General features: G+C 57.4%; 58 protein-coding genes (1 of these 58 running past the window's edge). 25 read left to right on the plus strand and 33 right to left on the minus strand.

Annotated elements, in window-relative coordinates; translation table 11 throughout:
* Positions 1 to 202: 202 nt before the first annotated feature.
* The 6 genes from ABLQ08_RS28545 to ABLQ08_RS28570 all read right to left on the minus strand — a co-directional run bounded on the left by ABLQ08_RS28545 (position 203) and on the right by ABLQ08_RS28570 (position 6,405).
* The gene (locus ABLQ08_RS28545; protein WP_352949666.1) at positions 203 to 1,372 is read right to left on the minus strand and encodes a thiolase family protein; all 1,170 of its coding nucleotides are present in this window, start codon (positions 1,370 to 1,372) and stop codon (positions 203 to 205) included.
* Positions 1,369 to 2,799 carry a class I adenylate-forming enzyme family protein gene (locus ABLQ08_RS28550; RefSeq protein WP_352949667.1) on the minus strand — a complete coding sequence of 477 codons (1,431 nt, stop codon included), beginning with the start codon at positions 2,797 to 2,799 and terminating at the stop codon, positions 1,369 to 1,371. Before ABLQ08_RS28550 ends, ABLQ08_RS28545 begins: the two co-directional genes overlap by 4 nt.
* A gap of 26 nt (positions 2,800 to 2,825) precedes the next feature.
* Entirely contained in the window at positions 2,826 to 3,380 is a 555-nt protein-coding gene (locus tag ABLQ08_RS28555) for a biotin transporter BioY (RefSeq protein ID WP_352949669.1), read from the minus strand.
* Between the two features lie 143 nt (positions 3,381 to 3,523).
* A complete protein-coding gene (locus ABLQ08_RS28560; protein WP_352949670.1) occupies positions 3,524 to 4,132 on the minus strand; it encodes an energy-coupling factor transporter transmembrane component T family protein in 609 nt (202 codons plus the stop codon).
* A complete protein-coding gene (locus ABLQ08_RS28565; protein ID WP_352949672.1) occupies positions 4,129 to 4,848 on the minus strand; it encodes an energy-coupling factor ABC transporter ATP-binding protein in 720 nt (239 codons plus the stop codon). The genes ABLQ08_RS28560 and ABLQ08_RS28565 overlap by 4 nt, the downstream gene beginning before the upstream one ends.
* A gap of 147 nt (positions 4,849 to 4,995) precedes the next feature.
* Complete coding sequence (locus ABLQ08_RS28570) at positions 4,996 to 6,405, minus strand: PLP-dependent aminotransferase family protein (RefSeq protein ID WP_352949674.1); 1,410 nt, start codon at positions 6,403 to 6,405, stop codon at positions 4,996 to 4,998.
* A gap of 99 nt (positions 6,406 to 6,504) precedes the next feature.
* Here ABLQ08_RS28570 and ABLQ08_RS28575 point away from each other — a divergent pair, with 99 nt between their 5' ends.
* The 3 genes from ABLQ08_RS28575 to ABLQ08_RS28585 all read left to right on the plus strand — a co-directional run bounded on the left by ABLQ08_RS28575 (position 6,505) and on the right by ABLQ08_RS28585 (position 8,728).
* Positions 6,505 to 7,101: a LysE family translocator gene (locus ABLQ08_RS28575; protein ID WP_352949676.1), complete on the plus strand. Its 597-nt coding sequence runs from the start codon at positions 6,505 to 6,507 to the stop codon at positions 7,099 to 7,101.
* Between the two features lie 27 nt (positions 7,102 to 7,128).
* Positions 7,129 to 7,416 carry a DUF1330 domain-containing protein gene (locus ABLQ08_RS28580; RefSeq protein ID WP_352949678.1) on the plus strand — a complete coding sequence of 96 codons (288 nt, stop codon included), beginning with the start codon at positions 7,129 to 7,131 and terminating at the stop codon, positions 7,414 to 7,416.
* A gap of 382 nt (positions 7,417 to 7,798) precedes the next feature.
* Positions 7,799 to 8,728, plus strand: a complete 930-nt coding sequence (locus tag ABLQ08_RS28585) for a LysR family transcriptional regulator (RefSeq protein WP_352949679.1) — start codon at positions 7,799 to 7,801, stop codon at positions 8,726 to 8,728.
* Between the two features lie 40 nt (positions 8,729 to 8,768).
* Here the strand turns inward: ABLQ08_RS28585 and ABLQ08_RS28590 are convergent, their stop codons facing one another.
* Both ABLQ08_RS28590 and ABLQ08_RS28595 read right to left on the minus strand, forming a co-directional pair.
* Positions 8,769 to 9,575, minus strand: coding sequence for a 3-keto-5-aminohexanoate cleavage protein (locus ABLQ08_RS28590; protein WP_352949681.1), 807 nt, complete (start codon positions 9,573 to 9,575; stop codon positions 8,769 to 8,771).
* Positions 9,576 to 9,577: 2 nt separating this feature from the next.
* Complete coding sequence (locus ABLQ08_RS28595; protein ID WP_352949682.1) at positions 9,578 to 10,894, minus strand: aspartate aminotransferase family protein; 1,317 nt, start codon at positions 10,892 to 10,894, stop codon at positions 9,578 to 9,580.
* 196 nt (positions 10,895 to 11,090) lie between these two features.
* Here ABLQ08_RS28595 and ABLQ08_RS28600 point away from each other — a divergent pair, with 196 nt between their 5' ends.
* Positions 11,091 to 11,507, plus strand: coding sequence for a YcbK family protein (locus ABLQ08_RS28600; protein WP_352949683.1), 417 nt, complete (start codon positions 11,091 to 11,093; stop codon positions 11,505 to 11,507).
* A 28-nt stretch (positions 11,508 to 11,535) separates the two neighbouring features.
* Here the strand turns inward: ABLQ08_RS28600 and ABLQ08_RS28605 are convergent, their stop codons facing one another.
* The gene (locus ABLQ08_RS28605; protein ID WP_352949685.1) at positions 11,536 to 11,895 is read right to left on the minus strand and encodes an ArsC family reductase; all 360 of its coding nucleotides are present in this window, start codon (positions 11,893 to 11,895) and stop codon (positions 11,536 to 11,538) included.
* A gap of 57 nt (positions 11,896 to 11,952) precedes the next feature.
* On the opposite strand from ABLQ08_RS28605, the gene ABLQ08_RS28610 reads away from it, so the two are divergent.
* The 9 genes from ABLQ08_RS28610 (at position 11,953) to ABLQ08_RS28650 (ending at position 23,062) form a co-directional block, all read left to right on the plus strand.
* Positions 11,953 to 12,093, plus strand: coding sequence for a hypothetical protein (locus ABLQ08_RS28610; protein WP_352949687.1), 141 nt, complete (start codon positions 11,953 to 11,955; stop codon positions 12,091 to 12,093).
* A 19-nt stretch (positions 12,094 to 12,112) separates the two neighbouring features.
* Positions 12,113 to 13,816 carry an adenylate/guanylate cyclase domain-containing protein gene (locus ABLQ08_RS28615; protein ID WP_352949689.1) on the plus strand — a complete coding sequence of 568 codons (1,704 nt, stop codon included), beginning with the start codon at positions 12,113 to 12,115 and terminating at the stop codon, positions 13,814 to 13,816.
* Positions 13,817 to 13,835: 19 nt separating this feature from the next.
* A complete protein-coding gene (argE, locus tag ABLQ08_RS28620) occupies positions 13,836 to 15,005 on the plus strand; it encodes an acetylornithine deacetylase (RefSeq protein WP_352949691.1) in 1,170 nt (389 codons plus the stop codon).
* A gap of 120 nt (positions 15,006 to 15,125) precedes the next feature.
* Positions 15,126 to 16,709 (plus strand): ABC transporter substrate-binding protein, encoded by a 1,584-nt coding sequence (locus tag ABLQ08_RS28625; RefSeq protein ID WP_352949692.1) that lies wholly within the window; start codon positions 15,126 to 15,128, stop codon positions 16,707 to 16,709.
* A 211-nt stretch (positions 16,710 to 16,920) separates the two neighbouring features.
* Positions 16,921 to 17,895, plus strand: a complete 975-nt coding sequence (locus tag ABLQ08_RS28630) for an ABC transporter permease (protein ID WP_352949694.1) — start codon at positions 16,921 to 16,923, stop codon at positions 17,893 to 17,895.
* 15 nt (positions 17,896 to 17,910) lie between these two features.
* Positions 17,911 to 18,888 carry an ABC transporter permease gene (locus tag ABLQ08_RS28635; RefSeq protein WP_352949696.1) on the plus strand — a complete coding sequence of 326 codons (978 nt, stop codon included), beginning with the start codon at positions 17,911 to 17,913 and terminating at the stop codon, positions 18,886 to 18,888.
* A gap of 7 nt (positions 18,889 to 18,895) precedes the next feature.
* Positions 18,896 to 20,617, plus strand: a complete 1,722-nt coding sequence (locus tag ABLQ08_RS28640) for an ABC transporter ATP-binding protein (protein ID WP_352949697.1) — start codon at positions 18,896 to 18,898, stop codon at positions 20,615 to 20,617.
* A gap of 207 nt (positions 20,618 to 20,824) precedes the next feature.
* On the plus strand, positions 20,825 to 22,624 hold the full coding sequence (locus ABLQ08_RS28645) for an IlvD/Edd family dehydratase (protein ID WP_352949698.1): 1,800 nt from the start codon (positions 20,825 to 20,827) through the stop codon (positions 22,622 to 22,624).
* A gap of 156 nt (positions 22,625 to 22,780) precedes the next feature.
* Positions 22,781 to 23,062, plus strand: a complete 282-nt coding sequence (locus ABLQ08_RS28650) for an SCP2 sterol-binding domain-containing protein (RefSeq protein WP_352949699.1) — start codon at positions 22,781 to 22,783, stop codon at positions 23,060 to 23,062.
* A gap of 132 nt (positions 23,063 to 23,194) precedes the next feature.
* On the opposite strand, the gene ABLQ08_RS28655 is transcribed toward ABLQ08_RS28650, so the two are convergent.
* The 11 genes from ABLQ08_RS28655 to ABLQ08_RS28705 all read right to left on the minus strand — a co-directional run bounded on the left by ABLQ08_RS28655 (position 23,195) and on the right by ABLQ08_RS28705 (position 35,754).
* Complete coding sequence (locus tag ABLQ08_RS28655) at positions 23,195 to 24,796, minus strand: TRAP transporter large permease (RefSeq protein WP_352949701.1); 1,602 nt, start codon at positions 24,794 to 24,796, stop codon at positions 23,195 to 23,197.
* 6 nt (positions 24,797 to 24,802) lie between these two features.
* Positions 24,803 to 25,435: a TRAP transporter small permease gene (locus tag ABLQ08_RS28660; protein ID WP_352949702.1), complete on the minus strand. Its 633-nt coding sequence runs from the start codon at positions 25,433 to 25,435 to the stop codon at positions 24,803 to 24,805.
* A 128-nt stretch (positions 25,436 to 25,563) separates the two neighbouring features.
* Entirely contained in the window at positions 25,564 to 26,571 is a 1,008-nt protein-coding gene (locus tag ABLQ08_RS28665; RefSeq protein WP_352949704.1) for a DctP family TRAP transporter solute-binding subunit, read from the minus strand.
* 248 nt (positions 26,572 to 26,819) lie between these two features.
* Positions 26,820 to 27,731, minus strand: a complete 912-nt coding sequence (gene sigJ / locus ABLQ08_RS28670) for an RNA polymerase sigma factor SigJ (protein ID WP_352949706.1) — start codon at positions 27,729 to 27,731, stop codon at positions 26,820 to 26,822.
* Positions 27,732 to 27,748: 17 nt separating this feature from the next.
* A complete protein-coding gene (locus ABLQ08_RS28675; protein WP_352949708.1) occupies positions 27,749 to 28,180 on the minus strand; it encodes a carboxymuconolactone decarboxylase family protein in 432 nt (143 codons plus the stop codon).
* 82 nt (positions 28,181 to 28,262) lie between these two features.
* Positions 28,263 to 29,600 (minus strand): sigma-54-dependent transcriptional regulator, encoded by a 1,338-nt coding sequence (locus tag ABLQ08_RS28680; protein ID WP_352949710.1) that lies wholly within the window; start codon positions 29,598 to 29,600, stop codon positions 28,263 to 28,265.
* A gap of 11 nt (positions 29,601 to 29,611) precedes the next feature.
* Positions 29,612 to 31,396: a sensor histidine kinase gene (locus ABLQ08_RS28685; RefSeq protein WP_352949712.1), complete on the minus strand. Its 1,785-nt coding sequence runs from the start codon at positions 31,394 to 31,396 to the stop codon at positions 29,612 to 29,614.
* A 59-nt stretch (positions 31,397 to 31,455) separates the two neighbouring features.
* Positions 31,456 to 32,574: a molybdenum ABC transporter ATP-binding protein gene (modC, locus tag ABLQ08_RS28690; protein ID WP_352949714.1), complete on the minus strand. Its 1,119-nt coding sequence runs from the start codon at positions 32,572 to 32,574 to the stop codon at positions 31,456 to 31,458.
* Positions 32,561 to 33,268, minus strand: coding sequence for a molybdate ABC transporter permease subunit (modB, locus tag ABLQ08_RS28695; RefSeq protein WP_352949715.1), 708 nt, complete (start codon positions 33,266 to 33,268; stop codon positions 32,561 to 32,563). Before modB ends, modC begins: the two co-directional genes overlap by 14 nt.
* Before the next feature lie 44 nt (positions 33,269 to 33,312).
* Positions 33,313 to 34,074 carry a molybdate ABC transporter substrate-binding protein gene (gene modA, locus ABLQ08_RS28700; protein ID WP_352949717.1) on the minus strand — a complete coding sequence of 254 codons (762 nt, stop codon included), beginning with the start codon at positions 34,072 to 34,074 and terminating at the stop codon, positions 33,313 to 33,315.
* A 72-nt stretch (positions 34,075 to 34,146) separates the two neighbouring features.
* Positions 34,147 to 35,754, minus strand: a complete 1,608-nt coding sequence (locus ABLQ08_RS28705) for a GMC family oxidoreductase (protein ID WP_352949719.1) — start codon at positions 35,752 to 35,754, stop codon at positions 34,147 to 34,149.
* A gap of 169 nt (positions 35,755 to 35,923) precedes the next feature.
* Between ABLQ08_RS28705 and ABLQ08_RS28710 the strand changes: the two genes are divergently transcribed.
* The 3 genes from ABLQ08_RS28710 (at position 35,924) to ABLQ08_RS28720 (ending at position 37,979) form a co-directional block, all read left to right on the plus strand.
* A complete protein-coding gene (locus ABLQ08_RS28710) occupies positions 35,924 to 36,331 on the plus strand; it encodes a GNAT family N-acetyltransferase (protein WP_352949721.1) in 408 nt (135 codons plus the stop codon).
* A gap of 88 nt (positions 36,332 to 36,419) precedes the next feature.
* A complete protein-coding gene (locus ABLQ08_RS28715) occupies positions 36,420 to 36,884 on the plus strand; it encodes a DUF1203 domain-containing protein (RefSeq protein ID WP_352949723.1) in 465 nt (154 codons plus the stop codon).
* Positions 36,885 to 37,145: 261 nt separating this feature from the next.
* Positions 37,146 to 37,979, plus strand: a complete 834-nt coding sequence (locus ABLQ08_RS28720; protein WP_352949726.1) for an isocitrate lyase/PEP mutase family protein — start codon at positions 37,146 to 37,148, stop codon at positions 37,977 to 37,979.
* A gap of 134 nt (positions 37,980 to 38,113) precedes the next feature.
* On the opposite strand, the gene ABLQ08_RS28725 is transcribed toward ABLQ08_RS28720, so the two are convergent.
* From ABLQ08_RS28725 to ABLQ08_RS28735, 3 genes are all read right to left on the minus strand, one after another.
* A complete protein-coding gene (locus ABLQ08_RS28725) occupies positions 38,114 to 39,007 on the minus strand; it encodes an AEC family transporter (protein ID WP_352949728.1) in 894 nt (297 codons plus the stop codon).
* A 48-nt stretch (positions 39,008 to 39,055) separates the two neighbouring features.
* Positions 39,056 to 39,268, minus strand: coding sequence for a hypothetical protein (locus ABLQ08_RS28730; protein WP_352949730.1), 213 nt, complete (start codon positions 39,266 to 39,268; stop codon positions 39,056 to 39,058).
* 92 nt (positions 39,269 to 39,360) lie between these two features.
* Entirely contained in the window at positions 39,361 to 40,530 is a 1,170-nt protein-coding gene (locus ABLQ08_RS28735) for a citrate/2-methylcitrate synthase (RefSeq protein WP_352949732.1), read from the minus strand.
* Positions 40,531 to 40,607: 77 nt separating this feature from the next.
* Between ABLQ08_RS28735 and ABLQ08_RS28740 the strand changes: the two genes are divergently transcribed.
* Positions 40,608 to 41,711, plus strand: coding sequence for a citrate synthase/methylcitrate synthase (locus ABLQ08_RS28740; protein ID WP_352949734.1), 1,104 nt, complete (start codon positions 40,608 to 40,610; stop codon positions 41,709 to 41,711).
* Between the two features lie 155 nt (positions 41,712 to 41,866).
* Here the strand turns inward: ABLQ08_RS28740 and ABLQ08_RS28745 are convergent, their stop codons facing one another.
* A complete protein-coding gene (locus tag ABLQ08_RS28745) occupies positions 41,867 to 42,619 on the minus strand; it encodes a tellurite resistance TerB family protein (RefSeq protein ID WP_352949736.1) in 753 nt (250 codons plus the stop codon).
* A gap of 162 nt (positions 42,620 to 42,781) precedes the next feature.
* On the opposite strand from ABLQ08_RS28745, the gene ABLQ08_RS28750 reads away from it, so the two are divergent.
* Positions 42,782 to 43,321, plus strand: coding sequence for a hypothetical protein (locus ABLQ08_RS28750; protein ID WP_352949738.1), 540 nt, complete (start codon positions 42,782 to 42,784; stop codon positions 43,319 to 43,321).
* On the opposite strand, the gene ABLQ08_RS28755 is transcribed toward ABLQ08_RS28750, so the two are convergent.
* Positions 43,318 to 43,770 carry a hypothetical protein gene (locus ABLQ08_RS28755; RefSeq protein ID WP_352949740.1) on the minus strand — a complete coding sequence of 151 codons (453 nt, stop codon included), beginning with the start codon at positions 43,768 to 43,770 and terminating at the stop codon, positions 43,318 to 43,320. The two genes, ABLQ08_RS28750 and ABLQ08_RS28755, sit on opposite strands and share 4 nt — an antisense overlap.
* 50 nt (positions 43,771 to 43,820) lie before the next feature.
* Complete coding sequence (locus ABLQ08_RS28760; protein ID WP_352949742.1) at positions 43,821 to 44,288, minus strand: Lrp/AsnC family transcriptional regulator; 468 nt, start codon at positions 44,286 to 44,288, stop codon at positions 43,821 to 43,823.
* Positions 44,289 to 44,416: 128 nt separating this feature from the next.
* On the opposite strand from ABLQ08_RS28760, the gene hppD reads away from it, so the two are divergent.
* A complete protein-coding gene (gene hppD, locus ABLQ08_RS28765) occupies positions 44,417 to 45,529 on the plus strand; it encodes a 4-hydroxyphenylpyruvate dioxygenase (RefSeq protein WP_352949744.1) in 1,113 nt (370 codons plus the stop codon).
* A 329-nt stretch (positions 45,530 to 45,858) separates the two neighbouring features.
* Here hppD and gshB read toward each other — a convergent pair whose 3' ends face one another.
* The 3 genes from gshB to rsmI form a co-directional block, all read right to left on the minus strand.
* Entirely contained in the window at positions 45,859 to 46,803 is a 945-nt protein-coding gene (gene gshB, locus ABLQ08_RS28770; protein ID WP_352949746.1) for a glutathione synthase, read from the minus strand.
* A gap of 149 nt (positions 46,804 to 46,952) precedes the next feature.
* Positions 46,953 to 47,339: a YraN family protein gene (locus ABLQ08_RS28775; RefSeq protein ID WP_352949748.1), complete on the minus strand. Its 387-nt coding sequence runs from the start codon at positions 47,337 to 47,339 to the stop codon at positions 46,953 to 46,955.
* 2 nt (positions 47,340 to 47,341) lie between these two features.
* Entirely contained in the window at positions 47,342 to 48,256 is a 915-nt protein-coding gene (gene rsmI, locus ABLQ08_RS28780) for a 16S rRNA (cytidine(1402)-2'-O)-methyltransferase (protein WP_352949750.1), read from the minus strand.
* A 198-nt stretch (positions 48,257 to 48,454) separates the two neighbouring features.
* On the opposite strand from rsmI, the gene ABLQ08_RS28785 reads away from it, so the two are divergent.
* On the plus strand, positions 48,455 to 49,672 hold the full coding sequence (locus ABLQ08_RS28785; protein ID WP_352949752.1) for a penicillin-binding protein activator: 1,218 nt from the start codon (positions 48,455 to 48,457) through the stop codon (positions 49,670 to 49,672).
* An 18-nt stretch (positions 49,673 to 49,690) separates the two neighbouring features.
* The gene (gene coaBC, locus ABLQ08_RS28790) at positions 49,691 to 50,926 is read left to right on the plus strand and encodes a bifunctional phosphopantothenoylcysteine decarboxylase/phosphopantothenate--cysteine ligase CoaBC (protein ID WP_352949754.1); all 1,236 of its coding nucleotides are present in this window, start codon (positions 49,691 to 49,693) and stop codon (positions 50,924 to 50,926) included.
* A 32-nt stretch (positions 50,927 to 50,958) separates the two neighbouring features.
* On the opposite strand, the gene ABLQ08_RS28795 is transcribed toward coaBC, so the two are convergent.
* The 3 genes from ABLQ08_RS28795 to ABLQ08_RS28805 form a co-directional block, all read right to left on the minus strand.
* Entirely contained in the window at positions 50,959 to 51,741 is a 783-nt protein-coding gene (locus ABLQ08_RS28795; RefSeq protein ID WP_352949756.1) for a DODA-type extradiol aromatic ring-opening family dioxygenase, read from the minus strand.
* Between the two features lie 194 nt (positions 51,742 to 51,935).
* Positions 51,936 to 52,517: an OmpA family protein gene (locus ABLQ08_RS28800; RefSeq protein WP_352949758.1), complete on the minus strand. Its 582-nt coding sequence runs from the start codon at positions 52,515 to 52,517 to the stop codon at positions 51,936 to 51,938.
* Between the two features lie 20 nt (positions 52,518 to 52,537).
* Positions 52,538 to 52,957, minus strand: a complete 420-nt coding sequence (locus ABLQ08_RS28805; RefSeq protein ID WP_352949760.1) for a hypothetical protein — start codon at positions 52,955 to 52,957, stop codon at positions 52,538 to 52,540.
* Positions 52,958 to 53,144: 187 nt separating this feature from the next.
* Between ABLQ08_RS28805 and dut the strand changes: the two genes are divergently transcribed.
* From dut to ABLQ08_RS28825, 4 genes are all read left to right on the plus strand, one after another.
* Positions 53,145 to 53,594, plus strand: coding sequence for a dUTP diphosphatase (dut, locus tag ABLQ08_RS28810; protein WP_352950032.1), 450 nt, complete (start codon positions 53,145 to 53,147; stop codon positions 53,592 to 53,594).
* A gap of 23 nt (positions 53,595 to 53,617) precedes the next feature.
* Positions 53,618 to 54,277, plus strand: coding sequence for an HAD family hydrolase (locus ABLQ08_RS28815; protein ID WP_352949762.1), 660 nt, complete (start codon positions 53,618 to 53,620; stop codon positions 54,275 to 54,277).
* A 141-nt stretch (positions 54,278 to 54,418) separates the two neighbouring features.
* Entirely contained in the window at positions 54,419 to 55,378 is a 960-nt protein-coding gene (gene cysK / locus ABLQ08_RS28820) for a cysteine synthase A (protein WP_352949764.1), read from the plus strand.
* Between the two features lie 3 nt (positions 55,379 to 55,381).
* The gene (locus ABLQ08_RS28825; RefSeq protein WP_352949765.1) at positions 55,382 to 55,915 is read left to right on the plus strand and encodes a DUF2199 domain-containing protein; all 534 of its coding nucleotides are present in this window, start codon (positions 55,382 to 55,384) and stop codon (positions 55,913 to 55,915) included.
* A 20-nt stretch (positions 55,916 to 55,935) separates the two neighbouring features.
* Here ABLQ08_RS28825 and ABLQ08_RS28830 read toward each other — a convergent pair whose 3' ends face one another.
* Positions 55,936 to 55,952 carry the end of a GNAT family N-acetyltransferase gene (locus ABLQ08_RS28830; RefSeq protein WP_352949766.1) on the minus strand. Its footprint extends 577 nt past the window's final position, so only the last 17 of its 594 coding nucleotides appear in the window; its start codon lies beyond the right edge, outside the window — the gene reads right to left on this strand; the stop codon is at positions 55,936 to 55,938.

The following is a 55,952-nucleotide window of genomic DNA, read 5'->3' on the forward strand; positions in this document are numbered from 1 at the left end:
GGCCCAATCAGACCAATTTTCAGGAATTAAGGTCAAAAAACCTTGCCGCCAGCGACGTTGCCGCCGTCGATGAGCGCGGTTATACGCACCCAACCAACCACCGTCAACAGCCGAATTCGAAAAAAATCAAAAAAAGCGAAAAAAGTTTCGGAACATGAGTTTATTGTAATGTTTTCAATGCGTTAAATTTTATCCACCTTTGCTAACAGGCGGTTTGCACGACCAATCCGCTGCCCAATCCACCTGCCGCCGCGATCAATGCCAGACCATAAACCGTGGCTTTCCCTGAGCTTTCCCGGCATTTGGCCAGCTGCTCATGCAGATTGACTGCGAGAATGGCTCCCGAAGCTCCTATCGGATGCCCTCTGGCAAGCGCTCCACCCAATTGATTGAGCTGACCTGCATTCAGTCCCAAACGGTCCGCCGTGACCATTGCCTGCACGGCATAAGCTTCCATCACCTCAACTGTGTCGAAATCTCCTGCTTCGAGATCAAGGTCATTGAAGAGGGACCTGGCCACGTCAATCGGCACCAGTGCCGGCTCGGCGGGGTTACCTCCACCGCTTCTGCCTCCGACAACCCTCAAGGCCGGAACATCACAATCCTTCAAAAGGCGCTCTGAAACTATCAGGACCGCGGCAGCGCCATCGGCTTCGCAGGCAATGGTCGCCGCAGTCAGTCCGGTTTCTTTTGGTCCGGACAATACGGGGGCACGCAAGGCAGTTCTTATATTTAATGCGCGGGTAAAACCGTCCAAGTCCACGTGCTCTTGCTCAATTGCGACAAGTCGGCTCTGGATCCACTCGCGCGCGTCCAGTGCCTTGCGATGAGATGTGACGGCGAAGTCCGTTTGTGCCAGGCGATCAATACCGCATTCTTCTGCCAGCATCGCAGCGGCTTCGGTCAAATCAGGATCACCGAATGGAGGAGGCGCAAATTCAGGACGCTGATACGGTACCGGTTCATCATCCGGTCTTTTCGGACGATGCATTCTGATCGGGGATCGGCTGAAACTTTCCGACCCTCCTGCCAGAACACAATCTGCTGCACCGACATTGATCAAACGGGCTCCGTGCAAAATAGCATCAAGACCGGAGCAGCACTGAGTATCAATGGTCATTGCCGGAACGGATGGTGGCAGATGCGCCCGCAAGGCGGCCAGCCGTGCCGGATTTCCACCTGCATAAAGCGCGTTGCCCAGTATTACCTGATCGACCTGGTCCGGTCGCAGTCCCGCGTCCTTCAGCAATTGGACCAAAACCGGTGCCACTAGCTCATCCGCCTGATAGCCGGAAAGCACTCCTCCGCGCGGCATTACCGGCGTCCGCCTTGCCGCGATGATGTAGGCTTCTGGCTTACCGGCGCCGCTCAATCGTCCTGACCACCTTTGGATAGATTTGCCGTGACAGTTTGAATATCGGGTTTTCCACCCGCTGTCAGAGGTATTTCATCGAGAACGTGAATTCTGCGCGGCTGCTTCCCTGCTGCCAACCTGGATTTGCAGTGGTTCAAAAGCATCCGCTCCGCCTCCGTAATCTGCTTGCTCAGTTGCACGGCGGCTTCCAGCCTTTGTCCGCGCACCGGATCTTCAAGTCCGGCGACGACGGCTGCGACAACACAAGGATGAGACGACAAGGCCGCCTCCACCTCTTCAGGATAGACGTTCAGCCCCGACGTGATGATCATGCGATTGGCTCTGCCGGTCAGATACAGGTAACCGTCAATGTCCAGAAATCCATGGTCACCGAAAGTCAGCCATCCGTTTCGCCAAAAGGTTTCCGGATCATTGCCACACAGGTAATTGGAGAAAAGCAGGCGGCTTTTAACCCAGATTGCTCCGGATTCCCCAGGAGGCAAGGGCGCTTCCGGACTGCCGATGGTGATCTCAATTCCTTCCGGAGCGTGACCGACCGAGCCGTCCGGCACATCGCCCGCGTCTTCGGATATCGTGATGAAACTGGTTTCCGAGGCACCGTAGAACTCGATCAGACGCGCATTTGGAAAAGTCCCTCGCAGAGCGTTGCGGTCGCTGTCGCGCCATTTGGCTCCGCTGGCAAGCACCTGATGCACATTCGGCAATGGCCCGCTGCGCCTTGCCGCCTCAGCGATGAAATGGATCTGTGTCGGCGTTGCATAAAGAACCGCGCCCGGTGCCGCCGATTGCAAGTCCACCACAACGGAACGCGGATCGAACCGGGTGGAAAGGACAACTTCCTGGCCGCTGGCAAGCCCACAGACGGCTCCATACAGGTGCAGCGAATGTGTGAGCTGTCCGGCCAGAACGACGCGACTTTCTTGCGATATGCCGAATTCACGGTTGCTGAGATCAAAGCTTTTCAGCCAGGAACCATGATCGCGCACATAGCCTTTCGGCGTTCCGGTGGAACCGGACGTAAAGCCGCAATAAAAGAGATCGGTTTCTCCAGGCGGATCTTCCGTAATCGTCTGGTCAATCCGGGCATGTTCGATGGATGCGTAACTTGAAGCGTCCAATCGAAGATCCGGCCCCGCCAGGTCAAGAACACGATCGATCTGTTCTACTGGCCACTGAGGGTCCATCACCATCGCAATCCGGCCCGTTCTTGCACAGGCAAAGAAACAGGCAATCAACGATGCGGGATCACTCAGGAGCAGCGCGACTCGTCCTTCGCGCGGCGAAAGGCGGCTGATATGGACTTCAGCCGCCTCAATTCTTTCAATCAAATCCCGCCAGGTCCATCTGACCTCACCGCAAATCAGTGCGGTCCTGTCCGGTCGACTCCCCGCCTGGATCTTCAGCTTGTCGCCGATAAAGGCCATGCGGCAACAGCTCTCAGCTCATCCGCTCAGGTGCGCGTGAACAGGGCACCCGGAAGGCCGCGGGCAACGGTCTGGGTGACGATTGCCGTGATCGCAACCTTTACCAGATCCCCCGGGATGTAGATGGCGCTTCCAAGCGCCGCTTTCGCCAGGGACAGGTTTGCCATGTAGGCAACACCGGGGATGCCGAAGGCATAAACTACCAGGATGCCGCCGATGGCTGCCGAAATCGCCGCGGAGGCGAGAATGTTCATTTCACCGGTTGCGCGCATGATCCAGCCGGTGACAAAGGCACCGATTGGCCAACCGATGAGGAATCCGACGGACGGGGTGTAAAAAACGCCCAAACCACCGCGACCGCCTGCAAGGATCGGCGCTCCGAGAGCAACCAGGAACAGGAACAGAAGAACCGCGAGACCGCCGCGAACCGGGCCAAGCATCACGCCTGCCAGCATCACGCCGAGTGTCTGAGCCGTGATCGGCACGCCGCCCAGGAAAGGAATAGCGACCGGTGGGACCAGCCCCAACGCAGCAATCAAAGCTGCATAGAATGCAATATGTACGAGGGAACGGTCAGTCATGCTATTTTACACCTCCGTATCGATGTTATTCTTGCTGCCTTGAGTTGAAAATCAATCTTCTACTCGCGAACCACAGCATGTTCTGGTAGCCGGATAGCGCAATTTCTTTGAAATTGCCACACTGAACCCCACTACTTCTTGGGTTATCTTGACAAACCTTCCGAGCCGCCCCGGGCTTTCAGCGCTTCAGCCACATTGTCGGACATACGCAGTGATTGAATCGCGAAGGGCGCCAGCAGGCGCCAGGAGCCTTTGGTTCCAGCGCGGGCCTGATATGCTTCCCTCAGCAGCGAAAACACCTGCAACATGTGCGGCGCAAAGCGCAGGACCAAGGTTACACCCAATGCAGGTTTGCGCGCTGACATGCCGAACCACTGCAGTGGCCTGAACAGTGGCTGTACCGCCTCAAGCATATCGTCCATGCGTGTGGTGATCGACACCAGATTGGCAGCCAGGATCAGGACCACCAATCGCATGATGACAGCGATGCCGTCCCAGAATGTTCCGGAAAACCAGTGCAACGCCAGAAGAATGGCCAAAAACAGCGTCATGCTGCGCAACAGCTTCAGATGCGCCAACCCGCCCCTTCCCAACGAGGCATAGAGCAGAAGCACCACAACCAGGCACGGCAGAAAGACCCAGACGGACTTGACCTGGAAAAGCAGCAGGCTTGCGACAGCCACCGTCAGCAGCTTGAGACTTGCCGGCAATCTGTGGAGCCAGCTCTCCTTCTGCAGATAGACTGAAATCATAGCGCCGCCAGCTCCATCTTGACACCGGACCTGTCGTCGATGTCCTGCCTGTAGGCCGACAACACTTCATACGGGTTGCCGTCCATGCGCAGGCGGCCTCCGTCCAGCCAGAGGATCCGGTCAAAGCCTTCAAAATGGCTGAGATCATGGCTCACCATGACAATTTTCTGCGGAAGAGAAAGAATCTTGTCGCGGATGCGGCGGGAGGCCAAGGCATCCAGACTGGTCATCGGTTCATCCAGAACCAGCAGCTGCGGCTCCATGACAAGGACCGCCAGAATGCAGATCAGTTGCTTCTGCCCTTCGGAAAGTTCGGCAATCGGATGACTGGCCAATGCTTCGCAGCCGTGACGAGCAAGGAACTCCAATGCCCTTTCGCGTGCCTCCAGTTTGTCAGCGCCAAGCTGGGTCAAGCCGAAGGCAATTTCCTCTTCTACGGTCGGAAATATCGCCTGATGATCAGGGTTCTGGAACACAAAGCCTACATGACGCGGCAATTCGGGAGCCGCTTCCTCGCAATCCGCTCCGAACAGTTTGAGCGAACCGGAATCGGGCTGACGCAAACCGTTCAGCATCCGGATGAATGTGCTCTTGCCCGACCCGTTCAAGCCAATCACTCCAACCCGGTCTTCTGTCAGCGACAAGGTCAGGCCGTCCAGAATCTTCCGCTGCCCGATGGTGAGACCGACATTGTCAAACACCGCGAATGGGCTCACGTCTGCGTTGCAGACCCGCAATTTTTCTTTTGATTTGTTTTTGGGCCAGAAAGCCATGTCACCTCGCAGCAGGCGCTTCAGAACGGCATTTCCGTTCCGTTTCTGCGCGCGCTTATTGACCGGATAGGGCCTGTTGTCAAAGTCGCCTTATCCTACCGGGCGGGTGAGGGCTGGCAAATCGGCTAATTGGTCAATGGTCGCCTTGACCCTTTTGAGCGCCCAACTGAAGCGCTCATCGGACTCTTCGGAACCGAAGGTGATGCGCAGATAGGGAGCAGGGGCATGATCCTTGATCTGAAAGTATCGTGAAGAGAGCACCGAAACACCCTGGTGGCCAAGCGCAGCCTGCAGTGCGTCGGGATCCACCTGGACGGGCAGGCGCAACCAGCCGAAAACCTTATTGGCATCGCCTTGCAGGAAGTAGGGCGAAAGATGCTCTTTCGCGCGCAAAAACCTGTCCCGGTTTGCCTTCCTCTTCAGCCGCAGTGTCTTGAACAGATGTCCCTCGCGCACCCAACCGGCGATCAGTTCGGCGGTAATCGGCGAAGCCATCCAGGTACTTTCACCGATCTTGTTGCGAATGCTATCGCCGAAGGGCTCCGGCACCTGGACAAAGCCGATCCGGCTGCCAGGTGAACAGACCTTGGAAATACTGGCAATCGACGCGGTGCGCTCCGGGGCAAGCGCACCAAAAGCGGGCAATGTCTCGGGGAGAAAGGGGGTATAGGGGTCGTCTTCGACAATCTTCAGATCATGTTCCCGCGCAACCTGAACCAGACCCTCACGCTCTTCCACGGACATCGTGTGCGTTGTCGGGTTCTGCATATTGGGCATCAGGAAGACACCTTTGACGGCATGCGTGCGGGCAGCCTGTGCAAGCGCAGCGGGATCCATGGCACCGAAACCACCATCATCGCGCCTCAGAGCGGGCAGGGGGACTGCCTTCAATCCGAGGCTGGCAAAGGAACTGAAGATGGATGGGTAGGTAAACCAGTCTACGGCAATCGCGTCACCAGTGCGGAAAAGCGCCTGGCAAGTCACCTGAATTCCGTGCTGTGCCCCGCAGGTGACAGCCACTCTGGCAGGGTCTGCATCCAGGCCATAATCCTTGAACACAAGAACGCCGGTTTCCCTGTGTGCCATGAGACCTTCGGAGGGCACAAAGCCATTGAGGCGATCGATACCGGCCGTTTGCGCCATCCGAACCAGGCCTTCGGAAAGGCTCGGGTTCAAATACGGATAGGCAAAGTTCCGCGCCAGGTCGCAGGATTCGGGTTCGTCTTCCTTCGGCACCAGCGGCGAGACTTTCTGCGTCTCGGAGGCAATGTAGGTGCCCCGGCCGGTTTCGCCTTTCACAAGACGCCGCCGCTCTGCCTCACCATAGGCGCGGGTGATTGTCCCGAGAGTTACGCCGAGCTGGTAGGCAAGTTCACGCTGTGGCGGCAGACGGTCACCCTGCGCCAGCGCTCCTGCGGTGATGTCCGCTTCCAACGCATCGGCAATCGCAAGGTAAATCGGCCCTGAAGCTGCTTCGATGTTGGGAATCCACATTGTCATAAGGACAATGTTTACATTGACGGATACAATTACTCAAGCCAATTAGTTTCTCCGTCATTTTGTATCGATTGTATCGATTTCACTGTCTGGAGACACTACATGGATCCCGCCACGCTGCTTGCCTTCGCCGTTTTTGTCGTCGTCATGACCGGCACACCAGGTCCCGGAAACCTGACGTTTCTGGCGATCGGTGCGTCGGCAGGATATCGAACCGCGTTCCCCGTAATCGTGGCGTCTCAGGTGGGTTCTTTTGCGCTCAACCTGAGTGTCGCCTTCGGGCTTGGCCATGTCATGGCCGGCGGCGGCCCTGTCGTGACGGTCTTCAAGGTGCTGAGCATGGCCTACATGACCTATCTCGCATGGCGGATCATTTCACTGAGCGTGAAGCCGAAGGGAAATGCAGCATTACCCAGCTTCTGGGAGGGGCTTCTCATTCACCCGCTGAGCCCCAAGACCTGGGCGATGAGCCTTGTTGCTTTTTCGACCTTCCTTGCCGGCAACACCTTGAGCGTTCCGGAGAACGCCATAATCCTGGTATCCGGCTTCATGCTGGGCGGTCTGGTGTTTCACTCACTCTGGGCTCTTGTCGGCGTTTCGATCCTTGCCCTGATCGGCGACGGCCCCTTGATGAGAGCTATCACCGTTTCGATGGCCCTTGCGATGCTTGCTGCAACAGTTTGGGCGCTTGTCCTTTAAGCAGTTCTTCAAATGACGGAGCCCCACATGTCCGTTCTCAATTTCTCCTATGCGACCATCAAGAATGCAGAGGCTTTCAGCGACTATATCCGCAAGGCTTCAAACCTCATGGCAAAGGAGCAAGTCGAAGTCGTTGTTCGTGGCACCTATCACGAGACCATGCGCGGCGCGGAAAAAGCACAGCATGTCGCCGCTGTGTTCCGGTACCCGGACATGGAGACTGCCAGGACGTTCTATGCTTCCAAGGCCTATCAGGAGCTCATTCCCCTTCGCGATACCGCCTGCGATATGGAAATCCAGTTCTATGAGGAATGAGCCATTCGCCAGCAATAGATCAGGTAAGTCGCTGACCGGCGGAAGGTCTAACGCGATTGCCGGTCGAGTTCCTCCTGCCATTTCCGCTCCAGCGAGCACATGCCCCTTGGAGGTTCGTCGAACCCTATGTCCTTCCTGAGCTCGGGCGTCAGGTCGCTTCGATAGAGACGGACCCTTTTTCTTGCCAAAGGAGCACTGAGAAGTCCTGAAATAAACCTGACTAGGGAAAAGACAACTCCTCTTTTCCTGGAGGTCGCATTTTGCTCGCAACAAATCTGGTCAGACATCGTTGTAACTCCATATCTTTGTGAGCTACATATCGGTTTGTTGCGCCCGCCTGACCAACGAAAATTCAACGAACATGCATAAGGGAGATTTATGCATGATGACCAACTTGCCACCACTTTCCGCCATTCGCGCCTTTGAAGCCGCCTGCCGTCATCTCAGCTTCACCAAGGCGGGGGACGAACTGGGCCTTACACAGGCAGCCGTCAGCTATCAGATCAAGCTGCTGGAAGAAAAACTGGGGTTCCCGGTATTCGTGCGCAAAACGCGCAGGATCGAATTGACCGGTAAGGGAGCGCAGCTTGCTGAAGGGGTCGTCGAGGCCTTCACTCGGATGCGACAGACCTTCCAGGATGTTCAGGAAGCAGAAGCGGCGGAGCTTGTCATTTCCAGTAACACGACTTTCGCGGTGAACTGGCTGGCATCACGTATGTTTTCGTTCCAGATGCAGAACCCGGATATCGCCGTCCGTCTGGTTTCGTATGGTCCTTGGGAAAAGCCGAAATTCGACGAGGCCGACATCACGATCTCCGCCTGTTACCAGCCGCCTGCGGGAAATTTCTGCATTCCTTTGGTCGAGGCGGCTTTCACCCCCATGGTCGCTCCGCAACTAGCCGAAAGCATCGGCGGCATAAGCTGCCCAGAAGACCTGCTCAAACTGCCGATTATCGATCCGGATGACCCCTGGTGGCTCACCTGGTTCGAAGCCGCCGGTCTTCCCGACGTCGATCTCAAGAAGTGGCCGACATCGCGCATGGGTTCTCAGGCTCTTGAAGCCAACAGGGCCATCGCAGGGCAGGGCGTCGCAATCCTGACACCCTATTTCTGCAGGCAGGCGCTGGAGACCGGTCAGCTGATTCAGCCTTTCGATCTGGTTTGCAAGGCGGAAGATGAAGCCTGGAGCCTGAGCTATCCTTCCCAGAACCGGTCGAGCAGAAAGGTCAGACTGTTTCGCGACTGGGTGGTCGCGGAATTGAAGCGGGACGGGCTGAACACAAACGAAGCCCTGAAAACCACCGCGTCGTGAGTGCATTGATAACCGGAAAGGGCGCAAAGCTTGCGCCCGATCAGGTGTGAAGCCCCTGCTCTTTGAGGGCCATGACCAGGTCCTGGACCCGATCGGCATTGTCCTTGGCAAGGGAACCATCACGGTTCCACAGGCCGTTCTCGAAGCCGATCCTGGCTTTACCGCCCTTGCCGATCGCCGTTACAAGACACTCCGTCTCCCGATGGCCAAAGGCACATACAGCCCAGTCCAGAGAAAGATCACCCCGTCCCTTTGCCATCGTTGCCAAAAACGGCTCAAGATCTTCCGGTCCGCTTTCGTCGTCAGTGGCGTACCGTCCCAGAACAAACAGGAGCTGGTGCTGTTTTGCCGGGACCACGCCGGCGTCCACCAAGGCGAAAAAGCGTTCCAGGTCCTGCGTATCATAAAGGATGTGCTGAACGGTGATCTTCCTGGCAAAAGCCCAGGCATAGAAGGCTCGCGCATCTTCAAACTCGCCGTCCGGCACCATTTCGCGAATGGCAATGGAAACCGCCGCCGGCTGCACATCGCGAACAAGCGTCCGTTGTTCCTCCGGTGAATATCGTCCCACCGCTTCCGTGGTGATTTGCACCTTTATGCCAGGAACCTTTGCCGCCAGTTCTGCCAGGAGAGCCTTGTACAAATCGGCATTGAGAACATGGTCTCCCTTCTCATCGCGCACATGGGCATGGAGGCATCCAGCCCCAGCCTTCAGACAAGCCTGTGCAGCCTCAACGGTTTCGGCGATATTCATGGGTACGGCCGGATGATCGGCCTTTGTCTTGGTCGCACCGTTGGGCGCGACCATGATCAATGGCAACGGCTGAAATTCGGAATTTCCGGACATTTCTAGAAGACCGACTTGAACGCCTGGTCGAGTTTCTCCACAATCTCGGAAACCTGCCGGTCTTCAAGGATGAACGGCGGCGCAAGCAGGATATGGTCGCCCTTGACGCCGTCAATCGTCCCGCCCATTGGATAGCAGATCAGTCCTGCCTCAAATGCAGCCTTCTTGAGGGCCTTGTTGATGCCGCGCTTCGGGTCGAAAGGCGTTTTGCTGGAACGGTCTTCGACGATTTCGATGCCTCGGAAGAGGCCACGCCCGCGAATGTCGCCAACATGGGGGTGCTGGCCGAACGCCTCTTTGAGCGCGGCGTCCAGTTTTTCGCCCATCGGGTGGACACGGTCCACAAGACCTGCGGAGAGTTTGCGGAACACAGTGAGCGCAGCGGCACAGGCTGTGGGATGACCGATGTAGGTATGACCATGCTGGAAGAAACCGGAGCCGGTCTCGATCGCCTGATAGATCTCAGCGGTACACAACATGGCGCCGATTGGTTGATAGCCTGCTCCCAGACCCTTGGCGACGCAAAGGATGTCAGGCGCAACGCCATCCTGTTCGCAAGCAAACAGACTGCCGGTACGGCCCATGCCGCACATGACTTCGTCCAGGATCAGCAAGATACCGTGCCGGTCGCAGATTTCTCGAATGCGTTTGAAATAGCCTTCAACCGGTGGCACGGCACCGGCAGTTGCACCGACGACGGGCTCTGCAACAAAGGCCATAACATTTTCCGGACCCAATCGCTGAATTTCAGCGTCCAGTTCGTTTGCGACCCGCTGGCCGTATTCAAAAGCAGTTTCATCTTCGCGGCGGCCGCGATATTCGAAGCAGGGTGAAATGTGCGACGTTTCAATCATCAAGGGCGAGAACGGTTCCCGTCGCCACTGGTTGCCTCCGGTTGCAAGCGCGCCCAGAGTGTTGCCGTGATAACTCTGACGGCGGGCGATCACCCGATGACGTGAGCTTTGGCCTTTTTCCAGGAAATACTGCCGCGCCAGCTTCAGGGCGGCTTCCACGGCTTCCGACCCGCCGGAAACGAAGTAAACCCTGTCCAGATTGCCCGGAGCGTGCTCAATCAACAGGTCGGCAAGCTCTTCAGCCGGTTCGGTCGTAAAGAAACCGGTGTGCGCAAAGGCAATCTTGTCAATCTGGTCCTTGATCGCCTGGATGACATCCGGATCGCTGTGACCAAGACAGGAAACCGCTGCACCGCCTGATCCGTCGAAATATTTTTTTCCTGACTTATCAATGATGTAACAACCATCTCCGGAAACAGCCGCTGGCGGATTGGCTTTGGTGTGGCGTGGGAATACGTGCGACATGGGAAGAAACCTGACAGGTTGCCTGATTGGAATTCAATGTGGATTTGTGACATTCGTATCAGAAAAAGATGCATTCTGAAACATTTGTTTCTAGACCACGTTAACCATGTTTTTCATCACAATTTTAATCAAATTGCCCGAACTTCAGCGCGGGGGACGACATCGCAACCAACAACCTCGACAGGGCACGCCAGTCATGCGTCAGCGCCTCTTTGCCTGGACATTCTTCATTGGATTTACACTCGCACTCGCGGGCTGCGGAACTGTGGCCGGAGTGACCGGGATGGGCTGGGTGACAGCCTCTCACAATTCCATCGATTACAACGACACCTCGTGGTGCGTTCCGCGCAAGCTCAAGAAAGTGCTTAACCGGGTCGCGAAGCGATACGGCAAGGTCACCGTTCATTCCACCAAGCGTTGGTGGCTGGAAAACTGGTGGAAGGGCGGCGCCAAGAACTCGTATCACCTGAATTGCCGGGCGGTGGATTTTTCCGTTCGAGGCGACCCGGCGTCCGTTGTTGCCTTTTTGAAGGCACAGCCTGAAGTCGGAGGATACAAGCGCTATTCCTCAGGCCACTATCATATTGATACCGGTCCGCGCAGAACCTGGTAGCGGCAATGCCGCTACTCCTTGGATCGCGTTACTTCAGCTCTCCGAGCTCGAGTGCCATTTCCCAGGAAACCGGGTCAAATCCGATGAAATTCTTGATCTCGCCCTCGACGATCGGTCGTTTGATGATCGACGGCTGTTCAATCATAACATCCAGGGCGCTGCTGGCATCGACAACGGAGTCCTGTGTCGCTTCATCGAGCCGCCGCCAGGTGGTGCCGCGCTTGTTCAGAACGGCTTCCCAGCCGAATTCCGCCACGAAGTCCGCAAGCTTGTCAGCGTTTACGCCGTCCTTCTTGTAGTCATGGAATTCGTAATCGATGCCGGCTTCTTCGAGGAATTTCCTGGCCTTTTTCACCGTATCGCAATTCTTGATGCCGTAAACCTTCATTCAGAAACTTCCCAGTTTGATTTCTGCCGAGTTATCCGGGAGGACAGTTGCTGTTTGATGCTGGAGTTTCAAGAGCGGATCGTCACTTTCCACGGCCCGACTCTGGTTCAAGCACCACCCGGGTTGACCGAAGCGCTCTTGCGGGTCACTCATTTTCAGGTCCGAAACCTGAAGGCCATGGCATTATCGAACCATTGAGGACGACCGGAGACCCTTCATGACAGCCTCTGCATCGGCAAGCGTGGCGACTTCATCAGCCAAGGTCAGAGCCGGGCCCTCCTGGGGGAACTGGCGGCAGCGTCTGCGCCTCTGGAGCGGATTGATCCTGTTCGCCTTCTGCCTCAGCCATTTTTCCAATCATGCGCTCGGCATAATTTCGGTCAATGCGATGGAGCAGGCGTCCCTGTGGCATTACTGGATCTGGCGCAGCCCGGCTGGTGAGCTTACCCTCATGCTTGCCGCCGTAACGCATGTTACCCTGGCACTCTGGCGCACCGCGAGGCGCCGAACCCTGAAAATCCCTCGCTGGGAATTCGCTCAGCTGGTGCTCGGCCTCTATATTCCCTGGTCGCTCATCCCGCATGTTACCGCGACAATGGGCCTGAACGAGAATTTCGGCTTCCTGCCGACCTATCATCAGATGCTCACGCTTCTTTGGCCCAATGTAGCGGTTTCGCAATCGCTTCTGCTGCTGGCTGTCTGGACCCATTCGATGATCGGCCTGCACTTCTGGCTGAGGCTTTATCCCCTTTATCGGCGCATGAAATACGCTGCGCTGGCGTTTGCCATTGCCATGCCCGTTCTGGCTCTATGGGGATTCATCGAGGGGGCCAGACGTCTCGCGCTGACCAAGGATGTCAAGCTGACGATCACGCCCGATCAGTTCAGCTGGCTGCATGAAACGGCAAATCAGGGCCGCGCCGTCGTGTTCGGCCTTTTTGCCGTTTCTCTGCTGGTCATCGTCTTCCGGTATCTGGTCAATCTGAGCGCCCAGAGACTTACCATCACTTATCCGGGCGGCCTTTCGGTCAAGGCAAAACCCGGTGCGACGCTGCTGGAAATCAGCCGGATGAACGACGTTCCCGTCGCTTCCGTCTGCGGTGGCCGGGCACGTTGTTCCACCTGCCGGGTGAAAGTCCTGAATGGCGCTGATGAGCTTGGTGATCCGGCGCCTGCCGAGGCCGCCGTCCTTTCGCGGATCGGGGCAGCGGACGACGTCCGGCTGGCCTGCCAGCTCCGGCCCCAGCACAATATCGAGGTTCAGCCGCTTGTTGCCGTCAAAGCCACGACCAGCACCAGCGAGCATCTGAAGGATGCTTATTACTGGGGTGTCGAAAAGGAAGTTTCGGTGATGTTCGTGGATCTGCGCAATTTCACGGGCATTACCGAATCCCAACTTGCCTACGACGTCGTGCACCTGCTCAACAGTTACCTGGATCAGGCCTCTTCGGCGATCCGCGAGCAAGGTGGCTACGTGGACAAATTCATCGGCGACGGCATCATGGCGATTTTCGGCATGGACAGCGACGCTCGCACCGGGGCCCGTCAGGCTCTGCGAGCCTGCAAGGGAATCGAAGCGGTCATGCAGTCTCTTGATGCCGAAAAAGGGCCGCAGTTCCGGGACTCCATCCGTCTCGGCATCGGCCTTCACTTCGGTCCGGCCATCCTGGGGCGGATCGGTTCCGCCGGGGCGAATGGCGGCCTGACGGCCCTTGGCGACGTGGTCAACACGGCCAGCAGGCTGGAAACGGAAAACAAGAACCACAACAGTTTTCTTGCTGTTTCAAAAGATGTGCTGGACGCTGCGGAAATTGAACTTGCCGGTGCCGACACGTCGGAAATCAAGCTGCGCGGAAAAGAAATTCCCTTGCAAATCTTCACCCTGAACCGATTAGATGCTCTGATCGTGCCGGAAGGCTAACGGGAACAACGGAGTTTGTGTGAGTAAGCAGTATACGCCGCGGGAAATGCTGGAGAAGCTGATCTCCTTCAATACCGTTTCAGAGCGCAGCAATCTCGATTTGATCCATTTCGTCGAGGACTATCTCGCCGGATGGGGTGTCGGTTCCATCCTGGTGCCAGATGAAACCGGGAAAAAGGCGTCGCTTCACGCCAGGATCGGCCCGGAGACCGATGGCGGCACGGTGCTGTCGGCGCACACCGATGTCGTTCCGGTTGAGGGCCAGAACTGGTCCCGAGATCCGTTCACCGCCTGGGAAGCCGATGGCCGTCTGTACGGGCGGGGTTCGGCGGACATGAAGGGCTTCGCCGCAACGATCCTTGCGAAGGTTCCGGACATACTGAAGGCAAATCTCCGCAAACCTGTTCACATTGCGCTTTCCTATGACGAGGAAGTCGGCTGCTTCGGCGCAGGCCCTCTTGTTCAGGACATTCTTTCAAAGGGGCCTCGGCCCGACCTGGTGATTGTCGGTGAGCCGACCAACATGAAAGTGGTCACAGGTCACAAGGGCATTGCGGTGCTCAAAACGACAATCCGCGGCCATCCCGTCCACTCCAGCCAGCTGCATCGCGGCGTTTCCGCGATATCGGCCGCGGCGAAACTGATTACCTGGCTGGACGGAAAGACAGCTGAAAACCGGGCCGGCGCCGATCCGGAGTGTCCGTTCGAACCTCCTTATACCACCTTGCACAGCGGCACGATCACAGGCGGGCAGGCACACAATATCACCGCCCAGCACTGCGAATTCGCCACGGACATTCGTCTGTTGCCGGAAGAAGATGCCGAAAGCTGGATCCGCGACTACCGAACCTTTATCGAAACGGACGTTCTGCCGGACATGCTGGCCATTTCACAAGATTGCCGGATCGATGTCGCGGAGCTTGCCTATGTGCCGGGACTGCAGGAAGAGACCGACGGTGAAGCGGAGATGCTGGTGCGCCGCCTGACCGGTGACAACGCCCGGAACGTCGTCGTTTATGCCACTGAGGGCGGAATCTTCCAGCATCACGGCCTTTCCACAGTCGTCTGCGGTCCGGGCTCAATTGATCAGGCTCATCAGGCAGATGAGTTCATTGAACTTGTCGAGCTGGACAAATGTGCCAGCTTTTTGGACGACTTACTTGAGGGAATGTCTCAAATTGACAGCTAAACGGGTTTGAAAACAGACATTTACAATGTCATAGTTCGATCAAACATGACGGACGTTCATAACTGACACCAGTCTGATCGTTCTCAGGGCAGTTCCGGAAACCGGAAAAACGAGGGGAAAATGTACAAAAAATCAATGGTTATAGCCGCAACGCTGTTGGCGGTGGGAACAGGGGCGGCTGCTCAGGCTGAAACATTCAAGTTTGCCTTTCAGGGCAGCCTGAACGGACTTGATCCTTACAGCCTCAACGAAACCTTCACGTTGTCTTCGCTCGGCAACACCTACGAAGGCCTGACGCGCCGCGGTGCAGATCTTGCGATCGAACCGGCACTGGCTGAGAGCTGGGAAATCATCGAACCGAACCGTTGGCGTTTCCACCTGCGCAAGGGCGTGAAGTTCCACAACGGTAACGACTTCACTGCCGAAGACGTCGCCTTCTCGGTGGATCGCGTGCGCTCCGAAGGCTCCGACCTCAGCACACGTGTCGATCCGGAAGTCAAAGTGGAGATCGTTGACGACCACACAGTCGATTTCGTTCTGCCGGGTCCGAACCCGATCCTGCACTATGAGTGGGACACGTTCTACATCATGGACAAGGACTGGACGACCGAGAACGATGCGGTCAAGGTCACGTCCGCTTCCGACACGACACCGAACTACGCATCCCTGCATGCAAACGGCACGGGTCCGTTCAAGATCAACAGCCACGAGGCCGGCGTAAAGACCGTCTACGAAAAATTCGACGGCTGGTGGGATGAAGCCAAACACAACCTCGACACGGTTGAGTTCACGCCGATTTCTTCCGATGCAACCCGCGTTGCAGCGCTTCTCTCCGGTGAACTGGACATGGTTTATCCGATCCCGGTTCAGGACATCAAACGTATCAACGACAGTGCCGGCACCGTCGCGCTGACCGGTCCGGAGCTGCGCACGATCTTCCTCGGCATGGATCAGATGCGCGATGAGCTGCTTTACTCGGATGTAAAGGGCAAGAACCCGTTCAAGGATGCCAAGGTTCGTCAGGCTTTCTATCAGGCGATCGATATCGAAGCGATCAAGAAGAAAGTCATGCGTGACCTGTCCACGCCGTCCGCGATCATGATCTCGCCGTTCCTGTTCTCAAAGGGCAGCGAATTCGAGCGTTATCCGTATGATCCGGAAGCCGCCAAGAAACTTCTGGCTGAAGCGGGCTATGCGGATGGCTTCTCCGTCGGCATGGATTGCCCGAACGATCGCTACGTCAATGACGAAGCCATCTGTCAGGCCGTGGCTGCCATGCTGGCACGCGTCGGCGTGAAAGTTGACCTCAACGCTCAGCCGAAGGCGAAATACTTCGCCAAGGTTCTGGCATCCGGCGGCTTCGACACCTCCTTCTACCTTCTCGGCTGGACCCCGGGTTCCCTGGACAGCTGGAACGTGCTGTCCAACCTGATGAACTGCCGCGATGAGGCAGGTGCCGGCTCTCCGTTCAACCTCGGTGGCTTCTGCGACGAGAAGATCGACAGCCTGACGAAGGAAGTTCTGGTTGAGATCGACCCTGAAAAGCGCGACGGCCTGATCGCCGAGGCTTACAAGATCAGCCACGACAACGCCTACTACATTCCGCTGCACCAGCAAGGTCTGGCATGGGGTGTTGCAGACGACGTCCAGCTTGTTCAGCGCGCCGACAACCAGTTCAAGTTCCGCTTCGTGACCAAGAACTGATCCTGTCAGGCACACACTTCGCGCTCCCGGCACTGCCGGGAGCGCTGTTTTCATATCAAGAGCAACATTCAATCTGAATAAGTCTCGATTTCAGCCGATCAGACCAGACAAAGTTGTTCTTTCACTTTAAATACGCGGGCAAAATCACCTCGTCAGACTGAACCGGATGCGTTTGTCTGACTGAACATTGCCCTAGACGTAAAGAGCCGAAATGATTGGTTTTGCGACCCGCCGCCTTTTCCAGGCGTTGATTGTCATGTTGGTGGTGGCGCTGCTGGCTTTCACCATGTTCCGGTTTGTTGGCGATCCGATCAACCAGATGGTCGGTATCGAAACCTCGATCGAAGAACGGGAAGCCCTGAGGGAACGCCTCGGTCTGAACGACCCGATCCCGGTGCAGTTCCTGCGCTTCGTCACCAACGCCGCCCAATTCGATTTCGGTACGTCGTACCAGTTCCGGCAACCTGTTTCGGAGCTTTTTGCCAAGCGAATACCAGCGACGCTCGAGCTCAGTTTCACCTCCGCCCTGTTTGCCCTCGTGGTGGGAATACCCATGGGCATATATGCGGGGCTCAATCGCGAGTCCCCCATCTCGAAACTGTTCCTGTCCGTTTCGCTCGTCGGAATTTCACTGCCGACATTCTTCATCGGCATTTTGCTGATCTTCCTGTTCTCCGTGACGCTGCAGTGGCTGCCAAGCTTCGGCCGCGGTGAAACCGTTCAAATCGGCTCCTGGTGGACCACTGGCTTCCTGACCATTTCGGGCTTGAAAGCCCTGATCCTGCCATCGATCACGCTCGGCCTTTATCAGATGACGCTGATCATGCGCCTGATCCGTGCGGAAATGCTGGAAGTCATCCGGACCGACTACATCAAGTTTGCCAGAGCGCGCGGACTGCCGAACCGGCTGGTCAATTTCCGCCATGCACTCAAGAACACGCTTGTTCCCGTCATCACGATCACCGGTCTTCAGCTTGGCGCAATCATCGCGTTTGCGACAATCACCGAAACGGTTTTCCAGTGGCCCGGCATGGGACTGATGTTCCTGCAAGCGGTGCAGAACGTCGATATTCCGATCATGTCGGCCTATCTGCTGCTGACCGCATTCCTGTTCGTGGCGATCAATTTCATCGTCGACATTCTCTATTTCTTCATCGACCCGCGCCTGCGCGTCGGTCGGCCATAAGGGAGACAGTTACCAATGCCTTACGTCTCCAACGAAGAAGCAAAAGCCGCTATCCAGGACCGCGCGGGCGTACCTTCCCAGCAAGGCCGTCTGACGAAGATCCTGGACAGCGACATGTTCCATTCGTTTCTGCGATCCAAAGTTACCGTCGTAGCGGCCTGCGGAACGCTGATCCTGTTTCTGCTTGCGTTTCTTGCGCCCTGGGTCGCGCCGCACAACCCGTTTGATCTGGCATCGATTTCCATTCTGGATGCGCGCGTTCCGCCGGTCTGGATGGAATATGCCGATCCGCGTTTCCTTCTGGGCACAGACGACCAGGGCCGCGATCTTCTTTCCGCGATCTTCTACGGGATGCGGATCTCGCTGATCGTCGGCTTCTGCTCGGTCATTGCGGCAGCGGTTCTCGGCATCAGCCTTGGCCTCGTTGCGGGCTATATGGGTGGCCGCGTCGATGCCGTGATCATGCGGATTGCGGACGTTCAGCTGACATTTCCGGCCATTTTGATCGCGCTGCTGATCGACGGTATTGCCGCCGGTATCTTCGGATCGATCGATCGGGAAGTGTTTGCCTTCTACATTCTGATCGTGTCGCTGGCCCTGTCGTTCTGGGTGCAATACGCGCGTACGGTGCGCGGTTCCACCATGGTTGAGAAGAACAAGGAATATGTTCAGGCAGCCCGTGTCATCGGCATTCCATCGGTCATCATCATGGCCCGCCATATCCTGCCGAACGTCATGGGACCGGTCATGGTCATCGCCACCATCAACCTTGCCCTTGCGATCGTTACCGAAGCAACCCTGTCATTCCTGGGGGTCGGCATGCCGCCTACCCAGCCATCACTCGGCACGCTGATCGCAGTCGGCAACGACTTCCTTTATTCCGGCGAATGGTGGATCGCCATCTTCCCGGGTCTGGCGCTGGCCCTGCTGGTGCTGAACGTGAACCTTCTGGGCGACTGGCTGCGCGACGCCCTCAATCCGAAACTGCGGTGAGGGCGGCATGAGCGTTCTAGATATCAAGGACCTGACGGTTGAGTTTCCTGGCCGCAAATCTGTTTTTGTCGCGGTCGATGACGTCAGCCTGAGCGTCGAGGCCGGCAAGATCCTCGGCGTCGTCGGGGAATCCGGCGCCGGCAAATCGACAGTCGGCAATGCGGTCATCGGCTTGCTGCAGGAGCCCGGTCATATTGCGGACGGGGAGATTTTTCTTCACGGCAAGCGCATCGACAACCTGCCCTACAAGGACAAACGCCTGTTGCGCGGCCGCAAGATCGGCATGATCTTCCAGGATCCTTTGACTTCGCTGGATCCGCTGCAAACTGTTGAATCCCAGCTTGTGGAGACCATCCGCACCCATTTGCCGTTTTCCAAAAAGGAAGCGCAGGCAAGGGCGATCGAGCTGATCGACGCGGTCGGCATCCCCAATCCGGAAGAGCGGATCAAGCAGTATCCGCATCAGTTCTCTGGCGGCATGCGCCAGCGCGTGGTGATCGCACTTGCACTTTGCGCAGAGCCGGAACTGGTCATCGCCGATGAGCCGACAACAGCGCTGGACGTTTCCATTCAGGCCCAGATTCTGGTGCTGATGAAGAAACTGTGTGAAGAACGCAACGTTGCGATGCTGGTGATCACTCACGACATGGGCGTCATTGCCGACATCACCGACCATGTTGCGGTGATGTATCATGGTGAACTGGTCGAATACGGCAAAACCACGCAGGTTCTGGGCGCACCGGAACACCCGTACACGCAAAGCCTGATTTCCGCGGTTCCGCGTCCTGACGTCAAGGTCGAACGGTTCCCGGTAGTCAACTATATCGAGAAAGCGGGCACACCGCAGAAGCAGATCGATATTTCCACCCACTGGCTCGGCAAGTCGCGGGACTACGAGAAGGTCGTCGGTCCGCTGGTGCAGATCCGTGATCTCGACATGCGATTCGAGACACGCGGATCGATCTTTCCGTCCAGACGAAAATACTTTGACGCGGTCAAGAAGGTCAGCTTCGACGTGCAGGAAGGCGAGACCTTCGGGCTCGTTGGCGAAAGCGGCTCGGGCAAGTCGACCATCGCCCGGCTCATCACCGGTCTCTACCATCCGACCGGCGGATCCATTTTGTTCGGCAAGACCGAGCTGACATCGCTGACGAACCGCAAGGACGTTCTGGCGATGCGCCGCCAGATGCAGATGATCTTCCAGGACCCCTATTCGTCGCTGAATGCACGCATGCGCGTCCGGGACATTATCGCCGAGCCGATCAAGTTTCATAAGCTTGCATCCAGCAACGCAGAAGTACGCCGGATCGTTGACGATCTTCTGGATCATGTCGGTCTTGGAGCCCTTGCCGGTCAGAAGTTCCCACATGAGTTTTCCGGCGGTCAGCGCCAGCGCATTTCCATCGCCCGGGCCCTGGCAACACGGCCGAGGTTCCTGATCTGCGATGAACCGACCTCCGCGCTCGACGTCTCCATCCAGGCTCAGATCCTCAACCTCCTGAAAGATCTGCAGGAAGAGCTCGGTTTGACCATGCTGTTCATCAGTCACGATCTTGCGGTCATTCGACAGATGTGCAACCGCATCGGCGTCATGCGCCACGGCGAATTGTGCGAGGTTTCCGATTGCGACCAACTGTTCGAAGCTCCAAAGCATCCCTACACACGGGAACTGCTTGATCTGATGCCATCGATGGAGCTGTTGTCGCGCGCCAATCTTGAAACCGTTTAAGGTGATCATCGCTAACCAGGCTCCCCCGGAGCCTGGTTTTCAGGTTTCACGGCAACTTCATGGATAGGCGTGTGTCCAGCGCCTCCGCGCTTTTCCGATTTCAAATGCTGGAACCGATTTGACCGGCTGCTGCCTTTACAGCGTCCGGGAGCTGGTGTTTATCGATCCTGACGCTTTTCAAGCGATTAAATTGAGGGACGAGGCGCCATGAGCGATACAAAACAACCGAAGCTGCGGTCCGCAGCCTGGTTCGATAATCCGGACAATCCAGGCATGACCGCGCTCTACATCGAGCGCTATCTCAATTTCGGCATCACCCGCGAAGAGCTTCAATCCGGCAAACCGATCATCGGCATTGCCCAGACCGGCTCCGACCTTTCCCCCTGCAATCGGCATCATCTGGAACTGGCCAAGCGCATTCGCGAAGGCATCCGCGACGCAGGTGGCATCGCGTTCGAGTTTCCGGTTCATCCGATCCAGGAAACAGGCAAACGGCCTACAGCAACGCTTGACCGGAACCTGGCCTATCTCGGCCTTGTCGAGCTCCTCTATGGCTACCCTATCGACGGTGTTGTGCTGACTATCGGTTGTGACAAGACCACTCCTGCCTGCCTGATGGCGGCGGCAACCGTCAATATTCCCGCAATTGCGCTTTCGGTCGGGCCGATGCTGAACGGCTGGCACAAGGGCGAGCGGACCGGATCGGGTACCATTGTCTGGAAAGCCCGTCAGATGCTGGCAGCCGGCGAAATAGATTATGAAGGCTTCATGGATCTCGTTGCATCGTCCGCGCCGTCTGTCGGCTATTGCAACACGATGGGAACCGCAACGACGATGAACTCTCTCGCCGAAGCCCTTGGCATGCAGCTGCCGGGCTCCGCGGCCATTCCCGCGCCCTACAGAGAGCGTGGAGCGATTTCCTACGAAACCGGCAAACGCATCGTTGACATGGTTCATGCGGACCAGAAGCCTTCCGATATCATGACCCGGGAAGCTTTTGAGAACGCGATTGTCATTAATTCAGCGATTGGCGGATCTACAAACGCGCCGATCCACCTTAACGGAATTGCCCGTCATCTCGGCGTCGAACTGACCAATGACGATTGGCAGGATATCGGCCACGATGTGCCACTGCTCGTCAATCTTCAGCCTGCAGGCGAGTATCTGGGCGAAGACTATTTCCATGCAGGCGGTGTTCCTGCGGTTGTTGCGGAACTGATGCGCCACGGCAAACTGCCACACCCCGATGCAGTCACCGCAAACGGCAAATCGATCGGCGAAAACTGCGAAGGTATCACCACGGATCTTCCGGAAGTGATCAAGCCCTACGACGAGCCGATGATGGAACACGCCGGTTTCCTTAACCTCAAAGGCAACCTCTTTGACAGCGCGATCATGAAAACCAGCGTGATCTCTGAAGAGTTCAGGCAGCGGTATCTTTCAAATCCGGATGACCCGGAGGCCTTTGAGGGCCGTGCCATCGTCTTTGAAGGCCCGGAAGACTATCACGACAATATCGACAATCCGGATCTGAACATCGATGAGCATTGTATGCTGTTCGTTCGCGGAACCGGCCCGATCGGTTATCCGGGCGGAGCAGAAGTTGTGAACATGCAGCCCCCGGCTGCTCTGATCAAACGCGGCATAACTTCACTGCCCTGCATCGGAGATGGCCGCCAGTCCGGTACGTCCGGCTCCCCCTCCATTCTCAACGCCTCGCCAGAAGCCGCCGCCATGGGCGGGCTTGCTCTCCTGAAGACCGGCGACCAGGTGCGGATCGACTTGAAGAAAGGTACCGCCAATATCCTGATCTCCGATGAGGAGCTTGCGCAGCGCAAGGCAAACCTGGAAGCTGCTGGTGGTTTCAAAGTGGCGGAAAGCCAGACGCCGTGGCAGGAAATCCAGCGGTCCATGATCGGTCAGTTCGACAAGGGCATGGTGCTTGAACCCGCGGTGAAATATCAGGATGTCGCTCACTCAAAGGGTCTTCCGCGCGACAATCACTAGGTTGGCTGACAATACCCGTGGCATCCTGGTTAGGAATTCTGGTTTCTTGGAATCGTCAGTGCGAACAAACAAATTTTCTCACTTGACGATTACGTAAACGGCATGCTTCAAGAAGGCAACGACAGTCAAGCGTCATAACCGAACGGGAGAAGACATATGTCCTTGGAACAGCTTACAGAAGGTGTCCGCGAGAAAGTTGCCGGTGGCGGTATCGAAGAAAGCGTGAAATTCGATCTCGGCGATGCCGGCGTCATCTTTCTGCAGGGCTCCGATGTCAGCAATGACGACGGCGAGGCGGACTGTACCATCAAGATGACTGCTGACGATCTCGGCGACCTTCTCTCCGGAGACCTGAACCCGACGGCTGCTTTCATGGGCGGCAAGATGCAGGTGGAAGGCGACATGAGCGTTGCGATGAAGCTGGGCAGCATCGTCTGAACATCCATTCCTCGATCCATTGAGATTGCAAGCCGGCGCCTTTGGGGTCGGCTTTCTTATTTGTCATTCCATAAAACAAAAAAACGGCGGCCCAGTGGACCGCCGTCAAGTTATTGTCCGAAGACACCTTTCTTATTGTGTGATGATCTCCGGCCCCATCAGCATGTAGGGCAGGAAGGTCGACAGCGCCGGTACGTATGTAACCAGGATCAGGAACAGCAACAGGACCAGAACAAACGGCGCTGCGGCTTTCACCACCTGAACGAGGCTCATGCCCGTAATGCCCGAAGTCACAAAGAGGTTCAGACCGATCGGCGGTGTGATCATGCCGATTTCCATATTCACGACCATCAGAATGCCGAGGTGGATCGGATCCACGCCCAGTTCCAGGCCGATCGGGAACACCACCGGCGCCACGATCAGCAGCAGACCGGACGGCTCCATGAACTGGCCACCGATCAGGAGCAGGATGTTGACGGCGAGCAGGAAGGTGAACCAGTTGAAACCGGCTTCGACCATCCAGTCCGTGATAACCTGCGGGATCTGTTCGGCTGTCAGCGTGTGGGCAAACAGCAGGGCGTTGACGATGATGAACATCAGCATGATGGTCGTCTTCGCCGAATCCGTGAGGACTTTCTTGGTATCCCTGTGGAACAGCGCAGGCAGGAACTTCAGGCCGATAATGCCAAGGTTCCGTCCCCAGACCTTGCCGCCGACCGCATAGGTTCCCGGAAGTTCGGCGGCACTGACACCGCCACGCAGCAAGGGATACCCAATCAGCGCGGCGACAAGAACAATCGCACTGTCGATGCCGAAGATTGCAGCACGATCCGTGACAAGCGCGGCAATACCTGACCAGGTCAACATTGCGACGACGGCGTAAGTGATCGCCTTGAAGCCGGTCAGCGCCAGAGGTCCGTCCTCGTCCTCAATCCAGCCGATACCGGAAAGCGGGCCCATATCGCGATAAACGAACAGGGCAATCAGGCAGGCATAGACCGCTGCCACGGCAGCCGCTTCGGTTGGCGTGAAGATACCGAGATAGATGCCGCCCAGAATGATAACCATCAGGAAAAGGCCGACGGCTGCTTCAGACAGCGCTCCCCAGATCTCCTTGAACCCGGGCCAGGGCTGGGCGGGCAAGTTCTTCACCCGAGCCATGACATAGATCGCGACCATCAGCATGAGACCGGCGATAATGCCCGGAATGACACCGGCCAGGAACATGCGGCCGACGGACACGTTGGTCGCCGCAGCATAAACAACCATCACGATGGACGGCGGAATGAGAATGCCGAGCGTACCTGCATTGGCGATAACGCCGGCTGCAAATTCCTTGGTGTAACCGGCCTGGCGCATACCTGCGATGGCAATGGTACCGATGGCAACCACCGTAGCCGGAGAAGACCCTGACAGCGCAGCGAACAGCATGCAGGCAAAGACGCCGGCAATGGCGAGACCACCCCTTATCGATCCGACTGTCGCGATCGAAAAACGAATGATCCTGCGGGCAACGCCGCCGGTCGACATGAAGCTGGACGCCAGAATGAAGAACGGAATTGCGAGCAGTGTGAAGTTCTGCGAGGCGTTGAACAGTTGCACCGCTACCGAACTCATGGAGTCGTGGCTGAAGAGCGCGATATAGAGGACGGCTGAAAGGCCGAGCGAGATGGCGATCGGAACACCCAGGAACAGAAAGCCGAAGACGAAAATGAAGAGAAATGCTGTTTCCATCGGGGCTTAGTCCTTCAGCACATCTTTGTTTTCAGCCACCAGTTCCTCCGCTTCGTGAGCGGCGATGATGGCGTCTTTTTTGCCGATGAGGATCAGCACGAAAGCCTGAGCGGCACGGAAGGCCAGCAGGACAAGACCGATAGGCAGGATCACGTAAGGCATCCAGCGCGGAACCCGTTCTTTCACCCCAAACCACTCCTGAATGAAGACCGGCCATTTCAGGTCTTCCATGCCGATGGGCAACTTGTAGAATTTCGCGACATAGGCGTAGGCACCGCCCGTTGAACCCTTGTTTTCCAGGGCGAGCATGCCGCCGAACCAGGTGGCATCGAACAACAGCACCGCATAAAGCACTGTCAGAGCCGCTCCCAGCAGCGCCGCCAGTCTGAAAAGCGGCCTCGGCAGAAGATTGATGACAGCATCAACGCCGAGGTGAGCGCCGATCTTGATGCCGTAGCTCATGCCGAACAGGATCAGCCAGGCGAACAACACGCGAGTCAGTTCAAGCGCGCCGCCCCAGCCGGAATTGAAGCCGTATCGGGCAACTACCTGAGAAAAGGTGACGAGGGTCATCAACGCCAGAATGAAGGCGATGATATTTTCTTCCAAGGAATCGACAAACCGTCCGACGCGGGACATGCAGGCCTCCCCTACCGGAACGCATCCGTCCCAGTCTTGTGCCGCGTTGAATGCGGCTTGTTTTTAAGGAAATTCAGAGCAGTTGAACGGGCTGGGCATACCAGCCCGTCCTCCTCGGATCCGAGGATTTAGCTTTGCTGGTTGGAGGCAACGGCCGCGTCAATGACGTCCTGACCGATGTCATCGCGGAACTTGTCCCAAACCGGCTTCATGGTCTTGACCCACTCGTCGCGCTGCTCCGGGGTCAGTTCACGAACAACACCACCGTTTTCGATGATTTTCTGCTTGTTCGCTTCATTGATCTCCGTGGAACGCGCGTTGTACTCGTCGGAGACTTCGTTGAAGATCGTCACGAACTGGTCGCGTACGTCAGCGTCGAGGCTGTCCAGCCATTCCTGGGAAGTGACGGCCAGGTAGGTCAGCAGCTGGTGGTTGGTTTCCGTCGTGCCGTCCTGAACTTCAAAGAACTTCTTGGTGTAGATGTTGGACCAGGTGTTTTCCTGTCCGTCGACAACACCGGTCTGCAATGCACCATAGACTTCCTTGAATGCCAGTTTCTGAGCATTTGCACCCATGGCTTCGATCATGGCGACCGCCACGTCGGACGTCTGTACACGGAACTTCAGGCCCTTCGCGTCGCTCGGAACCAGCAGCGGCTTGTTGGCAGAGAACTGTTTCAGACCGTTAAATACGTAGCCGAGACCAACGAAACCGTAGTCGGACATGGCGCCCAGAAGTTCCTGACCTTTTTCACCCTTTGTGAAAGTGGTGACCGCTTCCATGTTCGTGAACAGGAACGGCAGGTCGAACAGGCGGTACTTCAGCGTATAGGACTCGAACTTGGACAGCGACGGTGCGGCCAGCTGAACATCGCCCAGCAGTAGCGCTTCCATAACCTTGTTGTCGTCGAACAGCTGCGAGGACGGGAAGACCTGCATGCAGGCTTTGCCATCCATTTCCGTGTTGATGCGGTTGGCAAGTGCGGTTGCCATTTCACCTTTCGGGTGACCCTGGGCCGAAACAACATGGCTGAACTTGATGACAACTTCGCCGTCACCACATTCATCAGCAGCGTATGCTGCAGACGACATGGCAAAAGTAGCCGCGGTGGCGGCGGCGATTACAAACTTTTTCATCTGATGTCCTCCCAGACATTTCAAATATGGCGGCCGAATATGTGGCCGGACAGCGCGAGGCTGGTCGCGAGCTTTAACGCAAAGCGCGTGCCAATTGCTCCATACATATTCAAAATGGCTGATTTTTGCCGTTCTTTCGAGATTCATCAAAACGACAAGCCAACGATTGGGAAACAGATGGGTAGGCTCCGACACATGGGAGCCTCAGAATGTGTCGAATTCGACACATTCTCGCCCGCTTGGAGCCACTATTGCCAGAGACCACCACTCCCGGCATCGTGTTGGGTCGGTGTCAAGAGGCGCTCCAGCTTGTCCGGGTTTCTGATCACATAGATCTGGTCAACAATTCCGTCGCTGGTGTAGCCAAGCGTCATTGCGGTCACGATCCGATCGCCGTCAAGTTGGGCCAGGCCGCGGACGCCATTGATCTCCAGTTCGACCATCCGATCCCGATCCCAGAGACGGCTGATTGCCCTTGTGATGAAGTTGACGACTTCGACACCTTCAATGACGCGACTGATGGACGGTGCCTTGCCGCCGCTATCGGCCCGCAGCTGGACAGATTCGGTCAATAGCCCCGCGAGACTGTCGGTCGACCCGGTCTCGATCGCATTCAGGAACGCCTTCAGGAAGGTATCCTGCTGCTCAGCGGTCGGAATCGATCTGGCGGACTGGGACCGAACAAATCTTGCAGCTCGCGACACAAGCTGCCTGCAAGCCGGTTCCGACAATTCCAGTGTTTCGGCGACTTCGGTATAGGATTTTCCGAAGACTTCCCTGAGCAGGTAGGCTGCCCTCTCCTTCGGTGTCAATCGCTCAAGCAATAACAAGAAGGCTGTGGTCAGGGACTCCGCACGTTCAAGATCGGCTTCGGGGTTTGTGCCCGTCTCGGTCTGCAATGGCTCGGGGATCCACGGGCCGACATAGTCGACCCGTTTTCTGTGAGCGGCTTTCAGGAAGTCCAGACACCGATTGGTGCAAATCGTGGTCAGGAACGCATCCGGATTGGAGACTTTCGCCTTGTCCGTGCCTTGCCATTTGACAAACGTATCCTGAACAGCATCTTCCGCATCCGCCATGGAACCGAGCATGCGATACGCAAGCCCCAGCAGGCGCGGTCGAGACGTTTCGAACTTTTCGCTGTCTGAAATTCCGGTCATGCCCAACTCCAACGCCGTTAGTGATTTGAGACCTGCATCCGGTTCCAGAGATTGATCATGGCGATTGCAGAAGTAAGCGCACTTATTTGAGCATCGCTGTAGTGCTGCCGCAACTCATTGCGGAGCGTTTTATAGTCGGTTGCCGGATCGAGGCTGGTCAGGGCTTCAGTCCAGGCAAACGCCGCTTTTTCGGCCGCTGTGTAATCCTCGACATGACGCCAAACCGTTATGCGTTGCACACGCTTATCGGTTTCGCCGTCCCGCAGGGCTTCCTCGGTGTGCATTTTGACGCAATAGGCGCACTGGTTGATTTGCGATGCACGCAATTCAATCAGATGGCGTAATTTCGGTTCCAGTTCCGTATTGCCGATTTCACCGCTCGCGGCCTCGAAGCGCCGAAGAACGGAGGGAACATATTCCAGGTAATTGATTGCATTCGGACTTGTCATTTGTGTCATCCATTGGAGGTTTAAGTGACTTACACCCCAATGACGATCGATCTGCTTTTCTTGTGACACACATTGCGAATTTTTATGCAGACGCGACCACTTCTTCCTTGCCCAAGCCGTATTTGCGCATCTTTTCGTAAAGTGCCTTGCGGGATAGCCCGAGATTCTCATAGGTCGGCTTGATGGCACCGCCATTGCGCTTCAGCTCTGCGGCTATCAAGGCGCGTTCATAGGAGGCAACCTGGTCGAACAAGCTGGCTCCTGGAGTGGATTGAGGTTCCGCCTGTTGCTCCAGTCCAAGTACGAAGCGATCGGCCACATTGCGCAGCTCCCGAACGTTTCCCGGCCACTCGCGCGTCATCAGGCCTGCCAGATAGGTGTCGCTGATGTCCGGAATTTCGCGTCTGTAACGTGCCCTGGCTTCAACGGCGAGATGCTGGAAAAGCAGGGGGATGTCCTCCAGCCGATCCCGAAGAGGCGGGATTGCAACATTGACCACATTTAGCCGGTAGAAAAGGTCCAACCGGAAGCGTCCCGCCTTGCCGGCTGCTTCAAGATCTTCCTTTGTGGCCGCGATAAAGCGCACGTCCAGCTCGATATGCTTGTTTGACCCGAGCCGCTCAATGGTTCTGGTTTCGATCACGCGCAGCAGCTTGACCTGGAGTTCCAGCGGCATGGATTCGATCTCGTCCAGAAAGACCGTGCCACCGTGGGCATGTTCCAGTTTGCCGATCCTCTGGCCACTGGCCCCCGTAAAGGCACCCTTTTCGTGTCCGAACAGTTCAGATTCGATGATTTCGGCCGGAAGCGCGCCGCAATTGAGCGCAACAAACGGATTGTCCTTGCGCGGCCCTTCGTCATGCAGGGCTCTTGCGACAACTTCCTTGCCGGACCCTGTTTCACCCAGGATCAACACGTCCGCATCGGTGCTTGCCAGCGCAGTGACATTCCGGCGCAGCAGGTCCATGGCAGCCGTCCGTCCGACCAAACGGCTTTCCAGGCCGGTCCTGTCTGCAAGTTCCTCGCGCAGCTTGCGGTTTTCCAGAACGAGCCGGCGTTTGTCTAGCGCCCTTTCTACCACTGACGCCAGATGCGCAACGGAAAAGGGTTTCTCCAGAAAGTCATAGGCCCCGGCGCGCATGGCCTCGACCGCAAGCGGCACGTCGCCATGCCCGGTAATAAGTACGACGGGGAGCGCGGGGTCGATTTCAAAGGCCTTTTTCATCACCTGGAAACCATCGGTCCCCGGCATGCGAATATCCGTGACCAGAACACCATAGAAGTCCCGGTTGATGCGCTCCAACGCTTCTTCGTGCTGACCGGTGGCAAAAACATCCTGTCCGGTGAGTTCCAGCCCCTGGCTCAGCGAGCCTCTAAGCGCTTCCTCGTCATCAATCAACAGGACGGTTGCCTGATCCATCTACGGGTTCCCTATTCCGCCGCCAACACTCTCTCGTCCACCACCGGCAGGCGCATGGTGAAGACGGCCCCACCGCTTTCCCGATTAGCCGCTTTCAGCGTTCCGGAAAAGTCATGGACGATCTTATAGGCGATCGACAAGCCGAGCCCCAGTCCCGCACCGACATCCTTGGTCGTGAAAAACGGATCGAAAATCTGAGGCAGCACGTCTTCGTCGATCCCCGAGCCGTTGTCGCTGACCGTTAGCACCGCCTCCCCGTTTTCGCGCTGAAGCGTGAGCGTGACTTCCGGGTCGGCCTTTCCATTGACTGCATCCACCGCGTTGGACAGCAGGTTGATGACAACCTGCTCAAGTCGAATGCGCCCGCCCTTGACGATGATGTCGCTGGACGGCAGGTCGAGCAGCAGACTGACGTCGTTCTGCTTGATCTGCGGCTGCAGAAGCAACATGGCCTCATCGATAACCTGCCGCAGGGATACCGGCTTGATGTCGGTGCCTGATTTTCGCGTGAACCCTTTGAGGGTCTTGGCGATTTCCGCCATGCGCTTCACCATGCCGCCAATTCGGGTAAGGTTTCCTTTCGCCTCTTCCGCTCTGCCGCGGTCGATCAGCATTTCGGCGATTTCAGCGTCTGAGCGGATCGCCGCAAGCGGCTGATTGTATTCGTGGCTGAGAGCTGCGGACATGCGACCCAGCGTTGCCAGTTTCGCCGCCTGGACGAGTTCGGCCTGGGTCAGGCGCAGATTGGCTTCGGCCTGTTCACGCTCGCGGACTTCCTGTTCGAGCAGGGCATTCGCGTGGCGCAACTCGGCCGTCCGGCTTTGAACCCTCCGCTCCAGTCGCAACGCCGCGGCTCGCCTGCGCCGCTCCTCGCGAACAAATTCTTCGCGCCTTGTGATGAGGAACCAGATGCCACCGGCTGCAATCACACAAATCAAAAGCGCGATCAGCATTGCCCACCCGGACTGATGACGCGCGTCTTCAATGTCAACCAGCGTCCTGACTTCCCAGCCCAGAACCGGCAGGTTCGAGGTCAGTTGCATGTAGTTCTTGGTGGAACCGGCCTTGGGAAGCAACAGGTTGATACGCCCGACAAACGACAGGTCGGCTATGTTGACGCCTGGGTGCAGCTTTTCAGCCGTCTTGCCGCGCCAGGCTGGAACATTGGTCACAACAACCCTGCCGGTTCTGTCGAACGCCATGATGGGGTCCTTGCTGAGGGCCCAGGCTTGTTCCACATCTTCAAGACTGACCCTGACCGCAAGAACGCCCAACAATTTCTCACCAGAGCGGAGCGGCGAGGCAAAAACGTAATTCGAGGGCATCTCCGGTGTTCCCGGGATCAGTTCGCGGCCCAACTGCCCCTGCGTTGCCTGTTCAAAGGCCTGCGGGATCTTGTCCGCGCCACCAATCGCGCCGGAAGGAACCGGATCCTGGCTGGACACAATGACGTTTCCTGCGGAATCCATCAGCCAGATTTCTTCTGCGCCAGACATGCCGGCTGCGATTGCCGCAATGCCCGGCTCTGTCGGTCCGTTGTTCCGATGGAGCATCTGGGCAATGTCCGGGCCCCTGGCAAGCAACGGGGACAGCAGGCGGAACTTGTCCAGCAACCTTTCCAGAACGGCGGTTTGGACCGCAAGATTTGCTTCCGCCCTGGTTTCCGATTCAGCCAGGGTGAGACGCAGGCTCGCCAGCCCCGTCAACAGCAGAACCACCAGCGCGGCGGCAATCGTCGCGGTGCCGATACTCATCTTCAGCTTGCGCCAGGCGTGGCGCTCGGGTCTGCGTGTCATCCTGCCAGTATAATCAAGCTTGAGCATCCGTGAAGCTGAAGGAAAGCGGGCCCCGACACCTAGACCGGGAGTTCAACGGTATTCGGCAGAACAGGACTGCGCTGTCGCCGGTCGATGGCAACACTCTTGATCAGCACTGTGACCGTCTTGCCGGTGAACAGATCCAGGTCGGCGACGGATGCGCGCGTGATACGCGCCCTGACGACCTGCTCACCGACAGAGCACAGAATTTCGGCGTAAGGTCCGCTCTCTTCCGAGATGCTCTTGATCTTTGCCTCAAACGCATTTCTGATCGAAAGGCCCTCGGGCGGGATCGACGCCAACGACACATCGCGTGCGCGGATGCGGAGCCTGACATGATCGCCGGTCCGGGCTGCCATGTCCGGGATCTGCAGGACCGCGCCGCCAATTTCAACGAAGGTAAGACCCCAAACATCATCGACCTGAGTGACTGTACCTTCAATCAGAGCGCCGGCTTCATGCCGGCCGGTGGCTCTGCCGAGATCCGTTCGAGCCAGCATCTCGGCGACCGGGCCGAATGCGGGAGTTTGGCCCTCGGACAGGATCACAAGCGTGTTTGAAAGACGCGCGACCTCCTCGATGGAATGGCTGACATAGAGGATCGGAATACCGGCCTCGACACAGAGGCGATCTAGATAGGGCAGGATATCATTGCGCCGGGCCTGATCGAGATTGGCAAGAGGCTCGTCCATGATGAGCAGGTTCGGATCGGACAGCAAAGCCCGCCCGATGGCCACTCGCTGCTTTTCACCTCCGGACAGGGTTTCCGGTTTCCGATCAAGCAGGGCATTCAATCCGAGCAGATCGACAACTTCGTTGAAATCTCTCGTCCCCTGCCTGCGTCCGGCCCAGCGCGCATAGGTCAGGTTGGCCTTGACGCTGAGATGTGGAAAAAGGCGGGCGTCCTGAAAGACATGCCCTATGCGTCTCGCCTGAACCGGCAGATTTATGGACTTCGCCGAGTCAAAGAGGGTCGTTCCATTGAGCCTGATGTGCCCGGATGAAGGTCTGATCAGTCCGGCAATCATGTTGGTCAGCGTCGTCTTGCCGGACCCCGACTGGCCGAACAGCGATGTCACCCCGCCATCGCTGCTAAAACGGGCCTGAAGGTCAAGCTGGCCGACGTTGCCTTTGATATCGACATCAAGCATTGCCACCTCCGATCCGGGACCTGAGGCGGCGTGCGAGGATTTCCGAGGCGATTAGCGCCGCGAAGGCAACAAAGGCTGCGATCAGTGTCAACCTGAAGGCAGCAAGATCGCCGCTTGGGGTCTGAGTTGCCGTGTAAAGTGCCAGTGCAAGAGTGCGGGTCTCGCCGGGAATGTTGGAAACAAAGGTGATCGTTGCACCGAATTCACCCATTGCCTTGGCAAACCCCAGGATTGCGCCGCCGAGAATACCGGGCAGGGCAAGTGGAAGGGTGACGGTCAAAAAGGCGACAATCCGATGAGCGCCCAGAGACTTCGCCGCTTCTTCCAGCTTTGGATTGACCGCTTCGAAGGACAGGCGGATGGGGCGGACCATCAGCGGAAAAGACATGACACCGGCAGCGAGCGCCGCTCCGGTCCAGTTGAACGCAAAACTGATCCCGAAGACATCGTCCAGAAACGCCCCGACCGGTCCTTTCCGCCCAAATGTCAGAAGCAGGACATAGCCGGTGACAACGGGTGGCAAAACCAGGGGCAGATGAACAAGCGCGTTGACGATACCATGCCCCGGAAACCGGTAACGCGCCAACAGAAAGGCTGTCAGAACCGCAATCGGAAGCGCAACAGCGAGTGCGGCGGCGGCGACCCTCAGGGTCAGCAGCAAGGCTTGCCACTCGGCAGGTTGAAGGTCGAAAAAATCCACGTGCGCCCGGTCAGTTGTTGCAAATGCCGCCGGTCGCCAGCGGCCTAATTCACCTTATCGGTTAAAAACCCCAGCGAGTGCAAGATTTCTCGTGCCCGCGGCTGTTGAAGGAAGTCAAGAAAAGGCTCGGCGGCAGGATGCGACCCGTCCACGGTCAAGGCGGCGAGATACTCGATTTTGGGATGTGCCGATGCCGGAAAATCGGCAAGTGTCGCTACTGCCGGTTCGATAACGGCATCCGTCTGATAGACAAGGCCCAGCGGCGTATCTCCGCGCGCGACCGAGGCCAGAACAATCCTGACATTTTCCATGGGCGCCAGACGGGTTTCAACGGCTTGCCAGAGCCCCAGGTTTTCAAGCGCGGCCTTGCCATAGCGGCCTGCGGGAACTGTATCGGGATCGGCAATCGCCATTCGGCCTTCGTTGAGCGCGATTTCCAGTTCGCCTGCATCCAGCCGGACTTTCGGACCGTCCGCCGCGCCGATCAGAACAAGGGTGTTTGAGGCAATCGGGCGGACCGTGTTCGCCCGAACAGCATCTCGTTCCACCACATAGTCCATCCAGTCCACATCCGCGGACACAAACAGGTCTGCCGGGGCACCCGCTTCCACCTGACGTGCCAGCGTGCCGGTGCCGGCGAAGGAAAATATCACCTTGTTTCCGGTTTCCTCTTCGAAAGCCGTGCCGACCCGCTCCATCGCTTCGCGCATGCTGGCAGCTGCAAAGACCGTCAGAGGCGCTTGTGCCGCCGCCGGCGGCAGACATGCCAGCAACAATATGCAAAAAAGAAGCAGACGGCGGAACATCAGGACCCCAAGTATTGAATATCGACCCAGTAGCTAGGCCATGCGTTGCTTGCGATCAATAGCAGGTGCTGGTCAATTCATTCTGTCCTGCCTGATCATGTCGGAGCCCTTTTCGGCAATCATCACGGTCGGCGCATTCGTATTGCCGGAGGTGATCGTGGGCATGACCGAAGCGTCGACCACGCGGATATTGCCGAAGCCGCGAAGACGCAATCGTTCGTCAACCACCGATGCCTCATCCGTTCCCATCCGGCACGTGCTGACCGGATGAAAAATCGTCGTTCCGATATCGCCAGCCGCTTTCACCAGCTCATCCTCGCTGGTGAGATCGGGACCGGGCAGATATTCCTCGGGCTGATACGGCTTCATCGCAGGTGCCGACATGATCTTCCGGGTCAATCGAATCGCGTCCGCTGCCACTCTTCTGTCGGCTTCGGCTGACAGGTATTTCGGCAGGATTTCCGGTTGATCCGACTTTCTGGGCGAGGTGATGTGGACATGCCCGCGGCTTTCAGGCCGAAGGTTACAAACACTTGCTGTCATCGCCGGGAAGGAATGCAGCGGTTCGCCGAATTTCGACAGCGACAATGGCTGCACGTGGTATTCCACGTTGGCCGTCTCAAAGGAAGGATCCGTCTTGGCGAATACGCCCAACTGACTGGGGGCCATCGCCATCGGACCCGATCGCTTGAACAGATATTCCAGTCCGATCTTTGCCTTGCCAAGCCAGGAGTTCGCCATCACGTTCATTGTCATGGCGTTCTGCACCTTGAAAACAGGCCTGAGCTGAAGGTGATCCTGCAGGTTCTCACCGACGCTCCGCATCTCGTGACGTGCTTCAATGCCGGCCTTTTTCAGGACCTCCGGATTACCGATACCGGACAGCTCCAGCAATTGCGGAGAACCGATCGCTCCGGCAGCCAGTATCAGTTCACCTTCCACGCCTAGCTTTGCCGGTTCCCCGGCAATGTCGAGTTTGAGGCCGGAGGCCGTGCCGTTGTCGAACTCTATGCACTCGACATGCGCCTCGGTGACGACTTTCAGGTTTGGCCGGTTGCGGGCAGGGCGCAAAAACGCCTTGGCGCCATTCCAACGCAGACCGGATTTCTGGGTCACCTGAAAATAGGCCGAGCCAAAATTGTCACCACCGTTGAAATCCTGCGTCTTGGGGATGCCCAGCTGTTCACAGGCGTCGCGGAAGGCGTCGAGCAATTCCCAGGAGATGCGCTGTTCTTCCACCCGGAGATTTCCGCCCTGGCCGTGCAATTCGTTGTCCCAGGCATAATGATCTTCGGACTTGCGGAAATAGGGCAGGACATCCTCCCATCCCCAGCCCGCCAAACCCAGCTGCCGCCAGTGATCATAGTCCCAAGCCTGGCCGCGCATGTAGATCATGCCATTGATGGACGAACATCCGCCCAGAACCTTGCCACGGGGATAAATCAGCTCACGGCCATTCAATCCGGGATCGGCAGTGGTCCTGAATCCCCAGTCCACACGTGGATTACCGATACAATGCAAATAACCGACCGGGATATGGATCCAGATGTAGTCATCCTTTTTGCCGGCTTCCAGCAGAAGCACCTTCACATTCGGATCTTCGGACAAACGGTTTGCCAGCACGCAGCCGGCGGTTCCCGCGCCGACGATCACATAGTCCCAGGCACCCAGGTCTTGCATGATTCCTCCCAACATTTTGTGCGATGGAGGCACGGAGAAGGGTTTGGGTCAAGCTGTCCACTTGGAGAAGGCTACCTGTTCGGCTTCCCTTCCAATTTTCCCACAAGCCTGCCTGCTTGCAGTATGTATCGCGTTCACGACCGACGTTGAGAGACAGACAGAGAGCAGTATGACACTCGAACTGGTTCCCCAGACCCCTGGTCCCGAGATTTACCTGCAATTGCGAACTGAAGGCGGCTTGAGTTCGTATTCAATCGAAGCTGCCGAAATCGGACTGAAAAACAGCCTCTATTGCGTCATGGTGTTTGACGGCGAGGAACCGGTGGGCATGGGCCGTCTCGTGGGGGATGGCGGTTGTTTTGTCCAGGTCACTGACATCGTTGTGCTTCCGGGCTACCAGGGACAGGGTCTAGGCAAACGAATCATGGCGGCCCTGACGGACTATATCGAAACCAGATTGCCGGCGACTGCCTATGTAAGCCTGATCGCCGATGTACCGGCCAACCGGCTTTACGAACAGTTTGGCTTCAAGGAGACCGCTCCGCGTTCTGTCGGGATGTCCCGCCGCGCCCGTTGAACATAAATTCCGCACCGCTCGCAAATCGGGTCGCCCCAGGAAGGGCACACACCTATGGTCGCCTCAGATCAGTTGAGGAGCCAGACCCATGTTTCAGATCCATCCGCTTTCCGCAGTCGACTTTTCCAGTCTGAACGGCTTGTCTGATGAAGCCCTGGCGGAAAGGAACGTTCAGGTTCACATTTCCGATGGTGGCTTTCCCTGCCGCGTTTCGCTGGCAGATGCCGCCGAAGGCGAGAGGGTTTTCCTGCTCAATTTCGAGCATCAGCCCGGCGATACGCCATATCGTTCCAGGCATGCGATTTTCGTCAGGGAAGGTGCGGTGGAAAGCCATCCGGAAGCTGGTTCGATCCCGTCTTCGATTGCAAGCCGCCTTCTTTCAGTGCGTGCGTTTGATGCCGAACACGAAATGATCGATGCGGATATAACCGACGGTTCGGAGGCGTCAGATCTGATCTCGACATTCTTTGCCAACCCGAAGGTCGACTATATTCATCTTCACTATGCCCGCCGTGGCTGTTTTGCCGCGAAGGTTACGCGCGCGGCGGCGTAGTCTGCTCCCGACACTCCCCAACGCTGAATGGAGGCTGCTTCTCTTGGAAGCGCCTCCTTTTCCTTTGCCGTTTCGAGCATGGTTTGTGGCAAACCCGACAGCAAAATGAGGCTCTTGTCCTGACCGGTGCCTGAAATTTCGGTAAACTGGTTCTTACCTTTGCGATCAGCATTTGTGACCGTCGCCAGAAAAGGAACTCAATTTCCGGAACATACTCTGAATAGAACGAAAGAAATCTTCTACCCAAGGGAGACAAGCGCCATGCCAACAGTTGCCAACCGCCGAGCCACCTTCAAAGCGCTCCACGAGAAAGGCCGGGCCTTCCTGATGCCCAACCCCTTTGACATCGGGACAGCCCGCATACTGGACGGTCTGCGCTTTGACGCCCTTGCAACGTCCAGCGCAGGTTTTGCGTGGACGCGGGGTGTTCAGGACGCCGAAGGGCTGATCACACGGGAAGACGCCCTCTCGCATGCCGAGGAAATCATCAACGCATCCGCCCTCCCGGTGAATGGCGACCTGGAAAACGGCTTTGGTGACAGTCCCGACGATGTCGTGGAGACCGTGAAGGGAGCGATTGAGGTCGGGCTCGCCGGCTGCTCCATCGAAGACTACACCACCGACCCGCAGTTTCCGTATTATTCTCTGGATCTTGCGGTTGAGAGGATCAAGGCGGCAGTCGATGTCAAGAACAGGCTTGCGCCCGACTTCGTCCTGACTGCCCGCAGCGAAGGGCCTGTCCAGACGCAATACGAACTGGAAGAAACCATCAAGCGCCTGAACGCGTTTGTCGAGGTCGGTGCCGATTGCGTTTATGCGCCTCAGCTGAAGGACAAGGATCAGATTGCCACCGTTCTTGCAGCCGTAAAGGCGCCTTTGAACATCCTTGCAGGGCGCAAAAACTTTCACATGACTCGCAAGGAGCTCGGTGACATGGGCGTCTCGCGCGTGTCGATCGGAGCTGGTCTTGCGCGCATCGCGTTCGGGTCGTTCATCGCTGCGGCAGAAGACATGAAGGACGGCGGATCGTTCGGATGCTTCGACCGGGCAATGGGCACCGCGGATTTTGAATCCTTCATGCAAGCTCGGCCCTGAACCGGTCCAAATCCTTGAGGCATCTGAATGATGCCTCTCTACATGACACAATCATGAGCGAGGTTCCGCAGGCCTCGCTCAATATGTGACACGTCATTCGTGCCAAAGCCCAACGACCTACTCACACGCAAATACTATCCTGTTGCCCAGTAGGTCAGAACGACCGGCAGGGTTACGAGCGTCAGGATCGTCGAAATGAAGATGAATCCGGCAACACCATGGGCTTCATCCGGCTGGTGCTGCGAAACCGCCAGATAGGTTGCGACGGATGGCGGCATGAAGCACATCAGGACGACGATGCTCTCGATCTTGCTGTCCAGCATCAGGACGTGGGTCAGGACCAACGCGGCAATCGCGGAAATCCCGATATGGAGAATGGACAGGATAAACGCTCTGGACAATGCGCCGAGTTTCAAGGTTTCCAGGCTGACGCCCAATGTCAGCAGCATGATAGGAATGGCCAGTCCCGACATGATTTCCAGGCTTTGATCGACAGGTCCTGGAAATCTCCAGCCGGTTGCCATCATGACGAGAGCAATAATCACCGAATAGATGACCGGCTGGCGGGCGAGGGCCGCAAAGTTCGGCTTTCCCATCGGTATTGCGATTCCGATCGTGAAGATGCCGACCAGCACGACGACAATGAAGCCGATGGCAACGGCTGTTCCTTCCGGACCGAAGGCAAGCGTCGCCACCGGAAGACCAATGTTGCCGACATTGGAAAGCATCATTGAAGACCAATACGCCTTGATGGAAACCCCAAGCAACTTGAGGACCACGAATCCCAGCACGGCAAAAACCAGAACCATTCCGGCAGCAGCTGCCAGAACCGTGAGAAAAGTGCCGAGTTGAACATGTTCCTTTGCCAGATGCGCCAGAATGAGCGTCGGATATCCCACGTTGGCGACCAGACTGCCCAACATCTTGGTGTCGAAAGGTGCCTTGAGGAGTGCCAACATGTAGCCGAGCAGCACGCAAAGCAGCACAGGCAGCATGACGTTGACGACGTGACCGAAAATGACTTCCAAAACCGCCCCCAAATCTAATTCATTTGACTAATCAAGCACTCCTGACCCCTAACCCGCTGCCCAGAAAGTCAGGACAAGCGGTAACGTCACCAGAGTAAGGGTCGTTGAAACAAGAATGAAGCCTGCGACGCCCGGGGCCTCTTCCGACTGGTACCGGGCGACCGGCAAATACGTGATGGCCGATGGCGGCATGAAGCAAAGCAGGACGCAGAACAGGACGGGCAGCACGACATTGGCGACATGTTCGACGATGCCCGCCACCGATTGGTCCCTCCAGCCTGGTTTCTTCTCTTGCAAACGTTAGAGGTGCCCGGCGGTGAAAATCAACCTTCTCGTGCAAACCGGAGCTGAAGTCATTCGGGACGCTCACCGACATAGGCCGCCCTGGGGCGGATCTTTTCATGTGCCGCATATTGCTCCAGGGCGTGGGCAATCCAGCCCGTCATCCGGCCGGCACAGAAGATGATCTTGCCTGAATCCTTCGGCAAACCATAGGTTTTCTGGATCGCCGCCAGGGCAAAATCAACATTGGGTGGCAGACCGAAAAGATCATCGGCCGCCTTGATCAGAACCGGCAAGCGCTCCACGAAGGGATGGCCCGCTTCCGTCCGCAGAAGGATATCAAGCAGACAATCGGCGCGCGGATCCCGCTCCTGATAAATCAAATGCCCGAAACCGGGCAAGGACTCGCCTCGCCCGAGTCGGTCCGCGAGTACCATTTCAATATCCGAATCCGGGGTGATTTCCGCCAGCCAGGCCGTTGCCCGGTCAGACGCAGCGCCATGCCGCGGACCGGTGAAAGCGCCCAGACCTGATATCAGCGCCGCATGCAGCGGCGCCCGTGTCGACGCCGCACAGCGCGCGGCAAAGGCGCTGGTGTTGAGTTCGTGATCGGCACAAAGAACAAGTGCAGCCCGGATGAGGTTCTTCGCCGATGCGGACACTCCATAGGCATTGGCGATTTGTGTATGGATCGGGATTGCCACCGGTTCCTGGTCCAGAAGCGCTGCAATGGAATAACGAAGCAGTGCGGCTCCTTTTTGCTGCAAGAGCCTGGGCGCCAACGTATATGCGGCGCGATCCTGCAGCGGCCAGGCAGCCAGTGCCATCATCAGCCGGTCGAGCGGGGCCAGCCCTGTTGGCAGCTCCGGCGGGCTTTCGGGAACATTTTTTGCAAATGGGTCGTCACCGGAATCCCAAAGCAGGGTCGCCACCGTTTCCAGGGTCGATGTTTCGGCAAGGTCGGTTGCCAGCCGCCCGCGATAGACCGGCCCGTATTCCGCAATGAGTGTCAGCTCGGTTTCCAGAACCGGATCGCCGGTCAATGGACGCGAGCCCGTCTGGTCTTCAGACGCTTTGCGGCCCTTCAGACGACGCACATCGGCAGCATCATAGCGGCGTTTTTTCCCCGGACCGGCGACCGAAGCAATCAGTCCCCGGCTGACATAGGCATAGAGGGTTGCCGGTTGAACACCGAGTTCGGCAGCAGCCTCACGGGCGGAAAGATAGATTGGCGTGCTCATATATTGATTTTAGTTATCAACATTGATCAATGCAATTCCTTCTCTCTATCTGGCGCAAACCGAAGAAGGAGATGACCATGACCGAAGCGCCAAATCCTGCTCACATGACCCCGGATCCGATTGCCGGACTAGAGGGCGTTGTCGCCGCAACAACTTCACTCAGCGATGTCGACGGCCAGAACGGCATATTGATCCTGCGCGGCAAGAAAATCGAAGAACTCGCCGGGCTCGTTTCCTTCGAAGAAGCTGTCATGCATCTTTGGCAGGATTTGGACGTCGCCAAGACGCCGTCGATGGGTGAAGCTTTCGGCCTGGCTCGCCTCGCCGCCTTTGAGGTCGTACCGTTGCTGGCGGCCGCCCCGGCCACGCTCTCGGTCTATGAGCGCATGCAGCTCGGCCTTGCCGCACTGCCCTTGAGCGAAACCCTGCCTGCTGCAATTGCCATCAGCGGTGCCTTGCCGGTATATCTGGCTGCATCCTATCGGATTGGTCAGGGACAAGAGCCGATTGCACCGGATCAAACTCTTGGCTGCGCAGCCGATCTTTTGCGCATGTTGACCGGCGAAACTCCGCCCGAGACTCACGCCGATGCGCTTAATCGCTACCTCGTGACCATTCTGGACCACGGCCTGAATGCGTCCACCTTCACCGCGCGCGTCATTGGCTCGACACAGGCGGACATGAGACAGGCCATTCTCGGCGCCATGGGCGCGCTGAGCGGTCCCTTGCATGGCGGTGCCCCCGGGCCGGTGCTGGACATGATCGATGCCATCGGCGAACCGGGCAATGCTGAAGACTGGATTACCGCCGCGCTCGCACGCAAGGAGCGCCTCATGGGCTTCGGTCACCGGATTTACCGGACGCGCGATCCGCGTGCCGATGTGCTGAAATCCGGATTGCGGCGACTCGGTCAGGAGAACCCCAAGGTCAAGCTTGCCGAGGACATCGAACGTGAAGCGCTGGTAGCGTTGAAGAAGGCAAAACCGGATCGGGCGCTCGACACGAATGTCGAATTCTATACGGCGGTGCTCCTGGACGCGATCGGTATCGACCGCACTCTGTTCACCCCGCTTTTTGCCACCGGTCGCACACCCGGCTGGTGCGCGCACGTTCTGGAACAACAGAAATACGGCAAGCTCATCCGCCCGGCATCGCAATATGTCGGACCGATGCCGGAGTAAGGCCTTCCCGGAAGCAATCACCTGCTTCTTCAAAGTCAAAGAGCCATCCCGCAGTCGACCGTGGGATGGCTCTGGTTCAATCGCCGTTGAAAATCACCGGCATCGTGCCGGAGGGAGACGCGTTGTCACGAACTCAAGAAGTCAGGAATGACCAGCTAGCCGGCCATTTCCGCTTCGCGGACGGCCAGTTCAATCTCGTCAACTAGGCCCGGGTCCAGTTCCAGCCGCGCGGCAAGCATTTGCAGATAGGCTTTTTCCGCCGGATGGTCCGGGTCGATGGCCAGTCGCGAAGCTGCATAAATTTCGGCCGCCGTTTCCGGACAGGTCGCGAAGGCGACAACCTTGTCGAGATCGAGCGGCGCGCGCAGCTCGTCCATCAGGAAGGCCTTTGCTTCACTGTCGAGACCAGCCTCATCGATCTTCTCAAAGATCCGGTCCTGTTCTTCGCGGTCGATGTGACCGTCGGCCTTGGCCGCGGCGATCATCGCCGTCAGCAGAGCGACTGCGAACTGGTTTTCACCGCCCGGCTGCTCTGCCGGATCAAAGGCGGTTCCGCGCGGGGCCTCCAACGGGATCGGTTCATACTGCGGATATTGCGGCCGTGGCGCGTTCTGCTGGTTGGCCTTGTGGCCCTGATAAGCCTTGTAGGCGAGACCGGCGACCAGCGCCAGACCACCATAAGTCACGGCTTTCTTGCCCATCTTGCGACCGGTCTTGGTGCCGAGCATCAGCCCGGCAAGGCTGCCGAGCGCCAGACCACCACCTTGTGAGGACAGAAAATCCTTGCCTTGCGACAGCAGGTCGCCGGAACCGCCACGCGCTGCGGCGGCCGCACCGCCGCGACCACTTTGTTGATTGCCGGACTGGCCACCCAGGAACTGGTCCAGCAAGGATTTTGCGTCAAACATCTATTGGCTCCCTAAAACAACCCGGAGAAGGTCAAATCACACTTGCCCTATCAAATGGGAATTTCTGCAAGCTGCGCAAGTTTGGGTTACATTTGAATACAGTTTTCCGATTCAGATCGGCTCATCCCTCCCTCCACGCCAAGCCCCTGCAGGAACAGTGAATTGACGAAGTTTGCTTTCATGCTCCTTGCCACGACCGCAATCCTTTCCTTCGCGTCTCCGGCTCAGGCATTTCTCTCCGGTGAAGACCCGGACAGCTATTCCAGAGTTCAGGAACCGGATGTTCAAGCCGCTTACCTGGATGCCCTTGTCGCGGCGGGAGAGAGTTCCACAGGGAAACTTCATGCATTTCGCGTGGCGGCCTCGGGCGACAGGGCTTCGTCCGATAGGGATACGCTCCCAGGCAAGGGACTGATCGTCCACGCGGTACAGGATCGGGGATTGCCGCGCGGAACGGAATACCCGACATTTGTGTTTACTTCCGGCGATAACACCCGAAGGCCGGTCCTCATCTACAAGACCCATGCCGGAATGCGTCTCTTCATTTCGGAAACGCCGACCAGTGACAAGGAATGCCTGTTGTCAGCAGAAAAGGGCTGGTCAGATGTCTGCCTGGCCGATACCGAGGGGAAACCTGCCCCAGATCTTGAAGGGCATCGGAACGACTTCTGGTCGGACCTGCTGAAGGTGTTCGGCTTCTAGCCACCTGTCGCAACGCGATGGCGCATCGGCATCAGCTCAACGACGAATGCAACGGTCAGCGCCATGACCAGCCAGGTCAGCCAGGCGATACCATCCTGCACCAGCACGACTTCAACCGGATTTCCAACCAGCCAGTTCATCAGGGGCTGGCGGATCAAACGCCCTTGCACCGCCAGCATCAGGCAGCCGAGGCCCAGGCCACCGATCCACCAGCGAAGACCCGGAAACCGGTATTTGAGAAGCCCATAGCAAAAGGTGAGCGCCAGCCCAATCTCGATGGAACTGATGGCGGCAGGTATGCGCACGTCCCAGGATGACTGAACTGTCTTTCCGGCCATCTGACCTGCCACCCATTCATGGATCCATTCAACGGTGAAGACGTGAATGACGAAACCACCAGCGGCAGCCAGAGCGGCAGCCGCCAATATTGGTACAAATCTGTTAGCCATTGAAATTCCGAAGAAAATTGAACACTTCGGATTGGTGACGGCAAAAGGCGTTATTTCAATGGCAACAGGTTGTCGTCCTTCAGGGTTTCCATGGCAATCGATGATCGCACGTGATGAACTGCTTCCTGAGGCAGCAGTTCGTCATTGATGATGTGGCTGAGCGCCTTGAGGTCGGGCACCACGATTTTCAGCATGTAGTCGACATCGCCGGTCAGCGTGTGGGCTTCCTGAACCTCTGGCATGGCCGTCACCATGTTGCGAAACTTGCGTGCATTATCCCTGCTGTGCGCACCAAGCGTCACGCCGACAAAGGCGGTTACCGTAAGACCCAACGCTTCCGGGTTCAGCGCCGCCTTGTATCGGCGAATGATCCCTGCCTCTTCCAGTTTCTGGCGACGGCGCGAAACCTGACTGGCGGACAGGCTGATGATGTCGCCGAGCTCCGAATTGGTCAGCGCCGCATTGTCCTGCAACGCGGCAAGCAATTTCACATCATAACCATCGAGCGCAACAGTCATGCGTCAATCTCATTTTTCTTGCACATTATGTGTGTAAGTTTACGCGAAAACACGTGGATTGCACACACCCTGCGCATCATCCCCTTCATTCTGTCTCCAATGAATGTCAATTCAAAGGAGGACCAGTCATGGGACCGTTTCCGCACGACGCGCCCCCTGCCCGGATAACACAACAAAACCCGGCAGGAACCGATGGCTTCGAGTTTGTCGAGTTTGCCCACCCGGAACCGGAAAAGCTGGACACGCTCTTCCGCAAGATGGGATTTGAACCGGTCGCAACGCACAAGACCAAGAACATCACGCTCTACCGCCAGGGTGACGTTACCTATGTGCTGAACGCGGAAGCCGGCAGCCATGGCATGAAGTTCGTCGACGTCCACGGCCCTTGTGCGCCGGCCATGGCCTGGCGCGTGGTCGATGCCCGGAAGACCTACGAATATGCCGTTGCCCGGGGTGCTACGCCCTATGAAGGCAATGACAAGACCGTCGATGTGCCGGCGATCGTCGGCATTGGCGGTTCATTGCTCTATTTTGTCGACACCTATGGTGAAAAAGGTTCCGTCTATTCAGACGAGTTCAACTGGCTGGGCGACGTTGATCCGAAACCGGAAGGTGTCGGTTTCTACTATCTCGACCACCTGACCCACAACGTCTATCGCGGCAACATGGACAAGTGGTGGGACTTCTATCGCGATCTGTTCAATTTCAAGCAGATCCACTTCTTCGACATCGATGGCCGGATCACCGGTCTCGTCAGCCGGGCAATCACGAGCCCGTGCGGCAAGATCCGCATTCCGCTGAACGAGTCCAAGGACGACACCAGCCAAATCGAGGAATATCTGAAGAAGTACAACGGTGAGGGCATTCAGCACATCGCCGTGGGCACGGACGACATTTACGCCAGCACCGACAAGTTGGCGGCGAACGAGCTGAAGTTCATGCCAGGCCCGCCTGAAACCTATTATGAAATGTCCCACAAGCGGGTGAACGGACACGACGAGCCGATCGACCGCATGAAGCGTCACGGTATTCTGATCGACGGCGAAGGGGTGATCGACGGCGGCGTGACCAAGATCCTGCTGCAGATATTTTCAAAGACCGTCATCGGACCGATTTTCTTCGAATTCATTCAGCGAAAGGGCGATGAAGGTTTCGGCGAAGGAAACTTCCGGGCTCTGTTTGAGTCGATCGAGGAAGATCAGATCCGCCGCGGCGTGATCAAGCCGGAAGCAGCCGAATAATCCCGGCAAACCACATCTCAAAGAGGCCGTTTTCCGTTACCGGCGGACGGCCTCTTTTCTTATTTTCGACGGGACGTGCACTTTTTTTCAAAAAAGATTCAAAAAGTGAACCGCTGCAAGCCACTGATATTGCTTAACTTGTCTATCCGGCAGCTTAAATACTGTGTCTTCGCGACCACAGTTTTCAAAATTTTTCCGGAAGAAGATTTCGCCAGACGGGTTTTACCATACAGAGGCTGCCGAGTAGGCCCTCTGTTGCATTGTCTAAGCACAAACTTCTGACCTCCGTGCCCCGCGCGGAGGTTTTTTTTGGCCTCCCGTAAGAAGACCTAGGCTTTCACCTTGGCTTCCAGCGCATCCCAGACCATCGCAGCGACATCGGGACCGCCGAGATTGCGAATGGCGCGAATGCCCGTGGGCGCCGTGACGTTGATCTCCGTCAGCATGCCGTCAATTACGTCGATACCGACCAGGATCAGGCCTTTCGCGCGCAACGACGGACCGAGACGAGCACAGATTTCGCGTTCACGCTCGCTGAGGTCGCTGTCGGTCGGCGCACCGCCGCGCACCATGTTGGAACGCAGATCGCCTTCCGCCGGAACCCGGTTGACCGCCCCGGCAAATTCACCGTCCACCAGCAGGATGCGCTTGTCGCCGTGCTTCACATTCGGCAGGAACTGCTGGATCACCCAGGGTTCGCGGAAGGTTGCGTCGAAGAAATCATAGAGCGACCCGTAATTGAGATCGTCTTTGGTGATGCGAAAAACCGCCGCACCGCCATGGCCGAACAGCGGCTTCATGACGATGTCGCCGTATTCTTCCCGGAAGAGATCGATTTCTGCCCTGTCCTTGGTGATCAGGGTCGGCGGCATCAGATCGGCAAATTCGGTAACGAACAGCTTCTCCGGCGCATTTCTGACCGACGCGGGATCATTGACCACCAATGTGTCGGGATGGATCTTTTCCAGAATGTGGGTGGCGGCAATGTAGGCAAGGTCGAAAGGCGGGTCCTGGCGCATCAGGACAACGTCCATGTCGCGCATGTCCGTGCGCTGCCTTTCGCCCAGCGTGAAGTGATTGCCCTTCTCGTCTCGGACCTGAACCGGCTCCAGCCCACAGAAAACGTCATCTCCTCGTTGCGCCAGGCGCTCCGGCGTATAGTGAAACAGTTCATGGCCCCTGGCCTGCGCTTCCAGCATCATCGCGAATGCGCTGTCACCGGCAATGTTGATGGTGGAGATATGGTCCATCTGGACCGCAACTTTCAAAGCCATTAGGCGACTCCCGGCGGGGCGCAGATTTGCGCGGGGTATTTCAGATCGGTTGGTCCAGATATGCGGTCCGCATCCTGCTTTGTCCAGTAGCTGTCGATCGCCGGTGCTTCACGACGCTGATATCGGCAAATGCCCATCCCGGCCCGGACCTAGTCCCAGGCCTCAAACGCGTTTTCGATACGTTCGGGCAAAGCCCAGGGACGGACAACGATCACGTCGAAGCGGAGCGTGAAGAAACCGGCTTTGGGATGTTCCGAAACGAATATCTTCGCCGCCCTCGAAATCCGCTTCTGACTGGCCGGAGTGACGGCTTCCATTGCCGCACGGCGAGATCTTCTGGCCTTGACTTCGACGAACGCAACCGTCTTGCGTTTCTTGGCGATCAAGTCGATTTCGCCGGCTCTGGTCTTGTAGCGATGTTTCAGGATGCGCCATCCGGTCAGGCGCAGATACCAGGCGGCCCAGAATTCGGCCGACAGTCCGCGCGCATGCGCCTGGCGGCGCTTTTCGGTTCCGCCCGCCTTGTCTCTCGCCATCGTCAGCCGTCTCCCGACTTCAGGTCGAGTGCTCTTTTATAGACCTCACTTCGTTCCAAGCCGGTTGCCTTGGCGACTTTCTTGGCTGCGGCACTCACCGGCATTTCGGCAAGCGCCTCCTTCAACAACTCATCGAGATCCGAAGCCTCGGCCTCCGGCCTTTCCTCCGGCGGTCCAACCAGAATAACGATCTCACCCTTGACCTGCTGATCCGAAAACCGCTGCGCAAGCTCGGTCAGCGTTCCGCGTTCGAATGTTTCGAAGCGCTTGGTGAGTTCACGCGCGACGACCGCTTCCCGGTTCCTGCCGAGAACCTCGGACATCAGTTCAAGCGTTGCGGCAGTGCGGTGGGGAGATTCAAAGAAGATCAGGGTCGCCGGCGTCTTGGCGAGATCTTCCAGACGCTTGGTCTTCGGACCGCCTTTCTGCGGCAAAAACCCGGCAAAGAGCACTGTGTCGCTCGGCAGCCCGGAGGCAACCAGACCTGCAAGCGGCGCGGATGCGCCAGGAATTGGGATCACCTCGAAGCCTTCGGCAACAACGTCCCGCACCAGCCTGTACCCGGGATCTGAGACCAGCGGCGTGCCGGCGTCGGAAACGAGGGCAACGGCCCTGCCGTTTGAAAGCTCCCCAAGGATCTTCGGGCGCTGCTTGTCGGCATTGTGCTCATGATAAGGCATGAGCGGGGTCTTCAGGCCGAATTTCTGCGTAAGGGTTGCCGTGACCCGTGTATCCTCGCAGGCAATGACACTGCTTGCTGCCAGAGTTTCGAGCGCGCGGACCGTGATGTCTCCCAGGTTCCCGATCGGCGTGGACACGATATATAGTGCGGGTTCCAGATTGGGTGCCGTCAAGGCATGTTCTGCAAGGCTGAAGCGATTTTTTTCCGCGGGCGAGGCGGTTGTATCCGACCCCATGAAGCCTCCTTACAGTCCGGTTCTTCGACCGGCTATCCAGTCAATGTGATGCAATTCTTTTTCTGCGCTACCTGCTGAACGCAACTCATGCAAGGCAAATCCACTATTCTTCAAGCAGATCTCCCTCTCATGGGGCGCTAAAACTGGACATCTTGATAACGAATACGTAAGTCTTTGCCAAAAGATGGATTGATAAATATGGCAAGTGCAATGCGGGGCAAAAACAAGCAACAGGGCCGTCGTGTCTTTTTGAAGACCGCGTTGGCAGGGGCGAGCACCATGCTGCTCGGCGGCTGTCTGGGGTCAACATTGGGATCTTATCCCGGCGAAACGATCCAGCCTACCGGTCAGCCGCAGGTCACGGGCGAAGTGATCGGCACAGGAAGTGTCCGTGTGGGTCTGCTCCTGCCGCTGTCGGGCGGCAACGCCTCCATCGGTACGGTGTTCAAGAATTCCGCCTCCCTTGCCTTGCAGAACTTCCCCAATGCGGACGTTCAGCTGCTGGTCAAGGATACCGGCGGCACGGCCGAAGGCGGACGGGCTGCGGCGCAGGCCGCGATATCCGAAGGTGCTGAACTGATCCTCGGACCGGTCTTTTCGCCGGCGGTTTCGGGCGCTGCGTCAGCAGCAAGAGCAACCGGCGTTCCGGTCATCGCGTTTTCGACCGACACATCCGTTGCAACGCGCGGCGTCTATCTGTTGAGCTTCCTGCCCGAAAGCGACGTCAAACGCATCATCGGCTATGCCAACAGCCAACAAAAGCAATCCTACGCAGCCCTGGTTCCCGAAGGGGCCTATGGTGCTGTCGTCGAAGCCGCCTTCCGCCAGGAAGTCGGGCGCGGTGCAGGGCGGATCGCGACCATTCAACGCTACAAGATTACCGGATCGGACGCGACGGACCTGATTGCCAAGACAACCGCGCTGAAATCCGTCCTCAACAACATCGATGCCCTGTTTGTTCCGCAAGGCGGCAACATTCCGGCTCAGGTTATCCAGACCCTCGTCAGCCAGGGCGCCAATCTCGGGCAGGTCAAGCTGCTCGGCTCCGGGCAATGGGATACCTCGCAGGTCAAGAACAATCCGGTGCTCGCCGGCTCGTGGTTTGCCGGACCGGAAGACAAGGGTTTCCAGACCTTTGCGCAGCGCTACCAGAGCACATACGGATCGCAGCCGCCACGCAATGCCAGCCTGGTTTATGACGGTGTCACGTTGGCCGCCGGCCTGATCCGCTCCGCCGGGCCACAACGGTTCCAGCAGAGCATCCTGACCAATCCGGATGGTTTCATCGGCATTGACGGCCTTTTCCGGTTCAGGTCCAACGGCCTCAACGAGCGCGGACTTGCCGTTTATCAGGTCACCGGCAAGGGAACGCAGGTCATCTCTCCGGCACCCAGGGATTTCCGGACCGGTTTCTAGGTTAGGTAAGGATTTCAGATGTTAAGCGGCAAACAGATCGTGCTGATCATCAGTGGCGGCATTGCCGCCTACAAGTCGCTGGATCTGATCCGACGACTGAAGGAACGCGGCGCCAGGGTCGTGCCGGTCATGACCGCCGGGGCGCAGGAAATCATCACTCCGCTGGCCGTAGGTGCCCTGTCAGCCGAGAAAGTGTTCACGAACCTCTTCGACAGGGAAGACGAGCACGATGTCGGCCATATTCGACTGGCCAGGGACCATGACCTGATCCTGATCGCTCCCACCACCGCCAATCTGATGGCCAAGATGGCGCATGGCATCGCGGACGACCTGGCATCAACCATCCTGCTGGCCACGGACAAACCCGTTCTCGTGGCCCCCGCCATGAACCCGAAGATGTGGCAAAACCCAGCCACGGCCCGCAATGTCACGACGCTCGAACAGCAAGGGGTCCGTTTCGTTGGCCCTGCCTCCGGCGAAATGGCCGAACGTGGCGAGGCAGGTGTTGGCCGCATGAGTGAACCGCTGGAGATCGTTGCAGCTGCCGAAGCCGTGCTCCGGGACAATCAGGCGGAAAGTGGCGAGCTGCCGCTTGCCGGAAAACATGTGCTGATCACGTCCGGTCCTACCCACGAGCCGATCGACCCGGTCCGCTACATAGCCAATCGTTCTTCCGGCAAACAGGGACACGCCCTTGCCGAAGCCGCTTACGCTGCTGGTGCACGGGTCACGCTTGTCTCCGGCCCGGTCGGTCTGCCTGATCCCGACAACATCAAAGTCATTTCGGTGGAGTCCGCTGCAGAAATGCTGCAGGCGGTGGAGACAAACCTGCCGGCCGACATCGCGATCATGGCGGCTGCCGTCGCCGATTGGCGCGTTGCTTCGGAAGGCAGGCAGAAGATCAAGAAGGACGGCAGCGGGAAACCACCTGCGCTCAATCTGGTCGAAAACCCGGACATCCTGTCGACCGTCGGCCATCACGAGAAGCTGCGTCCCCGTCTTCTGATCGGCTTTGCCGCGGAAACCCAGAACCTTTTGAAGAATGCCCGCTCCAAGCTTGAACGGAAGAACGCCGACTGGATCATCGCCAATGACGTCAGTCCCGAGACCGGGATCATGGGCGGCGATGCCAACACGGTTCGCCTGGTGAGCAAGTCCGGCGTTGAAGACTGGCCACAGATGGACAAGGCCGACGTGGCACGCCAGATCATTGCGCGCGCCGCCGAGGCCCTCAAGAACCCATCCGGCTCCTGAAGCAACAAGCATTCGAGCTCATCTGAACCGCTTCAGGCAGCGAAGCGGTAGTAGCTCATGCTGAGCGAACCATATTCATAGCTTCTGTGCAGCAGTTCCGGATTCGCCTTTTCACCGGCCGCTCCGAAGGTGAAGAACAGTGGCAGAAGGTGTTCCTCAGTCGGATGGTTCCGGCGAAAGCCCGGGGCTTTTTCCAGATCCTGGAAGTAGTCGATTGATCCTGCTTTCAGCCCCTCATCCAGCCAATGGTCGAATTTCTGCGCCCATTCAGGGGCTTCAGCTCCTTGCGGATAGATCTCGCGCAGATTGTGCGTTGTGCTGCCGGAGCCTACGATCAGGATCCCCTGCTCCTTTAACGGTGCGAGCACGCGACCGAGGGCGAAGACGGATTCCGGTGTGCTGTCATTTGGCAGTGACAAGGCGGTTACCGGAATGTTGGCCTGCGGAAAGGCAAGCGAAAGCGGCACCCAAGCCCCATGATCCAGTCCCCAGCTGCTGTCGAGCTCCACATCATAACCTGCGGCTTCAAGCAGTTTGGCGGCTTCATCGACCTGATCCTCGTCAGTACGCGCGGGATACTGGAGTTCGTAAAGAGCTGGTGGAAATCCGCGGAAATCATGGATTGTGCGCAAGGGGCCCGGGGACGACAGTTTCAGACCTTCCGTCTCCCAGTGGGCAGACAGGATCAGAATTCCTGCCGGTATGGCCTGTGTCTGCGCAAAACTTTTCAGGAAACGGCTCGCCGATGTTTCCTCCAGTGCCAGGGTTGGCGCGCCATGAGCAACAAATACGGGTGGAATGCTTGCCACCGGCATGCGGATATCTCCATTGGGCTGAAATCTTCAGGTCCTTAAAAGGATAGGGATCGAACGCCCGATCAGAAGTTCAGTTTTTGGAGAAGGCCTGTTCCATATTCGGGAACAATCGATTTCAGCCAGGAAACAGAAAATCCGCCCCCGAAGCCGGGAGCGGACGCATTCAAATCACTTTCGAAGTTTCATCCGACCGCTTACCGGTAACCGACGTTGATCAACTGAACGCGGCGATTGATGCCCGAATCCGGCTTGGACGGATCGCGCAGCTGCTCTTCGCCGAGACCGACGGCCTGCAAGTACTCCGCCGGAACCTGGAACGTGGTCACCAGCGCCTCGCGAACCGATTTGGCACGTTTGATCGAGAGTTCGAGATTGTATTCACGCGTACCCGTCGCATCCGTGTGGCCGACAATGTAGAAGGTCTGCCCCTGAAGATAAGGCGTGTGCAGGGCGTCGGCGATCAATCCAACGGTCTCATAAGACTCCGGCTTGATGCGCGCCGAGTTCAGGTCGAAGGTGATTTCGACGTTGAACTGGCGCAGGGACGCCAGCTTGTCCCACAGCGGCAGGTTGCCGGGAGAATTGGCACCAGGATATTTCTGGATGTTTTCGAAAGCCGCTTTCTGCAGATCGTCGGCGCTGACATCGACTTCCTGCTGCGCGCCCTGAAGCGAGTTGATGATCTCGTTGCGGCTGAGCTTGGTCTGCGCAGATGCGCCGGAGACCGAAACGGCAAGGATTGCAGCCGAAATACCGGCCAGAAGGGTCTTGTACATGGAAATTCTCCAAACAGGTATTAGCGGTATCCGGCCAGGTCAATGGCGGTGTTGCATTTGGCGCTGACGGACGGCTGCGCCTTGAGGAGGCAACGCAGAATGTGTCCGGCACCCGCTTTCACGCCCTTACAGTACTGGGCAGCATCCCGATCGCAGATCTTGGGGGCTGCAGCCTGGGCAGCGAGGCGTTCCTGAATAAGAGATGCGACAACCTCACGGTCCGCATTGCATTTCTGTGAGACCTTCGCCTGGTTTTCATCCAGACATTTGCCGATGCCGTTGTTGGCGAGTGTGGCGGACTTGCAGAATTTGTCGATATCCTTGCCGCAGCTGACCGACAAAATCTTGATTGCTTCTGCGAAGCCCACTGTTTGCGCAAAAGCCGCCGGGGCGGTTGCTAAAAGAACACCTGTTGTGAATGCAAAAATCAAACGTCTCATATTGTAAATCTCCCAACCGGGGTCTGCGCCCCAGATAAATTTACGATGCGGCAGAGTGTTTCAGGAGATGACAACGACTTCAAGTAGGTAGTTGGTATTTATGGCAAGTCTCGTGCAAGCCGTCGTTCTTGACACAGGCCGGCGAATATCGTCACTCACCGCTGGATCGAACAGCCGGAATTTTGCAATGACCGTCACACTGGAACTGAAACGCCTCGACCATGGCAAGGACCTGCCCCTGCCAGCCTACCAATCCGCGCTGGCCGCCGGACTTGACCTGCTGGCAGCCGTTGAAACCAGCCTCACGTTGGCCCCTGGTGAACGCACGCTCGTTCCGACCGGACTTGCCATGGCGCTGCCCGCCGGTTTCGAAGCCCAGGTGAGACCACGCTCCGGCCTTGCCGCCAAGCACGGCGTTACCGTCCTGAACACGCCCGGCACCATCGACGCGGACTACCGGGGCGAGGTCAAGGTCATCCTGATCAATCTCGGCAAAGAGCCTTTCGAAATCACCCGCGGCGAGCGCATCGCGCAGATGGTTGTTGCACCTGTGCTCCAGGCTGATATCCGCGAGGTCAACACGCTGCCCGAAACAGAACGCGGCAGCGGCGGTTTCGGCTCCACCGGCCGCGGCTGAACCCCATTTTTCAAGGATACGGAATGTCTCCCAGTCTCGTCATTTTCGATTGCGACGGTGTTCTCGTCGACACGGAACGCATGACCAATCAGAACATGGCCGATCTGGTCACGGATCTCGGCTATCCGATCACCGGACCGGAATGCCAGCGGCGCTTCATGGGCCGGACGCTGGAAAACGTGAAGGAAATGGTCGAGGAGCTGATTGGCCGGGAACTGCCAGCCAACTGGCCCGACCAGGTACGCGAACGCGACCTTGAAAGCTTCAAGGCCGGAGTACCAGCGATCAACGGCATCGAGGCCGTCCTCGATGATCTGGACAATCGCGGTGTGCCCTATTGCGTCGGTTCTTCCGGAAAATACGCGAAGATGAACGCAACGCTCGGCAGTTCGGGTTTGTTGCCCCGGCTGAAAGGCAAACTGTTTTCCGCCCAGGACTGCGAACGCGGCAAGCCGGCGCCTGATGTGTTCCTGCTGGGGGCCCGCACCATGGGTCACACTCCGGAAAACTGCGTTGTCGTGGAAGACAGTCTTCCGGGGGTCAGGGCAGCGCGTGCGGCCGGCATGCAGGTTTTCGCCTTTGTCGAAGACCCTTCCTGCGACCGGCAAGCCATGACGGATGCAGGCGGTATCCTGTTTGAACATATGGCGGAATTGCCGGATCTTCTCTTTTCCAACAGTTAGGGATTTTCTGGAAAAAGGTTTTACGGGACGCTCTTCAAAGGGACTTTGCACCCCTTAAAACTTTCAAGAGCCCATACTATCTTAGCCCACCGAATGACTTGAATGCGGACGGAAGAAAAGCCGTTTTACAGGGAGAATACCATGACAATGACGACAAGCGGCCGCGGGAAGATCTATTCCTCCATTACCGAAACCATCGGCGATACGCCGATCGTGCGGCTGGATCGTCTTGCCAAGGCCCATGGCGTCAAGGGCAACCTGCTTGCCAAGCTGGAATTCTTCAATCCGATCTCCAGCGTCAAGGACCGCATTGGCGTTGCCATGATCGAAGCGATGGAACAGGACGGCCGGATCGAACCGGGCAAGACCACCTTGATCGAACCGACTTCCGGCAACACGGGCATCGCGCTTGCCTTCGTTGCCGCCGCCAAAGGCTATCGGCTGATCCTTGTCATGCCGGAAACCATGTCGGTCGAACGGCGCAAGATGTTCAAGATCCTCGGGGCCGAGCTGGAACTCACGGAAGGCCCGAAGGGTATGAAAGGTGCGATTGCGCGCGCAGAAGAACTTCTCGGCGAGATCGACAATGCGGTGATCCCGCAGCAGTTTGAGAACCCGGCCAACCCCGAGATCCACCGCAACACCACGGCTGAAGAGATCTGGAACGACACCGATGGCGGCATTGACGTGTTCGTGTCCGGTATCGGTACCGGTGGCACGATCACTGGCGTCTCCCAGGTGCTGAAACAGCGCAAGCCGGACCTTCGTGTCGTTGCCGTCGAGCCGGAAGACAGCCCGGTTCTTTCAGGCGGTGAGCCGGGTCCACACAAGATCCAGGGCATTGGCGCCGGCTTCGTTCCGGGGGTTCTGGACACGTCCGTCTTTGATGAAGTCCAGACCGTTGCCAACGAAGACGCTTTCGCCATGGCACGCGAAATTGCCAAGACGGAAGGCATTCCGGTGGGCATTTCCTCCGGTGCTGCTTTGGCGGCCGCTATCCGCGTCGGCCAGCGGGACGATATGGAAGGCAAGAACATCGTAGTCATCATCCCGTCCTTTGCCGAGCGCTACCTGACAACGGCCCTCTTTGAAGGCCTGTAACCAATGACAATTGCGATTGACGGCCAGAAGAAGAGCTTCTCCTTCAAATGCGCCTGCTGTGGAGAAATTCACGAAGGCGGGCCGTCATTCGCATTCAACGAACCTTCATTCATTTGCGATATTTCCGAAGAAGAGCGCGCTGAGCGGGTTTTGCTGAACAGTGACCTATGTGTCGTGGACAATGAGACATACTTTATCCGGACGACGCTCGAGATTCCGATAAACGGCTCCGGCGACAGCTTTCTCTGGGGCGTGTGGGTGTCTCAAAGCAAGGAAAGTTTCGACCGTTACGTCGAGACTTATGAGCAGGATCAAACTGGTGACCGTTCATTTGGCTGGCTCGCTGTATCGATGCCCGGGTATTCATCGAAGGATACGGATCATGCCAGCCTCGCAACCGACGTTGTGTGGGGCAATGAACGCCCTGAGCTGAAAATACACGACGATCAGGATCATCCACTTGCCATAGATCAGCGTGAAGGCATTTCCTGGGAGCGTGCGGTGGAGCTGGCCGTTCTGCTAACTCATGGCAATTAAGAGCTTTTGCCGAAAGGTGTTCAACAAACCTGTCTTT

Source organism: Roseibium sp. SCP14, assembly GCF_040329475.1.
Classification (GTDB): Bacteria; Pseudomonadota; Alphaproteobacteria; order Rhizobiales; family Stappiaceae; genus Roseibium.

Bases quoted from the DNA above. Each gene is read 5' to 3' on its own strand.
- ABLQ08_RS28550 (WP_352949667.1), bottom strand. From the start codon at position 2,799: ATGGCCTTTATCGGCGACAAGCTGAAGATCCAGGCGGGGAGTCGACCG.
- ABLQ08_RS28555 (WP_352949669.1), bottom strand. From the start codon at position 3,380: ATGACTGACCGTTCCCTCGTACATATTGCATTCTATGCAGCTTTGATT.
- ABLQ08_RS28560 (WP_352949670.1), bottom strand. From the start codon at position 4,132: ATGATTTCAGTCTATCTGCAGAAGGAGAGCTGGCTCCACAGATTGCCG.
- ABLQ08_RS28570 (WP_352949674.1), bottom strand. From the start codon at position 6,405: ATGACAATGTGGATTCCCAACATCGAAGCAGCTTCAGGGCCGATTTAC.
- ABLQ08_RS28575 (WP_352949676.1), top strand. From the start codon at position 6,505: ATGGATCCCGCCACGCTGCTTGCCTTCGCCGTTTTTGTCGTCGTCATG.
- ABLQ08_RS28580 (WP_352949678.1), top strand. From the start codon at position 7,129: ATGTCCGTTCTCAATTTCTCCTATGCGACCATCAAGAATGCAGAGGCT.
- ABLQ08_RS28585 (WP_352949679.1), top strand. From the start codon at position 7,799: ATGATGACCAACTTGCCACCACTTTCCGCCATTCGCGCCTTTGAAGCC.
- ABLQ08_RS28590 (WP_352949681.1), bottom strand. From the start codon at position 9,575: ATGTCCGGAAATTCCGAATTTCAGCCGTTGCCATTGATCATGGTCGCG.
- ABLQ08_RS28595 (WP_352949682.1), bottom strand. From the start codon at position 10,894: ATGTCGCACGTATTCCCACGCCACACCAAAGCCAATCCGCCAGCGGCT.
- ABLQ08_RS28600 (WP_352949683.1), top strand. From the start codon at position 11,091: ATGCGTCAGCGCCTCTTTGCCTGGACATTCTTCATTGGATTTACACTC.
- ABLQ08_RS28605 (WP_352949685.1), bottom strand. From the start codon at position 11,895: ATGAAGGTTTACGGCATCAAGAATTGCGATACGGTGAAAAAGGCCAGG.
- ABLQ08_RS28610 (WP_352949687.1), top strand. From the start codon at position 11,953: ATGCTGGAGTTTCAAGAGCGGATCGTCACTTTCCACGGCCCGACTCTG.
- ABLQ08_RS28615 (WP_352949689.1), top strand. From the start codon at position 12,113: ATGACAGCCTCTGCATCGGCAAGCGTGGCGACTTCATCAGCCAAGGTC.
- ABLQ08_RS28625 (WP_352949692.1), top strand. From the start codon at position 15,126: ATGTACAAAAAATCAATGGTTATAGCCGCAACGCTGTTGGCGGTGGGA.
- ABLQ08_RS28630 (WP_352949694.1), top strand. From the start codon at position 16,921: ATGATTGGTTTTGCGACCCGCCGCCTTTTCCAGGCGTTGATTGTCATG.
- ABLQ08_RS28635 (WP_352949696.1), top strand. From the start codon at position 17,911: ATGCCTTACGTCTCCAACGAAGAAGCAAAAGCCGCTATCCAGGACCGC.
- ABLQ08_RS28640 (WP_352949697.1), top strand. From the start codon at position 18,896: ATGAGCGTTCTAGATATCAAGGACCTGACGGTTGAGTTTCCTGGCCGC.
- ABLQ08_RS28645 (WP_352949698.1), top strand. From the start codon at position 20,825: ATGAGCGATACAAAACAACCGAAGCTGCGGTCCGCAGCCTGGTTCGAT.
- ABLQ08_RS28650 (WP_352949699.1), top strand. From the start codon at position 22,781: ATGTCCTTGGAACAGCTTACAGAAGGTGTCCGCGAGAAAGTTGCCGGT.
- ABLQ08_RS28655 (WP_352949701.1), bottom strand. From the start codon at position 24,796: ATGGAAACAGCATTTCTCTTCATTTTCGTCTTCGGCTTTCTGTTCCTG.
- ABLQ08_RS28660 (WP_352949702.1), bottom strand. From the start codon at position 25,435: ATGTCCCGCGTCGGACGGTTTGTCGATTCCTTGGAAGAAAATATCATC.
- ABLQ08_RS28665 (WP_352949704.1), bottom strand. From the start codon at position 26,571: ATGAAAAAGTTTGTAATCGCCGCCGCCACCGCGGCTACTTTTGCCATG.
- sigJ (WP_352949706.1), bottom strand. From the start codon at position 27,731: ATGACCGGAATTTCAGACAGCGAAAAGTTCGAAACGTCTCGACCGCGC.
- ABLQ08_RS28675 (WP_352949708.1), bottom strand. From the start codon at position 28,180: ATGACAAGTCCGAATGCAATCAATTACCTGGAATATGTTCCCTCCGTT.
- ABLQ08_RS28680 (WP_352949710.1), bottom strand. From the start codon at position 29,600: ATGGATCAGGCAACCGTCCTGTTGATTGATGACGAGGAAGCGCTTAGA.
- ABLQ08_RS28685 (WP_352949712.1), bottom strand. From the start codon at position 31,396: ATGACACGCAGACCCGAGCGCCACGCCTGGCGCAAGCTGAAGATGAGT.
- modA (WP_352949717.1), bottom strand. From the start codon at position 34,074: ATGTTCCGCCGTCTGCTTCTTTTTTGCATATTGTTGCTGGCATGTCTG.
- ABLQ08_RS28705 (WP_352949719.1), bottom strand. From the start codon at position 35,754: ATGCAAGACCTGGGTGCCTGGGACTATGTGATCGTCGGCGCGGGAACC.
- ABLQ08_RS28710 (WP_352949721.1), top strand. From the start codon at position 35,924: ATGACACTCGAACTGGTTCCCCAGACCCCTGGTCCCGAGATTTACCTG.
- ABLQ08_RS28715 (WP_352949723.1), top strand. From the start codon at position 36,420: ATGTTTCAGATCCATCCGCTTTCCGCAGTCGACTTTTCCAGTCTGAAC.
- ABLQ08_RS28720 (WP_352949726.1), top strand. From the start codon at position 37,146: ATGCCAACAGTTGCCAACCGCCGAGCCACCTTCAAAGCGCTCCACGAG.
- ABLQ08_RS28735 (WP_352949732.1), bottom strand. From the start codon at position 40,530: ATGAGCACGCCAATCTATCTTTCCGCCCGTGAGGCTGCTGCCGAACTC.
- ABLQ08_RS28740 (WP_352949734.1), top strand. From the start codon at position 40,608: ATGACCGAAGCGCCAAATCCTGCTCACATGACCCCGGATCCGATTGCC.
- ABLQ08_RS28745 (WP_352949736.1), bottom strand. From the start codon at position 42,619: ATGTTTGACGCAAAATCCTTGCTGGACCAGTTCCTGGGTGGCCAGTCC.
- ABLQ08_RS28755 (WP_352949740.1), bottom strand. From the start codon at position 43,770: ATGGCTAACAGATTTGTACCAATATTGGCGGCTGCCGCTCTGGCTGCC.
- ABLQ08_RS28760 (WP_352949742.1), bottom strand. From the start codon at position 44,288: ATGACTGTTGCGCTCGATGGTTATGATGTGAAATTGCTTGCCGCGTTG.
- hppD (WP_352949744.1), top strand. From the start codon at position 44,417: ATGGGACCGTTTCCGCACGACGCGCCCCCTGCCCGGATAACACAACAA.
- gshB (WP_352949746.1), bottom strand. From the start codon at position 46,803: ATGGCTTTGAAAGTTGCGGTCCAGATGGACCATATCTCCACCATCAAC.
- ABLQ08_RS28775 (WP_352949748.1), bottom strand. From the start codon at position 47,339: ATGGCGAGAGACAAGGCGGGCGGAACCGAAAAGCGCCGCCAGGCGCAT.
- rsmI (WP_352949750.1), bottom strand. From the start codon at position 48,256: ATGGGGTCGGATACAACCGCCTCGCCCGCGGAAAAAAATCGCTTCAGC.
- ABLQ08_RS28785 (WP_352949752.1), top strand. From the start codon at position 48,455: ATGGCAAGTGCAATGCGGGGCAAAAACAAGCAACAGGGCCGTCGTGTC.
- coaBC (WP_352949754.1), top strand. From the start codon at position 49,691: ATGTTAAGCGGCAAACAGATCGTGCTGATCATCAGTGGCGGCATTGCC.
- ABLQ08_RS28795 (WP_352949756.1), bottom strand. From the start codon at position 51,741: ATGCCGGTGGCAAGCATTCCACCCGTATTTGTTGCTCATGGCGCGCCA.
- ABLQ08_RS28800 (WP_352949758.1), bottom strand. From the start codon at position 52,517: ATGTACAAGACCCTTCTGGCCGGTATTTCGGCTGCAATCCTTGCCGTT.
- ABLQ08_RS28805 (WP_352949760.1), bottom strand. From the start codon at position 52,957: ATGAGACGTTTGATTTTTGCATTCACAACAGGTGTTCTTTTAGCAACC.
- dut (WP_352950032.1), top strand. From the start codon at position 53,145: ATGACCGTCACACTGGAACTGAAACGCCTCGACCATGGCAAGGACCTG.
- ABLQ08_RS28815 (WP_352949762.1), top strand. From the start codon at position 53,618: ATGTCTCCCAGTCTCGTCATTTTCGATTGCGACGGTGTTCTCGTCGAC.
- cysK (WP_352949764.1), top strand. From the start codon at position 54,419: ATGACAATGACGACAAGCGGCCGCGGGAAGATCTATTCCTCCATTACC.
- ABLQ08_RS28825 (WP_352949765.1), top strand. From the start codon at position 55,382: ATGACAATTGCGATTGACGGCCAGAAGAAGAGCTTCTCCTTCAAATGC.